Here is a 55,643-nt window from a genome sequence, read left to right on the forward strand (position 1 = left end):
CCGGAGGCGTCGGGCCGGAGGCGTCGGGCCGGAGGCGTCGGGCCGGAGGCGTCGGGCCGGAGGCGTCGGGCCGGAGGCGTCGGGCCGGAGGCGTCGGGCCGGAGGCGTCGGTCCAGACGCATCGCGCAACATCCCGGCGGGCCGCGCGTTGGGCAGGGCATGTCTCACTTCGTCGCGCGGGGCGCCCTCGGGGCCGTCGCCGCCGTCCTCGGGTCCGTTGCCGCCCTGCCCGCCTCCGCCGCCGTGACCGCCGACCACCTCACCGTCACCGTGCGGCACGCCGGGGACGGGCGGGACGGGACCTACGAGCTGTCCTGTCATCCCGGCGCCGGCAGTCACCCGGACGTGGACGGGGCCTGCCGGGCGCTCGACCGGAACACCCGCTGGGGCCGGGACACCTTCGCCCCGGTCGCCCCGGGCACCGCCTGCACCATGCTCTACGGCGGCCCGGCCACCGCCCATGTCACCGGTTTCTGGGCCGGCCGCCCGGTCGACGCCGCGTACGACCGGAGCAACGGCTGCGAGATCGGACGCTGGGACCGGATGGTGCCCCTGCTGCCCGACCTCGGTCCGTGAACCCGCCCGGTCGGTGAGCCCGCCCCGGCTCACAGAGGTCGCACAGCCATTGCACGGTGGCGGCCGCGCTTCCGTAAATGTCCCGCGAAGGTATGGCGGAGGTGAGGCGTGTCGGTCACATGTTCGCCGTCACTTCGTCGTGCGACCTCCCTCTCATCCGGCGTCGCGAGCGCAACCGGTGCCTTTAGACTCCCTCGCGTGACACGCCGCGGGCCGGTTGGCAAGATGGCCCGAGCGGTCGGCAAGGTGCGGTAACAGGGAGGAAGCGTCTCGTGAGCAGCAGGCCATCCCGAGGCGCTGCTCGCCTCGCAGCCATACTGGACGCGCTGCCGGATGCGTTGGTACTGGTCAACGCCAACGGCACCGTCGTCAACGCGAACACCATCGCCCTGGAGGCCTTCGAGGCGCCCGGGACGGCGCTGGTGGGGCGCGGGCTGCTCGACCTGCTTCCGCAGTTCGACTCCCGGCTGATCCCGGGCTCCATGCGGCGACCCGATCACATGGATCCCCGTGGGCGGACCAAGCCGACGCGGATGGTCGCACGGCGTACCGACGGGACCGAGTTCCCGGTCGAGGTCACCAGCGCCAACCTGGAGAACGGACAGCAGGCGTACGACGGTTACGGCTACAGCGGCGACGAGCTGCTGATGCTCGTCGTCCGCGACCTGACCGGCACCGTGGACACCGAGGCCGAGCTGGCCCGCTCGCAGCGGCAGACCGAGATGATCCTGCGGGCGGCGAGCGAGGGTGTCGTGGGGACGGACACCGACGGTCGGATCGTGCTCGTCAACCCGGCCGCCGCCCAGATACTGGGGTACCGGGCCGGTGAGCTCGGCGGCAAGGAACTGCACGACCTCGTGCTGCACTCGCGCACCGACGGCTCCCCCTTCCCGTACGCCGAGTCGCCGCTCGCCGACACCCTGCGCTCCGGGCGCAAGCACCGGGTGCGCGGCCAGGTGCTGTGGGCCAAGGGCGACAGGAAGGTGCCGGTCGACCTGACGACCGCGCCGGTGCGCGACGGCGACCAGCTGGTCGGCGCCGTGATGACGTTCACCGACCGGCGGCCGTACGACTCCGTCGTCGACGAGAAGACGGCCCAGGAGAAAGCGCACACCGACGAGCTGGAGCGGCTCTCCGAGGAGCACGCCTCCGACCTGACCGCGCTGCGTCAGAAGCACGTCACCGAGGTCGAGGAGCTGCTCGAACGGCACGCCGAGGAGCTGGCGGCCGGCGAGGACCGGTACGCGGCCCTCGGCGAGCGCGAGAAGGACCGGTACGAGGCCCTCTCCGGACGCCACGAGCAGCTGCTGACGCTGCTCGCGCAGTCGCTGCGCGGCCCCCTCGACGAGCTGCGCCGGGAACTGGCCGCGCTCGCCGCCGACGACGCCGGGCAGCTGTGGCCCGAGGCCAACCAGGTGCTTCATCACCTTTCGGCCGGCTATTCGCGGATCACCCAGCTCATCGACAACGTGCTCGGCTATCAGCGGCTGGACGCGGGGACCGAGGACATCAACCGTACGAAGGTCATGCTCGACGCCGTCGTCGCCGCCGGTGTGGACGGGGCGGTGGAGCTGATCGGGCCCGGACGGGTGCAGTTCGCCGTGCACGCGCCGCCCATCGAGGCCGAGGTGGACCCGCAGCGGCTCGCCGTCGCGCTCGCGCATCTCATCGCGGACGTGGCCGGCGTCGACGCGACCGGCAACGCGCCCGTCTCCGCGGGCGGCTACATGGACAACACCGTGGTGGTCGCGGCGGCGCAGCGCGGCGAGGTCGTCCGCATCGAGGTACGCGGGCCGTACCCCGGGGGAGACCCGGTGCACGAGCCGATCGTGCGCGGGATCGTCCGGGCCCACGGCGGGGTGCTGCAGACCCATGAAGTGCCGGGGATGAGCGGCAGCGCGTTCGTGCTGGAGGTGCCTATCGGCGGTGGCGCGGGGGCCGTGACGCCTCCGGCCGGTACCGCGGTGACGGGTGCCGAGGTGGCCACGGTCCCGGCCGCCGACGACGCCGGTGCGGGTGGCCGGCGGCGGGCCCGGCGGTCCTCCGTGGACGCCTTCCTGGAGAGTGACGTTCCCGGCGAGGCGGACGGCGAGGGCGAGGCCCCGGTCCCGCCGACCGGGCGCCGTCGCCGGCGCGCCGCCGAGGCGGAGGGCCCGGAGAGCGGGCCCGCCGCGATCGAGAGCGCGGAGTCGGCCTCCGGCGGTACCGGACGACGGCGTGGGCGCCCGGCCGACGGTGACCCGGGGGTCGCCGAGGGCGCCGTGGTGACGGCGGCCGAGCAGGGCGCGGGAGCGGCCGCCTCGGGTACGGGTCTGGGCGGCACCGTTCCGCCGCAGGGCGTGCCCGTGCCCGTGCCTGCCTCGGGGCGGCGCGCCCGGCGTGAGCCGGACGAGCTCCAGGCGCTTCCCCCTGCGCTGCCCTCGGCCCCGTCCGAGCCCGTTGCCGACGAGGGGCAGCCCGGCGGACGCCGGCGCCGCGCACTGGCCGCCGCGGCCGAGCGGGCCGAGCAGCAGCAGGCGGGCCCCCGCCCGGTCTTCGCGCTGCCGCCCGCCGAGGCCGACCGCGCCCCCGAGCCGATCGAGGCCGCGGGCGACGAGGGCCGGCACGATGCCGTGGCGCACGACCAGGCCGAGGACCACACCCCGCCGCAGCCGCACCCCACCAGCGCGCCGACCGGCCGCCGCCGACGGGCCGTGGGCCAGCCGGGAGCGGAGAACACTCCGGACGCCACGGCAGTACCGGCCGTGCAGGCAGCAGCACAGGCAGCACAGCCGGTCCCGGCAGCGCAGGCCCTCCCGGCGCTGCCCGCGCAGGCGGGCGCTCCCGGACAGCCGGTGCAGCCTCAGGGCATCCCCGTCCAGGCCGGGTCCGCGGACCAGGGCCGGCCCGCCCTCCCGGCTCCGCAGGCGCTGCCGGGCGCTGCGGTACCGGCCCAGGCGCCCCCGCAGCCACAACCGCAGCTCGCCCCGGCTACCGAAGCCGCCCCGGCGCCCGCCCAGCCGCTCCCGGCGGAGGCCGCGCCGATGGCCCCCGCGCCGCAGCAGTGGCCGGGCTCCGACGACGCCTCCGCCGCCGCCCAACCGGCGCGTGCCGCACAGCCGTTGCCCGCCGAGGCGACGGCACTGCCGGCGGCGACTCCGGCACAGGCAGCGGCACCGATCGACCCGGACTCCACGCAGGGCCGGGCGTTCAGCGTGCGGACGCTGGGGCAGGGGGTGCCGTTCTCACGGCAGGCCGCGCAGGTGCAGCAGCCGACGGCGACCCCGCCCCCGCACCAGCCGGGCAGCAACGGTCGGCGCCGCAAGCTGGGCACGCCCCCGGACCCGGGCACCCGTGCCGAGCAGCCGCAGTCACCGGCACAGGCACAGCCCGAGCAGTCGGCCCGGCCGCATCCGTCGGCCGAGCAGCCGGTCGCCGCCCAGCCGCTGCCGCAGCCGTCGCTGGCCGGGCAGTCCCGGCTGGTGGGTGCCACCGACGGGGCCGGACGGTCGTACGCGATAGGCGCACCGGACGTGAACGCCGCCGAGGGCCCGGAGCCGCTGGACGGTCCTGGCGGGGCGATCGAGGTCGCGGACCCGCCGCGCCCGCAGCCGATGGACGACGAGCTGCCCCCGGAGCCGCTGGACAACCCGCGCCGGCTGCTGGTGTGGCCCGCGCCGGACGTCACCACCCAGCAGGAGCTCAGCGACCGCGGCTACCGGCCGGTGATCGTGAACTCCCGCGAGGAGGTCGACGCGCAGATCGCCGCGTTCCCGGCGGCGCTGTTCGTTGACCCGCTGACCGGGCCGATCACCCGGACCGCGCTGCAGTCGCTGCGGCAGGCGGCGGTGGCGGCCGAGGTACCGGTGATGGTGACGGCCGGACTGGGACAGGCGACGCGCGAGGCGGCGTACGGCGCCGATCCCGCCGTGCTCCTGAAGGCGCTGGCGCCCCGGGACAGCGAGCAGCATCCGCCGCGGGTGCTGCTGATCGAGGAGCACGCGGAGATCGCGCTCGCGCTGACCTCGACGCTGGAGCGGCGCGGAATGCAGGTGGCGCGGGCGGCGAGCGACGCGGACGCGGTGACGCTGGCCGGGCAGCTGCGGCCGAACCTGGTGGTGATGGACCTGATGCAGGTGCACCGCCGCCAGGCCGGGATCATCGACTGGCTGCGCGCGAACGGGCAGCTGAACCGGACGCCGCTGGTCGTCTACACGGCGGCGGTCGACCAGGCGGACCTGCCCCGGCTGGCGTCTGGGGAGACGGTGCTGTTCCTGGCGGAGCGGTCGACGAGTGCGGAGGTGCAGAGCCGGATCGTGGATCTGCTGGCGCGGATCGGAACGAACTGAGAGAGCGCCGTTCGGGGAACTGCCGTCCGTTGGCCGCGGGTTGAGTGTGGCTGGTCGCGCAGTTCCCCGCGCCCCTTTCGGGGCGCTTCAGTGCGGGGCGCTCAAGGGCTGCCGGCCGTCAGAGGCTGGTGACGTCCAGCTCGCCCTCGGCGTACCTCCTGCGCAGCACCTTCTTGTCGAACTTGCCCACGCTCGTCTTCGGCACCGACTCGATGACCGTCCAGCGCTCGGGCAGCTGCCACTTGGCGATCTTGCCCTCCTCGGCGAGGAAGATGCGCAGGGCCTCGAAGGTGGCCGTGGCGCCCTCGCGGAGGACGACCGTCGCCAGCGGGCGCTCGCCCCACTTGTCGTCCGGTACGGCCACGACCGCGGCCTCGGCGACGTCCGGGTGGGACATCAGCGCGTTCTCCAGTTCGACCGAGGAGATCCACTCGCCGCCGGACTTGATGACGTCCTTCGCGCGGTCGGTGAGGGTGAGGAAGCCGTCGGCGGAGATGGTGCCGACGTCACCCGTCTTCAGCCAGCCGTCCTCGCTGAACTTGTCGGCGGGGCGCAGGGGTTCGGCATCGGGGCCGTTGTAGTAGGCGCCCGCGATCCAGGGGCCGCGCACCTCCAGCTCGCCCGCCGACTCGCCGTCCCAGGGGAGGCGTTCGCCGCCGGGGCCGCTCAGCCGCGCCTCGACGGACGCGGGGAAGCGGCCCTGCGTGAGGCGGTACGCGAACTCCTCGTCCGTACCCACCACATGGGCCGGCGGGCGGGCGATGGTGCCGAGCGGGGAGGTCTCGGTCATGCCCCAGGCGTGGCAGACCCGCATGCCCAGCTTGTCGAAGGCCGTCATGAGGGAGGGCGGGCAGGCGGCGCCGCCGATGGTGACCTGGGTGAGGGAGGAGACGTCCCGGGGGCGGGCGAGGAGCTCGCCGAGCAGGCCCTGCCAGATGGTGGGGACCGCGGCCGCGTGCGTGGGGCGCTCGCGCTCGATCATCTCGGCGAGCGGGCCGGGCTGGAGGAAACGGTCCGGCATCAGCAGGTTGACGCCGGTCATGAAGGTGGCGTGCGGCAGGCCCCAGGCGTTGACGTGGAACTGCGGTACGACGACCAGCGAGGTGTCCTGGTCGGTCAGGCCCATCGACTGCGCCATGTTGACCTGCAGGGAGTGCAGGTAGATCGAACGGTGGCTGTACACCACGCCCTTGGGGTCGCCGGTGGTGCCGGAGGTGTAGCACATCGCGGCGGCCTGACGCTCGTCGAGCTCCGGCCAGTCGAACGTCGTCGGCTTGTCCGCGATCAGTTCCTCGTACTCGTGCACCTGCGCGCCGGCGCCGGCGAGCGGCGAACGGTCGCCCGGCCCGGAGACGACGATGTGCTCGACGGTCGGCAGCCTGGACAGCAGCGGCGCGATCATCGGGATCAGCGAGCCGTTGACGATGACGACGCGGTCGGCGGCGTGGTTGACGATCCAGGCCAGCTGCTCGGCGGGCAGGCGCAGGTTGAGCGTGTGCAGGACCGCACCCATGGAGGGAATCGCGAAATACGCCTCGGTGTGTTCCGAGTTGTTCCACATCAAGGTGGCCACCCGGTCGTCGCCCCGGACCCCGAGGTCGTCCCGCAGGGCGTGCGCCAGCCGGGCGGCCCGGTCACCGATCTCGGCGAAACTGCGGCGGTGCGGCTCGCCCTCGCCGGTCCAGGTGATCACCTGTGATGCGCCGTGAACCCTCGACCCGTGGGTCAGGATCCTCGAGATCAGCAGCGGTACGTCCTGCATGGTGCTCAGCACGGCGTCCTCCCGGGGGCGACATTGCCCTACTCGGCGGTAAAGGGGCTGCGCTGATTCTGCGCACATACCGGTTGGTATGTCACTAGGAGAAAGCCAACAAAGCCCGTCCGGCCGCTCGGAAGCCTCCCGACGCCGCGCCGGTCATCGGGCGAGGTCCAGCTCGGGGTCCTCGCGCAGCTTGCCGAGCGCACGCGACACGGCCGACTTCACCGTGCCCACCGACACCCCGAGCACCTCGGCCGTCTGCACCTCGCTCAGGTCCTCGTAGTAACGCAGCACGACCATCGCCCGCTGCCGCGCCGGGAGTTTCATGATCGCCCGCCACATCGCGTCGTGCAGCGCCTGCCGTTCGGCCGGGTCGTCCTCGCCGGGCACCGGCTCGGGCTCGGGCATCTCGTCGCAGACGAACTCGTCGACCCGGCGCTTGCGCCACTGCGAGGTACGCGTGTTGAGCAGGGCCCGGCGCACATAGCCGTCGAGCGCCCGGTGGTCCTCGATCCGCTCCCAGGCCGCGTACGTCTTGGCCAGCGCGGTCTGGAGGAGGTCCTCGGCATCGCTCGGGTTCGCGGTCAGCGACCGGGCGGTGCGCAGCAGGACCGGCTGGCGGGCCCTCACGTACGACGCGAACGACGGGTACGGGCGGGCGTGCGGGCGGGTCTGCCTCGGCGAGACAGCGGCGTCCGAAACGCTGGTGCAGACGGGTGTGGTCATGGCTCCACGCTATGAGCGAGCGGTGTCGCGGCGGATCGGCCGCAGGTCCCGAAGGACAGTCCCCCTCAGGTTGTAGGGGTGGGGCTGCCTACACCTCCTGAAGGTGGAGTACGGGTGCGGAACTCCTGCGGGTTTACCCCTGAGGGGGAGGCCGGCGAGGGCCTCGGCACCACCCGGCCGAGGCGTCCGGCCCGTGGTGGCCGCTCAGTCGTCCGAGGTCAGGAGCGCTCACTCGCCGAGGTCAGGGGAGCTCACTCGTCCGAGGTCAGGACCAGCCCGGACGTCGGTACGCCCGTGCCCGCCGTCACCAGGACCCGGTCCGCCCCCGGTATCGGGTTCACGGCCGTGCCGCGCAGCTGGCGCACCCCCTCCGCCACCCCGTTCATCCCGTGCAGGTACGCCTCCCCGAGCTGGCCCCCGTGCGTGTTCAGCGGCAGCCGCTCCTCGGCCACGAAGTCCGCCGCCTCCCCCCGCCCGCAGAACCCGAACTCCTCCAGCTGCATCAGCACGAACGGGGTGAAGTGGTCGTACAGGATCCCCACGTCGATGTCGGCCGGGGCGAGTCCGCTGGTGCGCCACAGCTGCCGGGCCACCACGCCCATCTCCGGCAGCCCGGTCAGGTCGTCCCGGTAGAAACTGGTCATCTGCTCCTGGGCCCGGCCGGCCCCCTGCGCGGCCGCCGCGATCACGGCCGGCGGATGCGGCAGATCGCGCGCCCGCTCCACCGACGTGACGACGAGGGCCTGGCCACCGTCCGTCTCCTGGCAGCAGTCCAGGAGACGGAGCGGCTCGACGATCCAGCGGGAGGCCGCGTGGTCCGCGAGGGTGATGGGGCGGCCGTGGAAGTAGGCGGCCGGGTTGGTCGCGGCGTACTTGCGGTCCACCACCGCCACGTGCCCGAACGCCTCCGGGGTCAGTCCGTACGTGTGCAGGTAGCGCTGTGCCGCCATCGCCACCCAGGACGCCGGGGTGAGCAGCCCGAACGGCAGCGCCCAGCCCAGAGCCGCCCCCTCCGCCGACGGCTCCCGGTGCTGCACGCCCGAGCCGAAGCGGCGGCCCGACCTCTCGTTGAAGGCGCGGTAGCAGACCACCACCTCCGCGACCCCGGCGGCCACGGCGAGGGCCGCCTGCTGGACGGTCGCACAGGCCGCGCCGCCGCCGTAGTGGACGCGGGAGAAGAAGGACAGCTCGCCGATCCCGCACGCCTGGGCCACGGTGATCTCCGGGCTGGTGTCCATCGTGAACGTCACCATCCCGTCCACGTCGGCCGGGGTCAGCCCCGCGTCGTCCAGCGCGGCCCGTACCGACTCCGCCGCCAGCCGCAGTTCGCTGCGCCCCGAGTCCTTGGAGAACTCGGTCGCACCGATGCCGACGACCGCCGCCCGCCCGCCGAGCGAGTCCCGGCCCCGCACGCTCATGTGTCCTCCTCGTCGGGAACGGTGACGGTCACCCTGTCCACGGTGCGTCCGGTGAGGGCGACGGTCACCGTGCCGGTCACGTGGTTGCCGATGCTGTTGGCGCCGACCACCCGCACCGTCGCCGTCCCCGCCTCGTCGTCCAGTTCCTCGATCCGGCCGGTCAGCACCATCGTGTCGCCCGGGTAGTTGGGCGCGCCGAGCCGGATGACGACCTTGCGGAGCACGGCCGGCGGGCCGAAGTGGTCGGTGATGTACCGGCCGACCAGGCCGTTCGTCGTCAGGATGTTCATGAAGATGTCCGGGGAGCCCTTCTGGCGGGCCAGTTCGGCGTCGTGGTGCACGTCCTGGTAGTCCCGGGACGCGATCGCCCCGGCCACGATCAGCGTCCGCGTGATCGGGATCTCCAGCGGCGGCAGGGCGGTGCCCACGGCCGGCCGTGTCGTCCCAGTCCCCGTCTCAGTCCCCATGCGCTATCAACTCCCCCAGTTCCTGAAGCACTTCGCCCCCGCTGCCCAGATACGCGTCCAGTTGCCGACCCCACAGGAAGTGCCGGTGCACGGGGTGGTCGACGTCGGCGCCCGCGCCGCCGTGCAGATGCTGGCCCGTGTGCACCACCCGCTGCCCGGCCTCGGACGCCCACCAGGCCGCGGTCAGCGCGTGCGTGGCGTACGGCAGCCCTGCGTCCCGCCGCCAGGCCGCCTCGTACGCCGTCACCCGTATCGCCTCGGTGTCCATGTGGGCGTCGGCGGCGCGGAGCTGGACGCCCTGCCGGGTGGCGAGGGGGCGCCCGAACTGCTCACGGCTGTTGGTGTGGGCCACGGCCCGGGCCAGGGAGCCCGCGCAGACGCCCGCCTGGAGGCCGGCGAAGGCGGTGCGGGCGGTGGCCAGGACGTCGGCGTAAGCGCCGCCGGGGCTGTCGGGGGCAGGGCCGTCGGGGGCAGGGCCGTCGGGGGCAAGGCTGTCGCCGCCGGGGCCGTCGGGGGCAAGGCTGTCGCCGAGGGGCTCGGCGGGGGTCTCGTCGAGCGTGAGCCGCCCCGCCGACCAGGGTGCGGTCAGCTCGATCTCCTCGACGCCGGTGCCCGCCGCCAGATCCACCAGCCACAGCCGCCGGCCGGCGTCGGCGACCAGGACATGAGTGGCGTCACGCAGCCACGGGACGACGGGGACGGTGCCGCTCAGCACCGGACGCGGGGAGGACCGTGACCCCGGCCGAGCAGAGAGCCGTACCCCTGGCCGAGCAGCGAGCCCTACCCCCGGCTGCGCCGGAAACGCCCCGGTCACCACCGTCGAGCCGGCCGCGATGCCCGGCAGCAGGCGCCGGCGCTGCTCGTCGGTGCCGTGGGCGGTGACCGCCAGCAGCCCGTAGACACAGCTCGCCGCGTAGGGCACCTGGGCCGTGGTGCGGCCCTGTTCCTCCAGGAGGAGCACCAGCCCCAGCAGGCCCACCTCCTCCACCGCGGCCACCAGTCCCGCCCCGCACAGCGCCTTCCACAGCTCCGGGTCGCTGCCGGTGCCGGCGGCCCGCAGCCGCTCGTGGGCGGCCAGGTCGGCGAAGATCCTGGCGGCCAGGTCACGGGCCTCGGCCTGCGCCTCGGTGGGCGTGAAGTCCATGTCAGACCTCCCCGTCGAGGACCCGGAAGACGGGCAGGGTCAATGCCCCGTCCTCGTCGTCGTACCGGCGGAACTCCACCCGCACCGGCAGCCCGATCCGCACCTTGTCGTACGGCACCCCCACCACGTTGCTCACCATCCGCACGCCCTCGGCGAGTTCGACCAGACCGACCGCGTAGGGCGGGGCGAAGGCCGGGAAGGGCGGGTGGTGCATCACGACGTAGGAGTAGACCGTGCCCTCGCCGGAGGACTCGACCGTGTCCCAGTCGGGGGAGCCGCAGGCGTTGCACCCGGGCAGCCAGGGGTGGCGCAGGGTGCCGCAGTCGGCGCACCGCTGGACGAGGAGGCGCTCCTCGGCCACCCCCTCCCAGAAGCCGGCGTTGTCCCGGTTGACGACCGGGCGGGGGCGCGGCGGCGGCTTGCGTTTCCGGCCGCTCGGGGCGTACTTGAGGACGCGGAAGCGGTGCGTGCCGACGAGCTCGCGGCCCACGCGGACGTCCGTGCGGGTGGTGACGAAGTACCCCGTGCCCAGCTTGGTGGTCTTCCGGTCGGACACCGACTCGATCACCGTGTCGAAGGCGACCTCGTCGCCCGGCCGCAGAGGCCTCAGGTACTCCTGCTCGCAGTCGGTGGCCACGATCGAGGTGCAGCCCGCGTCGTCGAGGAGGGTGAGCATCTCGTCGTACGCGCCCGTGCGGGCCGTGTGGCCGGAGAGGCCGCCCATCGTCCAGGCCTGGAGCATGGTGGGCGGGGCGACGGCGTCCGGCCCCTCGTACGCCGGGGAGGTGTCGCCCAGCGCCTCGCACCAGTGCCGGATCATGGGCAGGTTGACCGGGTCCTTGCCGGTGCCGGCGCGGGCCGCGGGCTGTCCCTCGTACACCTTGAGCCGTGCGCCGAGATCGTCCGCCGGAGGCCGCACCCCCCGCTCGTCACTCCCCCCTGCCACTGCCACGGTCGCCACCCCTCCCCGTCCTCCGCATCCCGAGCCGCATCGTCGCGACGATCTCCCGCTGCACCTCGCTCACCCCGCCCCCGAACGTGTTGATCTGCGCCGCCCTGTTGAGCCGCTCCAGCTCGCCGTTCCCGAACGCCCCCGGCGAACCGGACCGGACCAATGCCGCCTCGCCGACGATCTCCTGACACATGCGATACGTCGCGACTGCCGATTCCGTTCCCGCGAACTTCACGCCGCTGGCCTCCGCGGGGGCCACCCGGCCCGCCCCCGCATCCCCCACCAGACGCCAGCTGAGCAGGCGGTTCGCCGCCAGCCGGGCATGCGCCTCGGCCAGCCGGAAACGAATCCACGGCTCGTCAACACGGCGCCGCCCGGTCACCGGATCGGGGGTGCGGGCGGCGGTGAGCGCGGCCGCATAGAAGTCCTCGGCCTGCATGCCGGTCGCGGCGAGGGCGACCCGCTCGTGGTTGAGCTGGTTGGTGATGAGCGACCAGCCGTCGTGCTCGGTGCCGACCAGGTTCCCGGCGGGGACCTGGACGCCGTCGTAGTACGTCGCCGTCGTGATCTGGCCGCCCACCGTCTCGATCGGGGTCCAGGAGAACCCGGGGTCGCCGGTGGGGACCAGGAGGATCGAGATGCCGCGGTGTCTGGGCGCCTCGGGATCGGTGCGGCAGGCCAGCCAGATCCAGTCGGCGTGCTGGGCGCCCGAGGTGAAGATCTTCTGCCCGTCGATCCGCCAGCCGTCGCCGTCCCGTACCGCCCGGGTGCGCAGCGCGGCCAGGTCGGTGCCGGCGGAGGGTTCGCTGTAGCCGATGGCGAAGACGAGGTCGCCGCGGAGGATGCCGGGCAGGAAGCGGGCCTTCTGCTCCTCGCTGCCGTACTTCATCAGCGTCGGCCCGACCGTGTTCAGGGTGACCATCGAGACGGGGGCGCCAGCCCGGTACGCCTCGTCGAAGAACACGAACTGCTCGTCCGCGCCCCGGCCCTGGCCGCCGTACTCGACGGGCCAGCCGAGGCCGAGCAGGCCGTCCGCGCCGATGCGGCGCAGCAGGGCACGGCGCTCGGCGGGATCCTCGGGGGCGACGGACGGGATCAAGGCCCGGAAGTAGGCGCGGAGTTCGGCACGCAGCCGCTGCTGGCGTTCGGTGGGAGCCAGATGCATGGTTTCTGACTGTCCGTCAGATACCGTCCACTGTCAAGGTCGAACGGGGCGGCAGCAAGCGGTGGGGCGTCGGGCGGACCGGGCCGGAAAACGCCTGCGCGGCGGTGCCGAAGCACCGCCGCGCGGACGCACTGCCCATCCCCACGGACCACACCCCCACCAGGGCTCAGCCGGGGCTCACCACAGCTGGGTGAAGTGGACGGCAACGTTGTCGTTGCCCTGCTGGATCGCGGTCCACGCGGAGCCCTTGACCTGAGCGGTGTTGCTCTGGTTCGAGGCACCGTTGCCCACCGCGTTCTGCTGGGTGGTCGAGGAGTTGCCGTTGTTGTCGTGGCCGACCCCGCTGCCGACGATGCCCGCCACGCCAGCGTTGGCGCTCGATCCGTTGTCCGCGATCGCACCGTTGTCCGCCGTCGCGACACCGGCGAAGAGGGCGGCGGCGAGCGGAAGGGCGGAGACGGCGGCGAGAACGCGGGCGGTACGGATGCTTGCCATGTTTTTTCCTCTCAGAGCCCGGCTGTGCCGGAAGTACGTCAAGTAATGCTTTTTCCGGGGCAGTTGGCCGACCGCCTCGGTGGTTGTCATCGACGTCGCGAGACCAGAGTTGCCCACCGAATCCCCGGCGAACCACCCCGGAAGCCGTTATTCGCCCTCAAGCGTGATGACAAGTCGATAAACCATTTTCGCCATCTTTGGTCGACTCCCACCCCGATCATGACCACTCATGACATCCACCCCCATCGGTCCCCCCAAGGGAAAAACCGTTCCGGCCCCGGCCCGCGACAAAGTCACCACCCTCGGCGTGTCACACCGGAACCCTCTTCCCTTTTTCGAACGCACGTACGAACATGGAGTCATGGCCACCACCGATCGGCAGGCCACGACGCTGGCCCTCGCACACGCCCTGTCAGCCGCCGAGCGCGGCCTGGCCGTCATCCCCCTGTCCCGCACGAAGCTCCCCGCCCTGCGCTCCCCGCACCGCCACGACCCCGACCCCGCCCTGCCGCCCTGCCACGGCGAGTGCGGCCGCCCCGGCCACGGGGTGTACGACGCCACCACCGACCCGGCCCGCATCCGCGAACTGTTCGCCGCGGCACCCTGGGCGACCGGCTACGGCATCGCCTGCGGGCTGCCCCCGCACCGCCTGATCGGCATCGACCTCGACGTGAAGTCGGGTACCGACGCCACCTCCGCCCTGCGCGAACTGGCCCTGCGGCACCTGTTCACCCTCCCTCCGACGGTCGTCGTCCTCACCCCGAGCGGCGGCCGCCACCTCTGGCTGACCGGCCCGCCGGACGTCGTGATCCCCAACTCGGCGAGCCGCCTGGCCCCCGGCATCGACATCCGGGGCGCCGGCGGCTACCTGGTCGGCCCCGGCTCCCGTACCGACCACGGCGTCTACGCCACCGCCCCCGGCACCGAGCACCTGGTCCCCGCGCCCTGCCCGCCGTCCCTCCTGCGCCTCCTGCTCCCGCCGCCACGCCCACCGCACCCCTCGACCCACCCCTCGGTCGGCGACCGCGGCCAGGGCCTGGTCCAGTTCGTCCTCTCCGCCCACGAGGGCCAGCGCAACACCCGCCTCTTCTGGGCGGCCTGCCGCGCCTACGAGAACGGCATCGGCCGAGCCCTGCGGGCCCCGCTGATCGACGCGGCGGTCCACACGGGCCTGACGGAACAGGAGGCCCGCGCGACGATCGCGTCGGCGGCCCGCATGACCGGCCGCCGCCCCTGAAATTCGAACGCCCGCAGCCGTCCGACCCCCTAACCTGCCGCTCATGCCCCTCACCCACGTCGTCCTCACCTCCGGCCGCTCGATCGAACTCACGCACCTTCGGCTCTTCTCGACGTACGGGGGGCTGCTGGAGGGCTATCCGCACCAGGCCCTCAACGACCGCCTCCTGAAGGGCTTGTTGTCCACGGCCGCGGCCGCGGACCCCCGCACCCCGGCCCACCTGGTCCCGCCGCCGCGCGAACACCCGGACGACGGCCGCGACGGCCGCGTCGGCCACTTCGGCCCGGTGGAGATCCTCCCGCCGGTCGCCTGCACAGGCCTGTTCGAATCCACACCGGTCAACCCGGACAACGACCCGGTCCTGCACTGCTCGGCCCTCACGATCGTCTGGTTCCAGGCCACACCCCAGCCGCCGTCGGTCCACGACGCGGACCGGGGGCTGCGGGAGGTGGCCTGGGAGGTGCTGGCGCAGGACCACGAGCTCTGAGGGCGCACTGCCGGGGCCCGCTCCCGGTGCGACTTCGGGCGGCTTTCGGGAAGCCTTCGGGAGGCCGAGGCAGCGACGAAAGATGCGCGAAGGCAGACTTTCGGGAGCTGATCCGGGCGGGGTGCGCTCGCCATGCTGGCGGTATGGATCAGGCGAAGATTTCCCGGCGGGCGCTGGTGGGCGCCGCCGCCGCTGCCGCCGCCGCGGTGACAGCCGGGGCGAGCGCGGGCGCGACTACGACCGCGGGTGCGCGGCCGTCGTCGGACCGACCGGCGGGTGGCTCGGCCTCCCGACGCGTCGAAGCCCTGCTGGCCCGCATGACCTTGGCCGACAAGATCGCCCAGCTGAACATCCCGGTCTGCCTCCCGCAGGAACTGCTCGGCGACTCCACGGATCCGACCGGCACGGCGGCGAACCGGGAGGCGTACGTGCGCGGCCGGACCGTGGTCGGCACGGGCGCCGGGCAACTCCGGCTGGGCCCGGGCGGCGGTTTCTTCGGTCTGGTCAACCAGACCCTGTCCGGTTCCGTCGAGGTACCGCACGTGCTCACGCCACGCGAGCAGGCCGAGCAGCACAACCGGCTGCAGCGGCTCGCCCGTGACACCCGGCTCGGCATTCCGCTGCTGGAGATCAGCGAGGGCACGCACGGTTCCGTGGGCCCCGGTTCGACGATCTTCCCCGAGGGGCCGGCGCTCGGCGCGACCTTCGCCCCGGAACTGATCGGCCAGGTCTACGCGGCGGTGGCCCGGGAGGCCCGCGCGGTGGGGATCCACGCGCTGAGCACCATCACCGCGGAGCTGAACCGCGACCCGCGCTACGGCCGGGGGATCTGGGCGTTCAGCGAGGACCCGTACCTGACGGCCGTCTTCGTCGGTGCGCTGGTGCCGGCCATGCAGGGCGCCGGCGGCGGCCTCACGTCCGACGAGTCCGTGGTCACGTCCCTGGTCACCTTCCCCATGGAGTCCCCCGACGTCGGCGGCCTGGAGACCAGTTCCATCGAGATCGGTGAGCGCGCCTTCCGCCAGACCTACCTGGAGCCGTGGCGGGTGGGCCTCACCGAGGCCGGCGCCCTGATGACCGAGGCGAGCGAGCAGACCATCGACGGACTGGTCGTCCACGGCTCGCGCAAGTACCTCACCGACCTCCTGCGGGACGAACTGCGCTTCGACGGCGTGGTGATCGGCAACGACCTGCGCGGCCTGATCGACGAACACGTGGCGGCCACGGCGCAGGAGGCGGCGGGGCTGGGACTGCGTGCCGGGGTCGACGTGAGCCTGGCCTGGGACGAGATCTACCTCGACCAGCTGGCCGCGGCCGTAAGGAAGGGAGGGATCGACGAGGCCCTGGTCGACCGGGCGGTGCGACGCGTCCTGGCCCTGAAGGAACGCCTCGGCCTGTTCGAGAACCCGTACGTCGACGCCGCCCGGGCGGAACGGGTCGTCAACTGCGCACCGCACCGGGCCCTGGCGCTGCGCGCGGCACGTGAGTCGATGGTGCTGCTGAAGAACGAGGACGAGCTGCTGCCGCTGGCCGCCGACCGGATCCGTACGGTGGCGCTGATCGGCCCCAATGCCGACGACGAGCTCAATCTCCTCGGCGAGTACAACGCCTACCCTTCGCTGCACGAGACCCCCTCGATCCGCGAGGCGCTGACCCGCCTGCTCGGCGACCGGGTCCGGGTGCGGTACGAACGCGGCTGCGCCGTCACCGGAACGGACACCTCCGGCTTCGCCGCGGCACGCGAGGCCGCCCGGAACGCGGACGTCGCCGTGGTCGTCGTGGGCGAGCAGACCGGCGGTGGCTACTTCTCACCGGACCGCACCGACGGCGAGCTCAAGGACACCGCGTCCCTCGCCCTGACCGGCGTACAGCAGCAGTTGCTCGAAGAGGTGCACGCCACCGGCACGCCGACCGTCGCCGTGGTGGTCACCGGCCGCGCGCTGGCCCTGCCGTGGGCCACGGAGCACCTGCCCGCGCTGCTGGTCGCCTGGCTGCCCGGCGAGGCGGTCGGCCGGGCGGTGGCGGAGACGCTGTTCGGCCGTTCCGAGCCGACCGGCCGCCTCCCCGTCACCTTCCCCCGCGACGTCGGCCAGTTGCCCCTGACCTACGACCAGAAGCACGCCCGCGCCGACGCGGACGCCTACATCGACATGCCCTCCACACCCCTGCACGCGTTCGGATCGGGCCGCGGCTACACGACCTTCCGGTACAGCGGCATCCGGCTGGACGACACGCACATCACCCGGGACGGCCGGACCCACCTGCACGTCGACATCACGAACACGGGCGAGCGGGCCGGTACCGAGGTCGTGCAGCTGTACGTCACCGACGACCGGGCGAGCGTCTCCCTGCCGCGCATCCGGCTGCGGGGCGTGGCCAAGAGGCATGTGGAGGCAGGAGAACGAGTCACCGTGTCATTCCCCGTGGTGGCCGCCCGGGACCTCACCCTCGTCGACGAGCGGCTGCGCACCGTCGTCGAACCGGGGACGTTCACCCTCGGCATCGGCAGCGCCTCGGACCGCCTGCACCAGCACATCTCCCTGACCGTGTCCTGACCCCACCATCGGAGAAACCCATGACCACCATGAACACGAACACCGAAGGCAGCACCCCTCTCTGCGAGGCCGACTACATCGCGGCCACCGCCCACGAACTCGGCCGCAAGCAGAGCGCCGACAGGGCCGCGGCCCTGGTCAGCCAGAAGGCCCTCTTCCAGCGCCGCGGGCGGATCGTGCTGCACCCCGACGAACTCGTCCTCACGGACTGGTCGGACACCGGCCCTCTCGTCCTCACCCGCACGGACATCACCGCGGCCGAGACCCGCTTCACCGACCTCTACGGCCGCTTCCTCGGCGGCCTCCTCAACGCCGGAAAACCCCTCGTCCTCAGCACCGCCTCCCCGTCCCTGGGCGAGATCTACCTGCTCATCAACCGCCGCGAGATCATGGAGACGACAGACGACAGGCAGTGGGAGAAGCGGATCAACGACTGGCGCAACGGCTGACCCGGAGCGTTCTCAAGAGGTTGCCGGCGCGACCGCCGAGAAGTCGTACACACCCCAGTCGGCGAGCCGCTCGTACCCGAGGCGCTGGTAGAGGGCGTTGCCGGTGGGGTTGGCCAGGTCCGCGAAGAGGACGACGTCCTTCGCCCCCGCAGCCAGTGCGGCCCGGCTGACCTCGGCCGTCACGGCACCCGCGTAGCCGCGGCCGCGCAGGTGGCCGGGGGTGTAGACGACGTCCACCTGGATCTGGCCGCCGATCAACGGGTTCAGGCCCGCCACGGAGACGGGCGTGCCGCCCGGGGTCTCCCAGAGCGTGTAGCCCTTGTCGGCGTAGCGCGTGCCGGCCCAGGTGCCGGCGTCGATGACGACGTCCTCTCCGACGGCCTTGGCGAACTCGCCGCACCAGTACATGGCCTGATCGAGGTCCCGCGCGCCCAGGACCCGGCCCCGGCCGGCCGGCAGCGGGTCAGGTGGAATGAGCGTGCCGAGGCGGTAGAGGCACAGCCGCGTGTCGCGGAGTCTCGGCGTGGCGCCGGTGCGCCGCTGCCAGGCCTCGGCGAACGCGGTCGCCGTGCCGTGGTCCGCGCTGACAGTGGGAACCGAGTCGCCGCGGGCGGCCAGGCAGGCGGCGAGGGAGTCGGCCTGCTCGGACGTGAGCGGGGAGAGGCCGAAACCGCGGGGCGGGAGACGGTAGAAGGTGCCGCGGACCTCGCCCGCCTCCTCCAGCACGCCGAAGACAGGGGCTCCGGTACCGAAGGCCTCCACACCACGCAACCGCACCCTCTCGGCCCACGTCAGCTGCATGACATGCATCCCGGGACGGGAGCGCAGGAAGTCCCCGGCCTGGGCGAGGAACCCGTCGACGTCGTGGGTCAGGTGCCAGTCGGATGATCGCATGCCCGATGCTTTCCCACTCCGACCGCACGGGCAGTCGGAGCCCGGCAGGGATCGGCCATGCACACGCCCGCTCCAGTCGGGGGACAGCGGTGTCCGGCAGGCAGCGCGCACGACAACGGCCCCCGACCGTCTCACCTGGTCAGGGGCCGTTCACAGCACGCGGTGGGTGTGGGATTTGAACCCACGGTGACTCGCGCCACGACGGTTTTCAAGACCTTTCGCCGATCATGGGCGGTGAGGTCTCCGCCGCAGGTCAGACGGGTACAAGCGCCCCCGCCAAGCCGTCGTCATCGTCGTCGTGCCCGCTACGTGCCCCTCGGTCGAGATCGTGCCCGTTGACCCACGCGTCCGAGGCTTCGGCCACCTGGTCATCGCGGCCGGCGACCGGACGGGCGTAGTGCCGAGTGGTCACGCTCGCGTTCGAGTGTCCGAGGCGATGAGCGGCCGTCATGACACCGTACTTGTCGGCTACCCAAGTCCCGTGCGAGGCCCGGAGATCGTGCGGGGTCACGTCCGTGAGGCCGGCCGCCACCACAGCAGGGTCAAAGTAGGCCTTGCGCCACTGGTTGTAGTGCAGCGGCTTGCCCGCAGCCGTAGTGAACAACAGCGCGCGACCGTCGTCCGGCAGGGTCTCCAGGTGCTTCCCGAGCCGTTTCGCGAGGGTGGGCGCCACGCGAAGTAGCCGCTTCTGATGGGACTTCGGGGTGTCGAAGACCAGGGCGCCGTTCGCCTCAGCAAGGTTCTCGTCGACCAGGACCGTGCCGCCCGCCATGTCGACATCATCGCGGCGCAGTGCGAACCCCTCCCCAACCCGGAGGCCGGCGAAGGCGAGAAGCGCGATCAGCAGGTCATGCGGCTTGTCGGCCTTCCGCACGACGCGTGAGGCTTCGAGCGGGGTGAGGATGTGCGGCTCGGTCTGCGGCATGCGGGGGAGTCGCACGCCCCGGCAAGGTGTCTGCGCGATCAGGTCGTTGTCGACAGCCGAGGCCATGACCTGCGACAGCACTCGGTACGCCTGCCGGATGCGGGACGGGCTGAGCTCCCTCGTTCGCATCTGCGCGACCCACTCCGTCACGGTGATCGGACGCAGGCTCGACAGCTCACGGTCTCCAAGCGCCGGATTGATCAGCGAGTTGATCAGCGACCGGTACGAAGCCTGTGTCTTGTGCTTGAGCTGCGGTGACACAGCCGCCAGCCAACGAGCCGACCAGTCCCGGACCGTCGTCTGTCCTTCGACGGGATCGATCCAGCGGCCGTCTTCGATCTCGATGCGCTTCTTCGCCAGCCACCGATCAGCGTCCGTGGTCGTGGCGAACGTCCGGTCGGCAGGCCTCAACACGCCGTCAGGCCCCGGGTAGCGAGCCTGATACCGCCCTGAGGGCAGCTTCCGAATCCTGCCGAAGCCACGGCGAGACTTGCGCTTCCCCGCCATCAGGCAGCCCTCCTAAGGCCTGTCGGTCGGAGGACGACCGGTTCCACGGTGTTCGCGACGACGTAGGCCTCTAGGGCCCTCTCAGGGATGCGGACATGCCGCCCGACCTTGACGAAGGTGATCCGACGCTCTTCGATCAGCCGGCGCGAGAACCGCACGGTCGTGCCGAGGAGTTCGGCGACCTCTTGGACGTTGAGGAGTCGTTCCATGGTCACCACTCCCCCTCTGTGCCGGGGTCGGGCAGGTCTGCGAGGGCCTCGCGGGCGGTTTCGCGGTTGCGTTGGATGTCCCGGTGGATGTTGGCGGCGAGCCAGGATTCGCCGGGGGTGTGGCCGTGGCCTGCGTAGGTCCAGTGGGCGAGGGTGAGCGTGGTGGTCTCCGTGTCGTCGGGGTCGGGCAGGCCGAGGGCTTCGCGTTGCTGGGCGGCGCGGTAGTCGGCGCGGGTCTGGCGGAGGGCGCCGAGGGTGGTGGAGTAGCGGCGGGACTTGGTGGAGAAGTGGCCCCGGAAGCCGAGCATGTGAGCCCAGTCGCGAAGCTTGCGGTCCGGGTAGAGGGCGTGCAGGTCGAGGCACGCGGCGATGAGCCGGGCGGGGTGGTCGGGTACGCCGAGCAGGGCGAGGGCCTCTTTGTTGCCGATGCGGCGGTCGACGGTGCCGGTGGTCTCGGCGGCTTTGGTGGCGTACTTGGCGACGTAGGAGGCGACGGCCTGTTCGGTGATCTCTTCGCCGTGGCCGAAGGCGCCGATCGGCTGGACGTCGAGCTGGGTGCCCCAGCGCAGCAGGCGGGCGGGCTGGTCTCCCGCGGGCGGTACGTCGACAGCGACTCGGGCGGCGGCGGCACGGATGGCGTCGGCGAGGACGTCGAGGGTGGCCCAGGCGGGCGGCGGGCTGTCGGGCCCGTCGGGTCCGTCGAAGCGGATCACGGCGTGGAAGTGGACGGCTCCGCGCTTCTGGTACTCGGCGACCTTGCCGAAGGAGACGCGGGACTGTTCGTGGGCGGCTTTCTGGGTGAGGCCGGCGCGGCGGGCGATCTCCCGGCGCAGGTAGATCGTGAAGTACCGCCACAGCTCCGAGGCGTGGTTGTTCCACAGCACCGCGCCCGCGTAGTCGTACGTATCGGGGTCGAGCGGGGTGCCGAGTTTGGGCGCGTCCTCGCCGTGGCGGGTGCCGCAGCGGCAAGGCCGGTTACCGGGCTGGTTGTGGACCGGGCCGAAGGAGGGCGCGGTGAGGGTGGCGAAAACCCGGGGGTGATCCCGGATGGTGTCGGGGGTGCCTTTGGCGGGGTCTCCGACGAGCCCGGCACGGATGAGGTGGTATGTGTCTCCGGCGTAGGTCCAGGCGCAGGCGGGGCAGCGGGACGCGCGACGGTTTCCGCACGCGATCCGCAGCCGGCCGCCGGGTTCGTTGTCGGTGTCGTAGCGGTGGATGATCTGCCCGGTGGTGCGGTCGCGGGTGACGGTGGAGCCTTGCAGGTGGATGGGGTCGGAGCAGCCGCCGGTGCGCCGGATCTGGTCCTGGATGCGGTCGAAGCCGGCGGACCCGGCCAGCCTCAGCAGATCGGTGAGGGTGGCCGGGTCCAGGCCCGCCATGGTGGCGGTGTCGGTCACGCGAAGACCTCCTGGCGTGCGGTCAGGAAGGCGCGGCCGATCCAGCGGGCGAAGGCCGGCGGGATCGCCTCGGTGAGTTCCTCGTGGACGTCGGTCCACGTGATGCCCATGGCGGTCTGCATCTCGGTCACGGTGGCCTTGCCGCCGCCCTCTCCGTAAGCGGCCACATACGGGCCGTCGCGGTAGACGCCGTGCCGCCAGCCGCGCACGTAGCCCCGGTGCTTGGGGTGAGCTGGCCGGACGACGCCCCAGCCGCCCAGCTCGAAGTTGCGGTGGCGCAGCACGCCGAGCCCGAACATCTCCCCGCACAGGGTCAGGTCCTTGCGGATCTCCGCCTTGCCGTTGGGCTGCTCGATCACGTACGGCAGGCCGGAGGCGTTCAGGAGTTCGCGGGTGGGTGCCACGAGGTCTTCGTGGGTACCGCCCCAGCCCTGGGACCGATTCGTGCCCACGGTCAGCGCGGCCTTGGCCTGGCAGGGCGGGGAGGCGTGCACGAGCCTGTACCGCTCGATCTCACCTGTCGTGATCAAGCGGGCGAGGTATTCGAGGGCGTCCCCGCGGTGGTAGGGGAAGGGGTAGTTCGGGCGGTCGGCGATGTCGCAGCCGTCGACCGCGAATCCGGCGTCCGCGTAGCCCTTGGCGGCCCCGCCGGCGCAGGAGAACAGGTCAAGGACCCGGCGCGTGGTCATCGGCGACCGCCTCGGTGGGCGGGGCCGTGGTTGTCGGTCCAGTCCTGGACCAGGTCGCGGACGCGGGAGGCGCCGCGGGCGGTGTCGGAGTCGCCGCAGGTTCCGCAGGTGTAGGAGCCGGTGGGGGTGGATGCGGTGGTGTTCCACCAGCGGGCGGGGTCGTCGTGCTTGCGGTAGATCGGTTCGGCGGCGACGTGCAGGCCGGGGCGGTCCGGGGTCGGGGTGAGGTCAGCCACGGCCGGTCACCTCCGGCACGTCGGCGGTCATGGCGTCCAGGGCGCCGGCGGCTTCGATCGCGGCGGCGGCCAGGTTCTGCAGTGCCTCGGAGGTGCCGGGGGCGGCGAGAAGCGCGATCTCGACGAGGTCACCGCCGATGCGGAGGCTGACGAAGGGGTAGGCGCGGTCCGCGAACGGCGTGACGCGGAAACGGGTGTCCGGCTCGATGTGGGCCGAGATGGTGACGTTGTCCATGGCCGTCACCGCCCGATCCGGGCAAGCGCCGGGGCGGGGGCGGTGTGGCCGGTGCCGTGGCAGGCCTGGCAGTCGATACGGAGGGTGGTGCGGGTGCCGTCCGGGTTGCGGGTGCCGGTGGTGATGGCGACGACGGGGAAGCCGTCGCAGTCGCGGCAGGGGCGCGGGCTCGGGGTGTTCCGGGGCATGATGGTGGTTCCCTTTCGGGTCCGTTGGATCAGGAATGGGTGCAGGCGCCCGGAGCGGCGGATACTTGGCGGTAGAGGCCGCTCCGGGGGCCGTTAGCGTGTGTTGCGCCTGCCGTGGCCTTTGGCCGCGTACATCGCGGAGTCGGCGGCGGAGAGTGCGTCGGTCAGCGTCGGCAGAGGCAGTCGCGAGCGGTGACAGATGCCGACCGAGGCGGAGACCGGCAAGCCGTGCCCGTTGTGGTCGACGGCGCGGTCGAGGGCTACGCGGAGTGCGCGGATACCGGGGGTGCGGCCGGGGTCGGTGACGATGGCGGCGAACTCGTCTCCCCCGAGGCGGGCGGCGATGCCGTGACGTCCGCACCAGTCGTTGAGCCGGCGGGCGGTCACGCTGAGCACGGTGTCTCCGGCCGCGTGGCCGTGGGTGTCGTTGATGGCCTTGAAGTCGTCCAGGTCGATCAGCAGGACCAGCGCGGACGGGTTGTGGTTGAGCAGGTGTTCGGCGCGGGTGGTCCATCCGGCGCGGGTATGCAGACCGGTCAGAGGGTCACGGCGGGCGGTGGCCAGGCGACGGACGAGGAAACCTCCGTGGACTGCCCAGCCGATGGCCGGTAACGCGGCGGCGATCACGGTTTCCACGGCTCACCTGCCCTTGTGCAGGTCGTTGATGAGCAGGCGCAGGACGATGGCGACCAGGGCGACGGAGACGGCGGTGATGGCGACGGCGAGGAGCATGGAGACCAGGACCGCGCCGACGACCAGGACCACGGCGCCGCCGCCGGCCGCGAGGGCGAGCGTGGAGCCGGGGGTGAGCTGGATGGTCGGCCGGGCCGGGACCGGGGCCGACGCCACGGGGGCGACCGGAGCCGGAGCGACCGGGACGACGGGCGCCTGAACGGTGATCTGCGGCGTGGCGGGGGCCGGGGCGGTGTCCGGGGTGGGGTACTTCGGGGTGAACATCAGCGGATCTCCCTTGCGGGTCAGTGGCACTTGTGGGTGCGGGCGGTGAGTTCGGCGGCGGACCGGTCGAAGTGCTCGGTCGAGAAACCGCAGTTGGGGGCGGTGCAGGCGGCGATGTGCTTGGTCTGGCCACGGCCGTTGTTGAACGTGGCGACCTTGACCGGCCCGATGCGGATCACGTCGTAGAAGCGGTTCGGGCGCACGGTGGAACCTCCTTGTCTGTCAGGCGAGTTGGGCGACGATGGCGCCGGCGAGGTCTGCCGGGACGCCGAGGCGGGCACGCAGGGTGGCCGCGTCGATCTCGGCTCCGGTGCGGGCGCGGTGTTCGGTGGCGACCTTGCGGGCGTGGTCGATCAGGGCCGGGGGCACGCTCACCGGAGCCTTGGGCAGCGCCGGGACGGGCTCCGGCTCGGAGATCTCGGCAGCGGACTCGGGTGTCTGGGGGCGGTCGACTTCGACCACCGCACGCGGCTCCGGTGCCGGGTCGGGGTCGGGTGCCGGGTCGGGGGTGTGGTCGGTGTGCTGGTGGGCGAGCAGGGTGCCGCCGAGGAAGGCCAGAGCCGGCCAGCCCGCGACGCCGAGGCGCAGCAGGGCGGGCGGGTGTTCCATGTCGAGGAAGCCGGCCGTGGCGATGTTCGCGCCGAGCGAGGCGACCAGGGCGACCAGGAACCAGCACCAGGCCAGCCGGGACCGCTGCACCCGCAGCCGTCGCCACGCGGCGACCAGTAGCAGGTCAACACTGATCGGGTAGGCCCAGGCCTTCCATCCGGTCTGCCCGGCGGCTTGGGCAAGGTCGTGCAGGTGGGCGAAGGACAACGCACCCGCGATCACAGCCTGAACCAGTACCGCGTCCGGACGGATAGAGCGCTTCATGTCTTCACCTCCTTCGGGGCGTTGGAGCAGGTCAGAGGACTATTCGGCGGGGGCTTCGCCGGAACCGAGGCAGTTCAGGCAGAACCCCGTCTGCTGGCCGACCGCGCGGCGTTTACGGCCGACCTCGACCGTGCGGGAGACCTCACCCGTGCCCTTGCAGACCGAGCACTCGGCGGACTTCGACTCCGGGGTCTTCTTCCTGGCCATGAACGATCTCCTTTCGGTTTCGGGCATGGAGCGGGTAGGGACCCGGCGCCAAGCGGTCGCGCTGACCGGAGAAAACCTGGGATTACTCGGTGACCGGCTCCGGGATCACCAGCGCGGGAGCCTTGACCGGCGCGCTGCGGACCACGGGCCGGAACGGGTCCAGGAACGGCAGGTCCGGGGTCAGGTCGGCGAAGTCACGGCAGATGGCCGCCGCCTGGTCGGGGGTGATCTCGGGGGTGCGGATGCGGGACCAGCCGCCGGAGGTGTCGCCGGCCACCGCGACGCCGGGACGGTCCGCACGGATCCCGGTCACCGCCGTCACCGCGTCCGGGGCGATGTCCCCCAGGCCCATCTCAGCGGTCTGCTTGTCGTTGACCCGGTGCACCACACGGCCGGTGAGCTGGGCTCGCAGGGCGGTCGCGCCCCTGCCGAGGTCGGAGCCGAAGCGCTGCCCGCAGACCTCCAGGAAGATGCCGACCGCGCGGGCCATCTGGCCCAGCCGCACCAGTTGCATGACGGTGTGGTCGCGGGCCGCCTCTTCCTTCTTCGAGGTCACCAGGAACAGCTCTGCGATCTCGTCTATGAGGACGACCAGCGGCACCGGGCGGATGTCCTGCGGGAGCTTCCACAGCTCCGAGGCCCCGTGGAGGGCGAGCAGGTCGAAGCGCTCTTCCATCTCACGCACGAGCGCATCGATCAGGAGGCCGGCGGACTGCGGATCCGTCGCCAGCGCCGACAGGCGCGGGGCGAAATGGGACTGTTCCACACCGCGCTTGCAGTCGATCCCGACCAAGCCGACCGGCAGTCGAGCCAGCCCCGTCACCAGGTTGCGCTGATACATGGACTTGCCCGACAGGGTGGCGCCCAGGGTTAGCGCCATGGGGACCTGGCGGTAGTCCCGTACGTACACCGAGCCGTCCTCGCGCAGCGCGACCGGGACGACCAGGTCACGGGGCTTGGCGGTACGGGGCATGCGGACCCGGTTGAGGACGTCGTAGCCGGTCATCCGCAGTTCCACAAAGCCGGGCTTGGTCTCGGACACGGTCACCGACCGCACCCCGAAGGCGTGCCGAAGCCGCTCCGAGGACGCGGCGATGTCCGCCGGTTCCAGACCCGCCGGGAGCCGCAGAGTCACCCGCAGTCCGGTCGAGGTGCCCCGCACCCGGCGGACCTTCGGCGGGACCGGCCGCACCTCGGTGTGGGCGATGTTGCGGGTCATGAAGGCCCGCAGGCGGGACGGCTGTACCGTCAGCCCGCACACCTCCATCGTGTCCCGGTAGGTCCAGGTGAAGCGGCCCCAGGTGACCGGCAGGCCGACCAGCGACCAGTACACGCGAGGGGCGCGGACCTTCGCGTAGCCGATCCCGCCGGCACCCGCAGCGACCGTGCCCAGCTCCAGCCAGGACGTGACGTCGGTCATGGTCAGACCGCCGAGGCGATCGCGACGGCGCGGAAGGAGATCCCGTGGCGCTTCTCGCCGTTGAACGTGTTCTCCCAGTCACGGGCCTTCAGGCCGACGACCCGCACCGGCATGCCCGGCGCCAGACCCTCCGGGAGGCCGGTCTCCGGCACGGTCACCTGGTAGAGGTTGCCCTCACCCTCGTCCGAGACCAGCAGACCCACGGTCGACAGGCTCGCGTTGGTCTCCCGGTCCACGGCCCGCTCACCGGTCTTCTTGTTGACCATCTTGGGTTCCGGCGCGGTCGCCACGAACACCACAGCGGTCGAAAGGTCGATCTTGAAGGACGGCATTATGGAGTCTCCCCTAGTGGGACGAGCCCCGGGCTGCGTTGTGATCTTGGCGGATGGCACGTAGCCCGGGGCGCCTTTGTGTCCTGACACCAACGAAGCTACTCGCAGAAAAACTGCGAGTCAACAGAAAACCTGCGACTAGCAGTAGAAGTCTGCCTCTGCGAGACTGAGTGCGACGAGAAGGAGGAGAAATGGCAAACTTTGGGCTCTTTGTTCGCTTCACTCTTCGCGAGGACGCAGGCGAGGCGTTCGACGCGCTGATCCGGGAAACCGCAGCAGGGATCAAGGCTCACGAGCCGGGCACGCTTGTCTACGCCTGCCACCAGGTCGAGGGCGCCCCAAACGAGCGGATCTTCTTTGAGCTGTACGCAGACCACGCCGCATTCGAGGAGCACGAGCGCCAGCCGCACACGCGCCACTTCCTCACCGAGCGCACCAAGTACGTCGAGAAGACTGAGGTAGACCGGCTTGAGCCGTACGCTGGCAAGTACCCCACCGGAGCCGAGGCGTGACAGGCTCCGACACCAAGGCACTAGGTCAGCGGGTCAAGGAACTTCGCCGCGCCGCAGGCATGTCACAAAGCGACCTTGCCGCCGCCATGGCGCGCTCCGAGAGCTGGGTCTCACAGGTCGAAAGAGGCGTGCAGCCCGTTGAACGGCTGTCGATCCTTCAGGCTCTTGCCGATGCGCTGCACGTGTCCGTACGCGAGCTACGCCCGGATGCAGCGCCGGTCGAGGAAACCGAGCCGGAGGGGGGTCCCCAGAGCAACGACCTTGACGGACTCCGCGTAGCCCTCACGGGGCACCCGGCTTTGGGCAGCCTCTTCGAACAGACGCCAGCCGAACCGATCCCCACTCTTGCCGACTTCCGCCGGCTGGTGGACGAGGCATGGACACTTACGCACGCATCGAGCTACGGAGCGCTGAGCGATCACCTTGCCCGGTTGCTTCCGAGCATCGAAGCTGCGGTACGCCACGCGCCGGCGGGCGACCGTGCCGAACTTCACTCGCTCCGCGCGAAGGTGTACCAAGCGGCAGCGGCCAGCTTCACCCGGCAGGACCAGGCCGACGCGGCATGGGTCGCGGCAGACCGAGCGCTACAGGCAGCCGAGCTTGCGGGACAACCCCTTGAAGTCGTCGCGAGCCTGTTTCGCATGGCGCATGCCTTCATGCGGCAGCAGCACATGGAGCAGGCTGAGCAAGCGGCCAAGTCCGCCGTGGCCGTCATGGAGCCCAGGGCGGAGGCCCCCGCGTGCCCGCCAGAGGAACTGTCGCTGTTGGGTGCCATGAACCTGGTTCTCGCCGTGATCAGTGCGCGGGAGGGGAACCGGGGAGGGACCCACGACCACATTGACCGAGCGCGAGCGATCGCAGCGCGGTTGGGTGAGGACCGCAACGACTTCGACACTGAGTTCGGCCCGACGAACGTCGAGATTCACGCGGTGAGCACAGCGGTCGAGTTGGGGGACGCGGGGCTTGCCCTGGACGTGGCCCAACAGGTTGACGCAACAGGTCTCTCCCCCGAGCGGCAGTCACGTTTCCTTCTTGACGTGGCGCGAGCGCACGCGCAGCGGCGACACGTCGGTGAGGCCACAGCCGCGCTCTTGGAATCCGAGGCCTTGGCTCCCGAGCAGATCCACGATCATCACCTGGCACGCGAGGTGATCCGCGATCTGGTGCAGCTCTCCGAACCCCGGGTTCCTGAGTCCCTGCGCGGCCTGGCCGAGCGAAGCGCGGTTGGCTAGCCGATCTTGTTACAGGTTTCTCTACCTCATCAAGCCCCGCCCGTTGGGCGGGGACGGGGTGTTCCGGTCACCACGGTCCGCCGGCATCGACGGAGCCTCCAGCCGTCGCGCACTTGGGATAACAGGACTCGACAGCAACCGTAAGGTTCCTCAGCTCTCCCACGCTTCACAGCCCCCTCAGGGCTTCCGCCTCAACCCCTCGATCGCAGGCCCGCAGCGGCACGGGACAGGGGTGGGGGCTCTTGGCCCTTCGGCCATCCGGTCGCGCTGTCCCTATCGGCTTCCGGCCGCCGCCGCGTTGATCACACACCCCCGGCCCGCACTGCGGGCCGGCGCGCGGCTCGGGACTCGGGCCTTCGCTCCTGCCTTCGGCCCGCGCCGGCCCGGCCCCGGCCCCGCGCCACCTACGATGCCCCGGGGTGATCACGCTTCACGCTCCGCCCCCGCCAAGGGCCGATGCACCGGACCGAGCCTGACTCCCCACCCATGACCCAACCACCAGGCCCGACCTTGGGGAAGACGGCACTGCCCACAGGCCACATCGCGTGATCAGGCACAGACCAACAGACGCTTTGACTCCACAAGCAGGTGCGCGACGGCTGAAGGCTCCGTCGATGCCGGCGGACCGTGGTGAGCGGACGGGATAGGCGAGGTCAGAGCATGCCTCCGGCGGGGGATCGGCCGACACCGGGATGGAGGGGGCGCCGTACGCCGCTGCGGGCTCGTAGTGGTACAGGTGGGGTGCTTCCATCCCGACCACCATCGACCCAGGCAGAGCCGAGCAGACGAGGCCCCTGGCGTCCAGGTCGTTCGTACAGTGGCGCGCTCCACCTGGACGCCAGGAACCACGCCCGCTCCACGGTGTGTGGGTCGACGGCGGACGGGATGGAAGCTGGGGCGAGTACTGGGTCTCGGTGGGTGTTATGTGCCGATATTACCATCCATTAGCCGATTGCGCGGTATGCGCCTAACCCGTGCCGGACACGCGAAACGGTTGGTTTCACGTGAAACATCGACTTGCCCCAACTCCCTTATGGACAGGTGGAGTTGATGCGTCAGTGGTCCATCCGGAGCCCGTGCCCCTCGCGTGCCCGATCGACCGGGGAACCACGGGGAACCGCGGTCGCTCCCGGGGAGCGGAAACGGCGAGAGCCCCCGACCGTTTTGGCTGGTCAGAGGCTCTCATCCTGCGGTGGGTGTGGGATTTGAACCCACGGTGACTCGCGCCACGACGGTTTTCAAGACCGTTCCCTTAGGCCGCTCGGGCAACCCACCCCGCGTCGACGGAGATCGGCGACGCGGGGAACAGAGTAACCGGTCCGTGCGGGCGGGTGCGGGTCAGTTGTCGCCGACGCGGGAGCCGAGGGTGACGGTGACCGTGTGTTCGGTGCCGCTCCGCTTGTAGGTGATCTCGACCTTGTCGCCGGGCTTGTGGGTCCAGATCTCGCCGATCAGGGTCGGGCCGCTGTCGATCACCGAGTCGTCCAGCTTGGTGATGACGTCGCCGGGCTTGAGGCCGGCCTTGTCCGCCGGGCCGCCCGACTCGACCGCGGCGGAGCCGCCCGAGCCGGAGTCGGTGATCTGGGCACCGTTCGTCGAGTCGTCCAGCGACACCGACGCGCCGATCTTCGCGTAGACCGGCTTGCCGGTCTTGATCAGCTGCTGGGCCACGTACTTGGCCTGGTTGATCGGGATGGCGAAGCCGAGGCCGATCGAGCCCGACTGCCCGGTGCTGCCCAGACCGCCGCTGGAGGCGGACTGGATCGCGGAGTTGATGCCGATCACCGCGCCGGAGGCGTCGAGCAGCGGGCCGCCGGAGTTGCCCGGGTTGATGGAGGCGTCGGTCTGCAGGGCGCTCATGTAGGACGCCTTGCTGGTGGAGCTGCCGTCGCTGGAGGCCACCGGGCGGTTCTTGGCGCTGATGATGCCCGTGGTGACCGTGTTGGACAGGCCGAAGGGGGCGCCGATCGCGATCGTCTCGTCGCCGACGGCGACCTTGTCGGAGTCGCCGAGGGCGAGCGGCTTCAGGTCCGACGGCGGGTTCTTGAGCTTGATCACGGCGACGTCGTAGCCCTGTGCGTGGCCGACGACCTCGGCGTCGTACTTCTTGCCGTCCGGGAACGTCGCGGTCAGCTTGCCACCGTCGAGGGAGTCCGCGACCACGTGGTTGTTGGTGATGATGTGGCCCTGCTTGTCGAAGACGAAGCCGGTGCCGGTGCCGCCCTCGCCGCTGGTCGACTCGGACTCGATGGTGACCGTGCTGGGCAGCGCGTCGTGGGCGATCGCCGCGATGGTGCCGGCGGCGCGCTTGACCTGGGTGGCGCCGCCGCTGGAGGTCGAAGAGATGGTCGTGGAGCCGCTGTCGTCGTTGTTCTTCGCCAGCGTGTAGCCGAGGCCGCCGCCCAGGCCGCCCGCGACCAGCGCGGCCACCAGGACGGCGGCGATCAGACCGCCGCGCCCGCTGCCCTTCTTCGGCGCGGGCTGCGGCTGCTGGAACGGCTGGGGCTGCTGGTACTGCTGCTGGTACTGCTGGTCGTACGGCGAGCCCCAGGCTGCGCCGGCATCCGCGCCCGCGCCGGCGTCCGCGTAGGAGGGGGTCGCGGGGGGCGGGGGCGGCCAGGAGCTGTCAGGGGCCTGCGGTGCGGTCCCGTAGGGGTCGCCCGCGGGCGCGCCGGGCGCACCCTGGGGCGCCGGCGGGATCGGGGCGGTCGGCGCTTCCCCGCCGTCGGACGCGGCAGCCTGCGGCGAGGCGGCGGGAGACGTCGGCGGCACGGGAGGTGCGGACGGGGCCGGAGGTACCGGGTTGCCCTCGTTCTCGGTGCTCACAGCTTCTCTCCTCGGTCCACGGCTTTTCTTCTCGGTCGCACTCGGTCACGCTCTTTCACGCTTGCTGTCGTCCGGCGCGATTCAGCTGTGCATGTGCTTTTGTATGCCGTCAGCTTTTCCCACAGGCCGTCAGAGCACCATAAGCGGTGGCTGTGGGTACACGGACAACCTTTATATAGGGCCTGTCCGACAAAAGTTCTCTTTACCGGCATGCAGGGTGCCCCCAGGTACCCCTGCTCGGTGGCACCATGACGCGGTGACCCACGCACCACAGCATCGCATCCAGGTCGTCGCCCACCGCGGGGCCTCCGAAGACGCCCCCGAGCACACGCTGGCCGCGTACAGGAAGGCCATCGAGGACGGCGCCGACGCCCTGGAGTGCGACGTACGCCTGACCGCCGACGGCCATCTGGTGTGCGTCCACGACCGGCGGGTCAACCGTACGTCCAACGGGCGGGGCGCGGTCTCGGCCCTGGAGCTCGCGGAGCTGGCCGCCCTGGACTTCGGTGCGTGGAAGAAGGGCCCGGCCTGGCACGGGCGGGACGAGGAGCCCGACTGGGAGTTCCGGCCCGAGGACCGTGCGGACACCTCCGTGCTGACGCTGGAGCGGCTGCTTGAGCTGGTCGCGGACGCCGGGCGGCGGGTGGAGCTGGCGATCGAGACCAAGCACCCCACGCGGTGGGCGGGGCAGGTGGAGGAGCGGCTGCTGGTGCTGCTCAAGCGGTTCGGGCTGGACGCTCCGGCCACCCCCGCCGAGTCGCCGGTGCGGGTCATGAGCTTCTCCGCGCGGTCGCTGGCCCGGGTCCGGGCGGCCTCGCCGACGCTGCCGACGGTCTACCTGCTGCAGTTCCTCTCGCCCCGGCTGCGCGACGGGCGGCTGCCGGCCGGGGTACGGATCGCGGGACCCTCGATCCGGATCGTGCGCAATCACCCGGCCTATATCGAGCGGCTGAAGCGCAACGGCCACCGGGTGCACGTGTGGACGGTGAACGAGCCGGAGGACGTGGACCTGTGCGTGGAGCTCGGCATCGACGCGATCATCACCAACCGGCCGGCGGCGGTGCTGGACCGACTGGGACGCTGAGCGGTGGTGAGGGTCGGCAGGGGACAACGGGGGGCGGTAAATCCGGAGCTGTCCTGATCAGGGGTCAGATAAAGAGTCAAGTAAGGACACCTCGCACCCCTTGACCCGACAGCCCGTCCACAGCATCCTCACTTCTCGGCCACACCATCGAAATCCAGCCACACGGAGCCATATCCGGGGGATATGACTCCGACCCGTCACAGGGAGTGCTCCGGCGCGTTCGGCGCGTATTCGTTCGTTGCGAATGCGTCACCGGACATTCATTGGCCGGTTTCCGGTTCAGGCCAATGGGGCATCCACACCGTGGCGTGGGGCAAAGGAGGTCTCGGGGGTGGCGTTGGTGGTGGCACAGGAGGTGCCCACGTCGTCGAGCATGGCCGTACCCCATGGCCCTGCGGGCGTGGGGAAGGCGAGACACCGCATGCGCGATCAGTTGCGCACCGGTGGTCTATCGGAATCGGTCATCGACGATGCCGTACTGATCCTTTCCGAACTTTTGAGCAATGCCTGCAAGCACGGGCGCCCCCTGGGCGACGCGCTGGCCGGGGACGGCGACGTCCGGGCCGCCTGGCAGGTCGACACGCGCGGCCGGCTGGTCGTCGAGGTGACGGACGGCGGTGGTCCGACCCGCCCGGCTCCCATGACCCCGTCGGTCACGGCACACGGCGGCCGCGGGCTGAACATCATCACGGCCCTGGCCGACGACTGGGGGGTCCGCAACGATGCCCGGGGCGAGGTGACGGTCTGGGTGGTGGTCCACAAGGACGTGCGTGACGGCGTACGTGATGACGTGCGTGATCCGGACACCGGGAACACCCGGGACCGCCGGGACGCCTTTGCCACGCGCGTCATGGCACCCTCGGGGCCCTCGGTCCCGGAGATGCCCGACCTGGACTTCGCGGACGCGTTCGACGACCTCGACTGACCGGGCCGGTCCACAGGTTCCCGTGGCCCAGGGCATGAACGGCTAGGCTCCCGCCCGTACGAGACGAGCCGTAACCGGGAGACACCCAGATGGCCAAGAAGCGACCCCAGACGACGGCCACGCGGCCGCAGCTCAGCGACGCAGAGATCCCGGTCGTCGGTGCCCGCGAACCCTGCCCCTGCGGCAGCGGCCGCCGCTACAAGGCGTGCCACGGCCGGGCGGCGGCGCACGCGGCGACCGAGCTGGTGCACCGCCCGTTCGAGGGGCTGGCGGGCGAGGGCGACTGGGTGGCGCTGCGTGAGCTGGTCCCCGCCGCCACCGTCGAGCTGACCCTGAAGGACGGTCTGCCCGAGGGCGTCCCCTCGGTCACGCTCGCCACGGTGCTGCCGATGGCCTGGCCGGCGCTGCGCCGCGACGACGGCACGGTCCTGCTCGGCCTGCAGAACGACACGGCGTCCGGCGACATCAGCCGCGACCTCGCCGACACCCTCCAGCGCGCCCTCGCGGCCGAGCCGGGCACCCCGGTGCAGAGCCGCCGCGCCCCCGCCGACAGCCCCCGGCTGCAGGACCTGCTCGACCCGAAGGGCCCGTTCGAGCCAGTTGTGCACGAAGGCTTCGAGTTCTGGGTGCAGGACGCGGAGAACGCCACCCCCGACGTGACCGCCTCCCTGGAGCGGGCCAACGCAGCGGCCATCCCGACGGTGAAGCTGACCGGCGTCGACTCCGCCTACTGGTGCGAAACGCCCGAGAAGAACCATCTGCGGTGGGTCATGCCGTATCCCGAGGAGCAGCTTCTGGACGCTCTCGCGCGGCTGCATGCCGGGGGCAGGTCCAGCCTCGGCGAGGGCACCCGGCTGGTCGGCTCCTTCCGCGCCCACGGTCTCACCGTGCCGGTCTGGGACCTGCCGAGCGGGGTCGGCGCGGAGGACGTGGAGAAGCCGGCCGCCGAGTTCGCCGAGCGTCTCGCGACCGCTCTGGCCTCGGAGGCACCGCTCACCGCGGAGGAGCGGCGGGCCCGCGGCGGACTGACCAACCGACAGGTCACGCTCAGCTGACGATCAGCGCGGACACAGGGGTGCGGCTGACCGGTCGGTCAGCCGCACCGGGCCCGTTGAATCAGGTGACTCCTGTCACAACTTCCCTACACGGCAAGCAAATACGTGTCCGAATAGCCGAGATCGAATTTGCGAACCGCCGATCTCTTGTTACCGTCTCAGTAGCCCGGTTGCTGGTGCATCCCCCGTCGCCAGCAACCGGGCCTTTTCATGCCCGCATCCGGTGTACGGACCGTAGTGCTTCGTCAACTCCCGTTTGACCGGTGGGAGTTGCCCGCGGCCGAGCCGCCGGAGCCGTCGGCCGAGCCCCCTGAACCGTCCCCCGTGTCCCCCGAGCCGTCGGCCGGGCGCCCGGAGCCGTCCGCCGAGTTGCTCGCGGAACGCAGCAGCAGGGGACCGTCGCCGTCGCGTGCCGCGAACTCCGCGACCGCCGTGTAGGCGTCCAGCGTGCCCCGGGTGTGCTCCCGGGGCGTCTCACAGGTGGCGGGCTCGTCGTCGGCGTCCGCGGCGCAGTGCGTCTGCACGGTGCGGCCGTGCGGGCCCAGCAGGCTCAGTACGGCCTGCAGGGCCGCCCCGGTGGCGTTGCGGTAGTAGGTGCGCGCCCAGGTGTCCGCGCCCTGGGTCATCACACAGGTCTGCGCCTCGACGCCGTCGGGCGAGGTGAGTTCGGGACCGCAGCGGGCGGCCGTGGCCAGGCCCAGGCCGAGCACCAGCGGGGACCGGACCGGCGCCGGCAGCTTCTCGTCGTCGTTCCGGGCGCGGTGTACGGCGGCGTCGCCCACCTGTCCCGCGGACGCCACGGTCAGCGGCAGCACGACCGCGCACACCATGACGCCCACGAGGGCGAGCAGACGTAGTCGGGGGTCTGAGGGGCGGTCCCCAGAATTACGCAGCATGTGCGGAGAGTAACCAGGCAGATGCGGCAAGCCGGGTTCTCGCGCCCGACACCCTTACAACTCGGGTGCGCTCACACCCGTACGAGTGAGGGCGTCGACCACGGCGTCCACCACGGCCTCCACGTCGGGCACCCAGGGCTTGGCCGAGCCGGGCAGCGGGGCCCGCTCCCAGCGGATGGCGCCCTGGCCGGTCTCGGAGGGCGGCAGGGCGAGGTAGCCGCCCTCGCCGTGGAAGCGGAGCGAGCCGGGGACGAAGTCCTTGGCGTAGAGCAGCTCGCCCAGCTGCTCCATGGAGTACGGCTTGACGAGCAGCGCCCAGCGGGTGGGCGCGGCGACCACCGGACCGAGCCGCATGCCGCGTCGGTCGAGGAGGGCGAGGGCGCGGGAGGCGGCGAGGGCGGGCAGGCTGACCGCGCAGGGCGCCGCTCCGCCGGCTGCGCCGGTGGCGAGGACGATCGGGGCCGTCGGCCGGTTGCCCCACCACCAGCGGACCATGCGCTCGTCGGTGGTGGCGGCGAGCAGGCCGGGGTCGAAGGGGTGTGCACCGGGCACCGTGCACTCGGGGTCGGGACACGCGCACCGGGCCCGCCCCTGAGGGTCGGGAGCCACGCCCGGGAGTACGGGCCACTGCCATTCCGTCGCGAAGGTCAGGGCCGCGCCGAGAAGCTCAGGCCCCTTGTCGTTCCGCCTGGACAGGAGCCTGCGTCGCCTTCCGAGGATCTCGCGCATGAGCGCTCGTTCCTTTCCGTTGCACCGCTGGCAACACCGTGGACCACATCACATCATGTGTCGATCACTGCACTGTGCGTACCTGTTGGCGCATCACACCCCTGCCCTGGGCAAGGGGAACCCCTGGGGGTCGAGCGGGGACCGCGCCCGCGTTCACAAGAACTGCGTCGTACTGCTCGTACTGCGTCTATCAAAAGCACGGCCACGGCGCGGGGGTGGCGAAGTCTGGCGTTTTGCCGTTCCGAGTGTTTCTCTCCGCCTCCGCCACGGGAGGATGGGGCACGGTCGTCGGTGGTTAAGACGCCCGGGTCCGTCGCCAGGTTCCGGGTGGTTCCCAACCACCCCTGGCCTTCTCCGAGTACGTACCCATCACGACCGCTGTGACGCTCCGTGGAGCAAGGCCAGTCGACCGCAATGAACCGTTACCCGAGTCAGTTTTAAGCCAACTTTGCTTTTGTGCAAGCCGTCCGCGAGAAGTCCTCGGCAAGACCCCAAGAGGCCCACGGACACCAGGAATCCCGGCAGGACAATGCTGGACATCTCCTCACGAGTGCGTGTACATGTGGAGACACTGCTAGCGGCGCAGAAAGACATGGGGGTTTGCGATGCTTTTGAGCAATACGCACAGGTCTGAAAGCCGGACGCGATGAACGCCCCGCACCCTCCGAAAGTGGCTGGAATCGATTCAACGGTTCCCACGCCCGCACACACTGTCGCGCCGGTCCCCCCTGTTCCGGCCACCCCGGCCGCACCTCCGGTCCCGAAAACCCCCGCCGCTCCGGCGCCCGGCACCGTCCTCCAGGACCGGCTGGCCGGCTGGGTCTCGGACCTCACCACCCTCCATGAACTGACCGAACGGCTCGCCCGCACCGGCTCGCTCGAGTCGGCCCTGCAGGAACTGCTGCGCGCCGGTGCCGCCCTCGTGGGCGCCCGGCGCGGTCTCGTCGCGCTGGAGCCCGCCGACGGACTCGGCCCGCACACCACGCTCGGCCTCGGCCTCGGCCGCGCGGACCTCGGCCATCTGGAGACCGTCCCGCGCGGCGCGCTGCCGTACGACGGCGGTGGCACCGCCGAGGTCGTGCGCCCCGACCTCTTCGCCGAGGACGGCCTCGACCCGCGCCACCGCGAGGTCGCCGCCCGCCTCGGCTACGCCGCCAGCTACGCACTCCCCCTGGTCACCGACGCGGCCGACCGCCTCGGCGCGGTCGCCTGGCTGTACGACGAACCGGCCGAGCCGCACGAGCGCCAGCGCCACCTCGTCGGCCTCTACGTCCGGTACGCGGCCGAGCACCTGGCCCGGCTGCTGGAGGTCGAGCGCACGCGCGCGTGCATGGCGACCATCGCCGAGGAGCTGCTCCCCTCCCGGCTGCCCCGGGTGGCCGGCGTCCAGCTCGCCGCCCGGCACCGCACCGGCCCGCGCGGCGGCGGCGACTGGTACGACGCGCTGCCGCTGCCCGACGCCGCCCTGGGCCTCGCCGTCGGCTCGGTCACCGGCTCCGGGCCGAGCGCGGTCGCCGCGATGGGCAGGCTGCGCGCCTCCCTGCGGGCGTACGCCGTGATGGAGGGCGAGGACCCGGTGGCGGTCCTCTCCGACCTGGAACTCCTGCTGCGGCTGACCGAACCGGCCCGCTCCGCCACCGCCCTGTTCGCCTACTGCGAGCCCGCGCTGCGCAAGGTCACCCTCGCCGGGGCCGGCCACAGCCCGCCGCTGCTGATCGGGGAGCACCGCACCGAGTTCGCGGAGACCTCCGTGTCCGCGCCGCTGGGCATGCTCGCCTGCTGGGAGGCGCCCAGCGTGGAGATCGAGGCGGAAGCCGGGGAAACCGTTCTCCTCTACACCGACGGGCTGCTGCACCGCACCGGCGACCCCATGGACCGCGCCTTCGCCCGGCTGCACACGGCCGCCGCGAGCATCCCGCGCGCGCTGCGTCACGACCCCGGGGCGATCGCCGACCACGTGCTGCGCACGGTGCTGCCGGACGGCCTGTCCGAGGCCGACAGCGAGGAGGACGTGGTCCTGCTGGCGGCCCGGTTCGACTGATCGGTCAGTCAACAAGGCGAACACGAGGGAACGAGACGGAAACGGACACACCTCACACCGCTGTGGGCCCGAACTCCCTGGGACGCCGTTCGGTACGACCGTACGATGGACGGGATTCACTGCAGTGTCGAGGAGGATGACCGTGTCCGACGAGCTCACCCCGGCGGTATCAGATGATGCTGCTACCGCAGCGGGTCCGGAGACCCCGGAGACCGAGCCGGAAGAGCCGATCAAGCAGCGCAAGAACGGCCTGTACCCGGGCGTGTCCGACGAGCTCGCCGAGAGCATGAAGTCCGGCTGGGCCGACACCGAGCTGCGCGATCTCAAGCCCGTCGAGCAGGCCGGGCACACCGCCCGCCGCCGCGCCGAGCTGTCCGCCCGCTTCCCGGGCGAGCGCCTGGTGATCCCGGCCGGCAACCTGAAGACCCGCTCGAACGACACGGACTACCCGTTCCGGGCGTCGGTCGAGTACGTCTATCTCACCGGCAACCAGACGGAGGACGGCGTACTCGTCCTGGAGCCGAAGGACGACGGCCATGTCGCCACCGTCTACCTGCTGCCCCGCTCCGACCGCGAGAACGGCGAGTTCTGGCTCTCCGGACAGGGCGAGCTGTGGGTCGGCCGCAGGCACTCCCTCACCGAGTCCGAGGCGCTCTACGGCATCCCCGCCGCCGACGTGCGCGAGCTCGCCGGCAAGCTGCGCGAGGCCACCGGCCCGGTCCGGGTCGTCCGCGGGTACGACGCCGGCGTCCAGGAGGCGCTGACCGACAAGGTCACCGCCGAGCGCGACGAGGAGCTGCGGGTCTTCCTCTCCGAGGCGCGGCTGGTCAAGGACGAGTGGGAGGTCGGCGAGCTGCAGAAGGCCGTCGACTCCACGGTCCGCGGCTTCGAGGACGTCGTGAAGGTCCTCGACAAGGCCGAGGCCACCAGCGAGCGCTACATCGAGGGCACGTTCTTCCTCCGCGCGCGCGTGGAGGGCAACGACATCGGCTACGGCTCGATCTGCGCGGCCGGCCCGCACGCCTGCACGCTGCACTGGGTCCGCAACGACGGCCCGGTGCGCTCCGGCGACCTGCTCCTGCTGGACGCCGGCGTCGAGACGCACAGCCTGTACACCGCCGACGTCACGCGCACGCTGCCGGTCAGCGGCACGTACAGCGAGATCCAGAAGAAGATCTACGACGCCGTGTACGACGCCCAGGAGGCCGGGATCGCGGCGGTGCAGCCGGGCGCGAAGTACCGCGACTTCCACGATGCCGCGCAGCGGGTGCTGACCGAGCGGCTCGTCGAGTGGGGGCTCGTGGAGGGGCCGGTGGAGCGGGTGCTGGAGCTCGGGCTGCAGCGCCGGTGGACGCTGCACGGGACCGGGCACATGCTCGGGCTCGACGTCCACGACTGTGCTGCCGCGCGGACCGAGACGTATGTGGAGGGGGTCCTGGAGGCGGGGATGGTGCTGACCGTCGAGCCGGGGCTGTACTTCCAGGCCGACGACCTGACCGTGCCGGAGGAGTACCGGGGGATCGGCGTCCGGATCGAGGACGACATCCTGGTGACGGCCGACGGCAACCGGAACCTCAGCGCGGGGCTGCCTCGGCGGTCGGACGAGGTCGAGGCGTGGATGGCTTCGCTTAAGAGCTGACGCATGTAAGAGCTGACGGATGTGAAATGGCCGGGTACCAAGTGGGTGCCCGGCCATTCGTCGGTCTGCGGGTTGTGGGTGGTTGCTCGCGCAGTTCCCCGCGCCCCTAAAGGGGCGCTCCAGCGAGCCCATCCAGAAAGAGTGCGCCGGCCAGGAGCCCCGCGCTGCCTCTTGGGCTCCAGCCCTGTTCGTGCAGGTCGGTGTCGAGGGTGCGGAGTGCCTGTGCTCCTGCCTCCGTCGCCGTGCCGCCCGCCTCCAGTACGGCCCGTGCTCCCGCCTGGACCTGGCGCAGGCCCAACGGGCCCGCCGTGTACAGGAGTTCCGTGTCCTGGAGAGTGCACATCACGGTCATCAACGCGTCCAGGCGGGCCTGGTTCTCGGTGGCGCCCGCCTTGCGGGCCGTTGCCAGGGCGTCCAACGCCCTGCGTACGTGCGGGAATCCGGCCCTGGCCTCGCCCCGGGCGCCGGCCGCGCCGTACTTGACGGAGATCGAGGAGCCCCGGGAGGGGCGCTTGGGGGCGCCCTTGTCGTTGAACGCGGCGATCTTCCGGGCGTTCGCGGCGATCTCGCGGGCCTTGGCACGGGGGTCCAGGGCGACCGCGGCGACCAGGAAGCCGAGGGCCCACAGGGCGCCCTTGTGGCCGCCGCCGGCCAGGCCCACCGAGTGCTCGGTGCACCGGCCGATCGCGCCCAGTTCCGCCCGCAGCACCGGCGTGGCCTCGCCGGTCCGGCGGGCGGAGGCGGCCATCGCCGCGAGGCCGGGCGCCAGCGCCCTGGCCGACCAGCGCAGACTGTCGTGCTCCCGGCGCGTACTGCGGGCGTCCAGGTCACGGGGGTCGGGCAGGCCCGGCTTGGGAGCCAGGGCCAGCTGACCGGTGAGCGCGGCCACGGCGGCCTGCGCCAGCGCGTCGTCCTCGCGGCTTGTCATGTCCCTTACCTTATGAGGAGGCGGAGGCCGAAGGGGAGGCGCTGTCGCTGGGAGCGTCGCTCGGCGGAGTGCCCGTCGGGGCGTCGCTCGGCGGAGTGCCTCCGCCGCCGCTGCCGGCGCCCGTGTTCTCGGCGTCCGGGTCGACGCCCAGGGTCAGGGAGCCCTTGTAGCCCTTCGAGGGGTCCTTCTTGTGCACGGCCTTCAGGGTCAGCAGACCGCTGGAGGCGCCACCGCCGTCGTACACCATGTCGTTGGCGAGCGTGGTGTAGCTGCCGGTGTGCTTGGAGTAGGGGTCGAGCGTGAAGATCTCCTCGGCGATGTCGTCGGCGAAGAACAGCTGCCCGGTGTAGTTGACGATGCCGCCCTCGTAGGTGCCGTCCTCCTTCTCGCCGCCCGTGTGCACCTTCACGTGGATGTGGCAGGTGCGCGGGGTGTACCAGCCCGGGAAGATCGTCTCGAACTTGACGACCCCGTTGGCGTTGGCGATCTGGTAGCCGCGCAGGTAGGTGTTGTCGTTGGCGGAGTCGCCCTCCTCGCTCTCCGCGGGGGCGGAGCCGCCCGGGTTGGCGGTGGTGTAGCCGGAGTAGTAGCCCCAGGCGTCGCAGTGCCAGATCTCGACCGCGGCGCCCTTGACCGGGGTGCAGCCGTCGGTGGCGTCCACGACGGTCAGGCGAAGGGTCAGCGGAACGCCGGCCTTGCCCTCGGTGATGTCCTTGCGCACCAAGGCACCATCGAGGTAGTACGGCCCTTCCGTGACGCTGCTCATCAGCGTCATGCACTCACTGCTGGTGGAACTCGCGGAGGCCGTGGCGTCCGCGTCGGCGCTGGTGTCGGTCGTGTCGGCGAAGGCCGACTGGAAGCCGGCGACCGCGAGGCCGCCGGCCGCCACCGTACCGCCGGAGACCGCGAGGGCACGGCGGCGGGTGATCGACGTGTTTTTGTGGTTTCCCGTCATGGCCGATGAAGCTAGGAACGCCGTTTGTCAGGGGCATGGGCGGGAGCTGGCAACGGCCTGTGAACGCCCAGGAAGCTGAACCCGTCGGGAAGCCGCTGGTCACAGAGCCGGGGCTCGGTCGTGCAGGACCCGCTGGAACAGTCGGCTGTCGCGCCATTCTCCATTGATGTGCAGATACTGCGGCGCGTCCCCGATCGTCTCGAACCCGCATTTCTTCAGCACGCGCTGGGACGTCGTGTTCTCGATCAGGGTGGACGCCTCGATCCGGTGAAGTCCCACGACATCCCGGGCTATCTCACAGACCTGCTCCAGGGCGGCGGTGGCCAGACCACGGCCCTGCTGATCACCGGCCACCCAATAGCCGACGTAGGAACTGCAGAAAGGGCCCAGGGAAATTCCGGAAAGGGTGATCGCGCCGACGATCCGGCCGTCCTCCGCCGACTCCATGATCCAGGGGGCCAGGAGGCCGTCGGCGGCCTGTCCCAGCAGGCCATCGATGCGCTCGGCCTGCCCCTCGACGGTGAAGAAGGACTCGGGTCTGACCGGTTCCCAGGGTTCGAGATGCCTTCGGCTGCCGACGTATGCGGCGCACAGCGCTTTCGCGTCGCCGACGGCAATCGGACGCAATATCACCCCGGGCAGGAGCAGGCTTTCTTTAATGTTTCTGAGAATCATGCGCGCACCCTAGCGCGGGTGTTATGCGGGGGCGAGGGTCATGCCGAAAGCAGAGAAGGATCTTTCTTCCACTTGAGGATCTTGTCGAAGCTGACCACGGTGCCGCCGCGGCCCGGCTTGTTGCCGATGTGGACGTGATCCGCGAGTTCTCTGATGAGACAGAGGCCTCTCCCGCTCTCGGCGTCGGGACGGGCGGGTCTGAGGTCCTGGGTGCGGGCGAACCCCGGACCGAGCCCCGGCCCCGAATCCGCCACTTCGATACGGCACTTCTCGCCGTCCAGGTAGGCGGTGACCCGGTAGGCCTCCGAGGGACGGCCGGCCCCGCCGTGCTCGACGGCGTTCGCGCAGGCCTCGCTGAGGGCGACGGAGAGGTCGTAGGAGACGTCGGGGTCGACGCCCGCCGTCTCCATCGTGCCGATCAGCAGCCGGCGGGCGAGCGGCACGCTCGCGGCCTCACGCCGCAGATGGAGGGACCACCAGATGCTCATGCTCCAGCCTCCTGGCCGCGGCTCGACATACCGATACCTATTGCCACCCGTGCGCGGGTGTAAGCACTCCGTTCATGTGAGAACGCCCATCCGGGGGATGCGCGGGGGGAGGTTTCGGTGTATGAGCGGGTGGTTCGACACAAAGATGATCTTTCGGTTCTTCCTCTCGATCACCGCCCTCGGGCATAACGGAATCTTCCGGACCTGGCGTCAAGCGGGCACGGGCCCAGTGCGATGATGAGCGCGCCATGACTGCCCCCCACCCGCGCGCGGCGCGCACCGGAAGCGGACTGCGGCTCCTGCGGGCCGCGGTGTTCGCCGCGCTCTGCGTCGTGCTGGCGGCGGCGGGGCACACCCTGGCCTCCTGCGCGACCGTTCCGCTGTGGACGCTCGGCGCGGGCTTCCTGGGCACCCTGGCGCTCGTTGCCCCGCTGACCGGCCGGGCCCGCTCGCTGCCGGGGATCGTGGCCCTGCTCGCCGTACTGCAGACCGTGCTGCACACGCTGTTCGGGCTCGGTCAGCACGGCGGCTCCGCGATGTCCGGCGGGTCGATGTCCGTGTCGTCCATGGCTTCCATGTCATCGATGACGTCCATGCCGTCGATGTCCCTGAGCGACGCCTCGCTGGTGGAGCGGGCCGCGCGGCTGGTGTGCGGGGCCGGGGCCGCTCAGATCAGCCCCGCCCACGCGTACAGGATCCTCGTGGACGCGCATCTCAGCACCGGCGTCCCGGCCACCGGCACGAGCGGGGCGGCCCACGCCGCGGACGCCACCGGGGCCTCCGGCTCGCTGCTGCCCTCCGTGCCCATGCTGCTCGGACATGTCCTCGCGGCCGTCGTGGCGGGGTGGCTGCTGCGCCGGGGCGACCTGGCGCTGCTGCGGCTGATCCAGCTGTCGGCCGATTCGGCGCACGGGGTCGCCGAGGGGGCGCTCGTCCGCTCCCTGCGCGGGGCGCTCGCGCTGGCGTGTGCGCTGTGCGCCGGGCTCGTGGCCGTACCCGAGGCGCCCGCGCGTGGCCGCCGTGGCGACTGGGACGTGCCCGCCGCTCCGCACACCGTCGCGCTCCAGCACTCCGTGATCCGGCGCGGGCCGCCCGTGGCCGCCGCCGTTCTCGTTCTCGCCGCCTGACACGACGCGACCAGAGCACTCCCCGGGGGCTGCCCGGATGCGGAGGGGCCTGCCGCCGTCGTGCGGCACGCGCGCGTGCGCTTTCCGAGGGCCGCTTGCGGCTTACGGCCGCTTCCGGCTCACGGCCGCTTCCGGCTTTCGGCCTGCCACGCGCCCCCCCTCAACGACAGAACTCACTCGGAGTGGAGTGCTCCCTGCCATGAAGGCTTCCGCCACGAAGGCCTCTCGTATCGCCGCCGTCGCCGCCGTCACGGGTACCGCCGTACTGGCCGTCACCTCGCCCGCGTTCGCGCACGTCAGCGTCCAGCCCGAGGGCACCGCCGCCAAGGGCGGTTACGCGGTCATCGACTTCAAGGTCCCCAACGAGCGCGACGACGCCTCGACCACCAAGGTCGAGGTCAACTTCCCCGCCGACCACCCGGTGGCCTCCGTGATGCCGCAGCCGATGGCCGGCTGGAAGATCGAGGTCACCAAGTCCAAGCTGGCCAAGCCGCTGGAGATGCACGGCGAGAAGATCGACCAGGCGGTCACCAAGGTCACCTGGACCGCATCCGACGGCAAGGGCATCGAGCCGGGCTACTTCCAGAAGTTCCCGCTCTCCGTCGGCGCGCTGCCCGAGGACACCGACGAGCTGGTCTTCAAGGCGGTCCAGACGTACTCGAACAAGGAGGTCGTCCGCTGGATCGAGGTCCAGCAGGAGGGCCAGGAGGAGCCGGAGAACCCGGCCCCCGTCCTCGCGCTGTCCGCCGCCACCGGCGACCACCACGGGTCCGCCGCAGCCGACGGCACGGCCACGGACACGGCCGAGGAGACCTCGGCGAAGACCGGGACCACCGCGTCGTCCGACGACTCCGGCTCCGTGGGCGGCAGTGACACCACCGCCCGCGTCCTCGGCGTCGTGGGCATCGTCGTCGGCGCGGCCGGGGTCGCCTACGGCGTCCTCGCCGGCCGCCGCCGGTCCACCACCGGCACCGAGGCCTGAGCTCCGCGTCCGTGACGCGCACAGGGGGCCGTGTGCGACGCTGTCGCAGCTGTCGTACGGCTGTCGTCCGGCCCCCCGGTGCTCGCCGGATCTCTCACATCTGGGACATTTTCGTATGCGCAAGAAGACGTTCGCCGCGGCCGCGCTGCTCGCCGCCGCTACCCTGACCCTCTCCGCCTGCGGCAGCGGCGACGACGACGCGAAGTCACCCGTCACCGTGGTCTCCGGGGACACCTCGAACAAGGCCGCGACCATCCTGGACACGCCGTTCGAGAAGCCTGACCTGGTGCTCACCGACACCCACGGCAAGAAGTACGACCTGCGCGCCGAGACCAAGGGCGCTCCGACGCTGATCTACTTCGGCTACACGCACTGCCCCGACGTCTGCCCGCTGACCATGAACAACCTCGCGGTCGCCAAGAAGGCGCTGTCCAAGGCGGACCAGGCGAAGCTGCGGGTCGTGTTCGTCACCACCGACCCGGCCCGGGACACCCCGACCGAGCTCGGCAAGTGGCTCAAGGGCATCGACCCGAGCTTCGTCGGGCTGACCGGCGACTTCGCCACCATCCAGGCCGGCGCCCGCACCCTCGGCATCTCCATCGAGCCGACCCACAAGGACAAGAAGACCGGCAAGGTCGTCTCGGTGCACGGCACCCAGGTCATCGCGTTCTCGCCGAAGACCGACGGCGGATACGTCCTCTACGGCGAGGACGCCACCGTGGACGACTACACCAAGGACCTCCCCAAGCTGATCAAGGGAGAGAACCCGTGAAACGCCCGACTCCGACCGGCAGGCACCTCGCCCTGACCGGAATAGCGATCACGGGGGCACTGGCCCTCGCGGGCTGCGGCGGCTCGGGTTCCTCGGGTTCCTCGGGGGCCGAGCTGTCCGTCGGCGCCTCCTACATGCCCCAGCCGGTCTCCGCCGACATGGCCGCCGGATTCCTGACGATCAGCAACAAGGGCGGCACGAAGGACGAGCTGACGTCCGTCACCAGCGACTCCGCCGGTGAGATCACCATGCACGAGACCAACGGCGGCGCGATGGAGGAGGTCACCTCCTTCGAGGTGCCCGCACACGGTCAACTCGTGTTCAAAAGCGGTGGCAACCATCTGATGTTCGAGAAGCTGAAGCGCCGCCCGGAACAGGGCGACACGATCACCTTGAAACTCAAGTTCGCCGAATCCGGTCCGCTCACCGTCGAGATGCCGGTGAAGTCCGCCACGTACAACCCGTCGACCGGACACTGAGGGAGGGACCGACCTTGACGCGGACCATCACGCCCCGCCTGCGCACCCTGGTGCTGCTGTTCCTCGCCGTCACCGGCGCGCTGCTGGCCGGCGCCGGGCCGGCCTCCGCGCACGCCGCGCTGACCGGCAGCGACCCCTCCCAGGGGGTGGTGGTCCCGAAGGCGCCCGACCAGGTCTCGCTCACGTTCTCCGAGAACGTGTCGCTGAACGACAACTCGTTCCGGGTCCTCGACCCCAAGGGCAAGCGCGTCGACCTGGGCAAGCCGACGAACCTGAGCGGCACGACCTACGGCGTGCAGCTCAAGAGCGGGCTCGGCAAGGGCACGTACACCGTCGCCTACCAGGTCGTCTCGGCGGACAGCCATCCCGTCGGCGGCGCCTTCACCTTCTCCGTGGGCACGCCCTCCAAGACCGTCGCCTCCGTCCCGGACCAGGACGTGGGCGGCGGGATCGTCGGCTGGCTCTACGGCTTCGGGCGGTACATGTCGTACGCCGGGTACATCGTGCTCGTCGGCGGTGCCGCCTTCGTCCTCGCCTGCTGGCAGCGCGGCTCCGGGGTGCGGGCCATGCAGCGCCTCGTCGTCGGCGGCTGGCTGACGCTCACCGCCGCCACCCTCTGGCTGCTGCTCCTGCGCGGCTCCTACACGACCTCCGGCAGCGTCGGCGACATCTTCGACCTGAACCTCCTCGGCCAGGTCCTGCAGACCAAGCCCGGCGCGGCCCTGGTCTCCCGGCTGCTGCTGCTCGCGGCGGCCGCACTGTTCATCGCCGTCCTCTTCGGCGCCTACGACAAGCGCGAGGAGGAGGACGAGAAGCGCGACCTGACCTTCGGGCTCGCGATCGGCGGGACCGTCGTGGCCGCCGGGCTCGCGGCGAGCTGGGCCATGGCCGAGCACGCCTCCACCGGGCTCCAGCCGGGCATCGCGATGCCGGTCGACATCATCCATCTGCTCGCCGTGGCCACCTGGCTGGGCGGCCTCACCGCCCTGCTGGTCGCCCTCTACCGGGCACCCGCCGACACCCCGGTCGATCCCACCGCCGTACGCCGCTTCTCCCGCGTCGCCTTCGGGTCGGTGCTCGCCCTGGTCGGCACCGGCATCTACCAGTCCTGGCGCCAGCTCGGCTCCTGGTCGGCGTTCACCGACACGACGTACGGCGAGCTGCTGCTGGTCAAGATCGGGCTCGTGGCGCTGCTCATCGGTATCGCGTCCATCTCGCGACGGTGGACGGGACGGCTCGCGGACGCGGCGGTGACGGAGACGCACACGGACACGGACACGGCGGAAGAGGCCGAGGCGGAGGAAGAGGCGGCGGAGGAGAAGGAGACGGTCAAGGTGTCCGCCGCCACGAAGGAGGCGTCCGTGAAGGCCACCAAGGCCGACACCAGCGCCTCCGCTGTTGCCGGTGCTTCAGCCGTTTCCGGGGTTTCCAGTGCTTCCGCGGTCTCCGGCAAGGTCGCGTCCGCCGACGACGCCCCCGAGCGCGCCGCCCAGCTCGCCCGTCAGCAGTCCGCCATGGACACCGCCCGGCAGAAGCGCCTGCGCGACGCCGACCCGCACCGCTTCGGCCTGCGCCGCTCGGTGCTCGCCGAAGCCGGGGTCGCCGTCGTCCTGCTCGCCGTCACGACCGTGCTGACGCAGACCGAGCCGAGCCGGACCGAGCAGGAGGCCAAGGCCGCCACCGCGGCGGCGTCCTCCTCCTCGTCCTCGTCGTCGAACTCGTCCTCCGGCGCGCTGACCCTCGACATGTCCTTCGACACCGGCGGCAAGGACGGCAAGGGCGTCGTCCGCGTGGATCTCGACCCCGCGACCGTGGGCAGCAACGAGATGCACGTCTACGTCCAGCGCCCCAACGGCCGCGCCTTCGACATCCCCGAGGTGAAGGTCGCCTTCACCCTCGACGCCAAGAAGATCGGGCCGCTTCCCGTGGCACCCGACCACGTCACCACCGGACACTGGGCCGCGAACGGCGTGCAGATCCCCATGGCCGGCGACTGGAAGGTCTCCGTCACCGTGCGGACCTCCGACATCGACCAGGTGACCGTCTCCAAGAACGCGCAGATCGGCTGAACCGCACCATGCCCGAACAGTCCCAGTCCGTCCCCGAGGCCCGTACCGCAGCCGCCGAGGCTCCCCCGGCCGGGGGCGTCAGCCGGCGTGCGCTGCTCGGCAGCGCCGGGGCCACCGGTCTCGTGCTCGGCGCGGCGGGCGCGGGCGTCGGCTACGCGGCCGCCCCCGCCCAGGCCACCCCGCTCAGCTCGGTGGGCTCCGACCGGGCGATGTTTCACGGGAAACATCAGCCCGGCATCACCGAGGGGCTCCAGGCGCGCGGCCATCTCGTCGCCTTCGACCTGGCGGCGGGCGCGGGCCGCACCCAGGCCGTCGCGCTGCTGCGCCGCTGGTCGACGACGGCCGAGCGGCTGATGGCGGGCGAGCCGATGACACAGGACGACACGGACGTGGCCCGGGACGCGGGTCCCGCCTCGCTGACGATCACCTTCGGCTTCGGCAACAGCTTCTTCGGCCGTACCGGCCTGGAGAAGCAGCGGCCGTCCGCCCTGGACCCGCTGCCCGACTTCTCCTCCGACCACCTCGACAAGACCCGCAGCAACGGCGACCTGTGGGTACAGATCGGCGCCGACGACGCCCTGGTCGCCTTCCACGCCCTGCGCGCGATCCAGAAGGACGCGGGCAGCGCGGCGAAGGTCCGCTGGCAGATGAACGGCTTCAACCGCACACCGGGCGCCACCGCCCACCCCATGACGGCCCGCAACCTCATGGGCCAGCTGGACGGCACCCGCAACCCGAAGCCGACGGAGTCCGACTTCGACCAGCGGATCTTCGTGCCGGCGAGCGGTTCGAGCGGCCCGGCGTGGATGGCGAACGGCTCCTACGCCGTCGTTCGCCGGATCCGCATGCTGCTCGACGACTGGGAGAAGCTGTCGCTCACTACCCAGGAGAACGTGATCGGGCGGAAGAAGTCGAACGGGGCGCCGCTGTCCGGAGGCACCGAGACGACGGCGATGGACCTGGAGAAGGCCAAGGCGGACGGGGAGTACGTCGTCCCGGTCAACGCCCATGCCCGGATCACCCGGCCCGACCAGAACGGGGGCGCGGCGATCCTGCGGCGCCCGTTCTCGTACCACGACGGCATCGACGTGGACGGGACGCCTGACGCGGGGCTGCTCTTCGTCTGCTGGCAGGCCGATCCACTGCGCGGGTTCGTGCCGCTGCAGCGGAAGCTGGACCGTGGGGACGCGCTGTCCCAGTACATCCGGCACGAGGCGAGCGGCCTGTTCGCGGTGCCGGGCGGTGCGGCCGCCGGGGAGTACGTGGGGCAGCGGCTGCTGGAGGGGTGACAGCCGGGCGATGGCAGCCGGGCGATGGCAGCCGGGCGATGGCGGGTTACCTCAGTGGTTTCTGAGGTTTCTGATCACTATTGGCGCGTTTCCAGGATTCAAACCACCCGGTCGAGTGGATCCGGTGAGACAAGTGAGCCGCGTCTCGCTGCGCCCATTAGGGTGAGGGACATGCCAGCGAGCTATGCGTATCTCGGTCCTGAAGGCACCTTCACCGAAGTCGCCCTGCGCACCCTTCCGGAGGCCGCGACCCGGGAGCTGATCCCGTACGTCTCCGTGCAGTCCGCGCTGGACGCCGTGCGCAACGGCGAGGCCGAGGCCGCGTTCGTGCCGATCGAGAACTCCGTCGAGGGCGGGGTCACCACGACCCTCGACGAGCTGGTCGCGGGCGAGCCGCTGATGATCTACCGCGAGGTGCTGCTGTCGATCACCTTCGCCCTGCTGGTCCGCCCCGGCACCAAGCTCTCCGAGATCAAGACGGTGACCGCCCATCCGGTGGCCCAGCCGCAGGTCCGCAACTGGCTGCGGGCCAACCTCCCGGACGCCCTCTGGGAGTCCGCCGCCTCGAACGCGGACGGCGCCCGCCTGGTCCAGGAGGGCCGCTACGACGCGGCGTTCGCCGGTGAGTTCGCGGCCGAGCGGTACGGCCTGGAGGCCCTGGAGACCGGGATCCACGACGCGGAGAACGCGCAGACCCGGTTCGTCCTGGTCGGCCGCCCGGCCCGGCCCGCCGCCCGCACGGGCGCCGACAAGACCTCGGTCGTCCTCTGGCAGAACGACGACCACCCCGGCGGGCTGCGCGACCTGCTCGGCGAGTTCGCCACCCGGGGCATCAACCTCATGCTGCTGCAGTCCCGGCCGACCGGAACCGGCATCGGCAACTACTGCTTCTGCATCGACGCCGAGGGCCACATCTCCGACCGGCGGGTGGCGGAGGCGCTGATGGGGCTGAAGCGGATCTGCCGCCAGGTGCGGTTCCTGGGCTCCTACCCGCGGGCGGACGTCAAGCCGGGCGAGGTCGCGGGGCCCACCCGGCCGGGTACGTCGGACGAGGAGTTCGTGGCGGCCTCCGACTGGGTGGCGCACTGCCAGGACGGCCGCTTCTAACCAGTCGTACGCTCATATCTTCGTTATCCACAGAAGTTATCCACAGGTGCCCTTCTCGACCTGGGGACAAGTCGACAGCGAAGCATGAGTCTGTCGACAAATCGCCCTACAGGCCATCGGCTCGGCCCCGCTCACCCACGTCACTCTTCGTCCACTCGTTTCCCTTGGTTCATCTTTTGGAGCGACGCCTTTCCACTCGAAAGAGGGTGTTGTCACGGTTTGAGCGGGGAATTCCTCTCTTTACAGGTTGCTCGCTGGGTGATCAATTCCGAAGTCCACACCTCTTCCACACACCCTGTGGATAACTCTTGGGAGGACGCGGATCCCTGTGGACAACCTCGCCCCCAAGTCCCGTTCCCCACAAGGAAATCCAGTCAACCGCAGACCTCACGCATGCCCCGTCCCAGGGAGTGAGACACTTTTTATTGACACGCTCGGCAATTCCCCCATAACGGAACGTAAGCCGCGATTCGGAACACGTGCCAATAGTGATGCGTGAGGGGCAACCCCGCACCGGTAGCCTTGGCTGCGTGATTGACCTTCGCCTGCTCCGTGAGGACCCCGACCGTGTGCGCGCGTCCCAGCGCGCCCGTGGAGAGGACGTCGCGCTCGTCGACGCCCTCCTCTCTGCCGACGAGCGGCGCAGGTCCTCCGGCGTCCGCTTCGACGAGCTGCGCAACGAACAGAAGCAGCTCGGCAAGCTCATCCCCAAGGCCTCCGCCGACGAGAAGGCCGAGCTGCTCAAGAAGGCCGAGCAGCTGAAGGCCGACGTCAAGAGCGCCGACGCCGAGCGCGACGCCGCCGACGCCGAGGCCCACGAGCTGCTGCTCCGGCTCGGCAACCTGGTCCACCCCGACGTGCCCGTAGGCGGCGAGGAGGACTTCGTCACCCTCGAGGAGCACGGCACCATCCGTGACTTCGGTGCCGAGGGCTTCGAGCCCAGGGACCACCTGGAGCTGGGCCAGCTGCTCGGCGCGATCGACGTCGAGCGCGGCGCCAAGGTCTCCGGCTCCCGCTTCTACTTCCTGACCGGTGTCGGCGCCCTGCTGGAGCTGGCGCTCGTCAACGCGGCGATCGCCCAGGCCACCGAGGCCGGCTTCACGCCGATGCTGACCCCGGCGCTGGTCCGCCCCCAGTCCATGGCGGGCACCGGCTTCCTCGGCCAGGCGGCCCAGGACGTCTACCACCTCGACAAGGACGACCTCTACCTGGTCGGCACGTCCGAGGTGCCCCTCGCCGCGTACCACATGGACGAGATCATCGAGGCGGAGCGCCTTCCGCTCCGGTACGCCGGCTTCTCGCCCTGCTTCCGCCGCGAGGCCGGTTCGCACGGCAAGGACACCAAGGGCATCTTCCGCGTCCACCAGTTCGACAAGGTCGAGATGTTCTCCTACGTCGCCCCCGAGGACTCGGAGGCGGAGCACCAGCGCCTGCTGGCCTGGGAGAAGCAGTGGCTGACCTCGCTGGAGCTGCCGTTCCGCGTCATCGACGTCGCCACCGGTGACCTCGGCGCCTCGGCCGCCCGCAAGTTCGACTGCGAGGCGTGGATCCCGACGCAGGGCAAGTACCGCGAGCTGACGTCGACGTCGGACTGCACCGAGTTCCAGTCCCGCCGGCTGTCGATCCGGGTCCGCGACGGCAAGCAGGTCAAGCCGCTGGCCACGCTCAACGGCACGCTGTGCGCCGTACCGCGCACCATCGTGGCGATCCTGGAGAACCACCAGCAGGCCGACGGTTCGGTGTACGTGCCCGAGGTGCTGCGCCCGTATCTGGGCGGCCGGGAGGTCCTGGAGCCGGTGTCCCGGTGAGCTTCCCCTACGGGCTCATCGCCACCGACCTCGACGGGACGCTGCTGCGCTCCGACGAGTCGATCTCGCAGCGCACCCGTGACGCGCTCGCCGCGGCCACCGCGGCGGGCGCCACGCACCTGGTCGTCACCGGCCGCGGGGCCCCCTGGACCCGGCACATCCTCGACGACCTCGGCTACGACGGCCTCGCCGTGTGCGCCCAGGGCGCGCAGGTGTACGACGCCGGAGCGCACCGCCTCCTCACATCCGTGACGCTGGACCGGCAGCTGGCCGCTGTCGCCCTCGCGAAGATCGAGGCGGAGGTCGGCCCGCTGCACCTGGCGGCGAGCCGCGACGGCCTCGACGGCGAGGTGCTGGTGGGGCCGGGGTACGCGGTGTCGGGCCACCTCCCGTCGACCCCGTTCACGGACGTGGCCGACCTCTGGGCGGCCCCGCTGAACAAGATCTACATACAGCATCCGGAGCTGTCCGACGACGAGCTCGCGGAGGCCTCGCGGCAGGCCGCCGGGGGTTTCGTCACCGTCGCCATGGCGGGCGAGGGCATCGTGGAGCTACTGCCCCTCGGTCTCTCGAAGGCGACGGGCCTCTCCCTGGCCGCGCGCCGACTGGGCCTGAAGTCCGCCGACACGATCGCCTTCGGCGACATGCCGAACGACATCCCGATGTTCGCCTGGGCGGCGCGGGGCGTGGCCATGGCCAACGCTCACGAGGAGCTTCGCGAGGTGGCCGACGAGGTGACGTCTTCCAACGAGGAGGACGGGATCGCTGTGGTCGTGGAGCGTCTGCTGGGCTGAGGTGGTGGGGTGGCTGCGGGCCCGGTGGGGGCTGGTCGCGCCCGCGCGGCGGCAGCCGCACATCAAACACAGCCCCGCGCCCCTTACGGGGCGCTCCAGCTCATGTCTGTTCAATGCTCGCGGAGGATGCACGAATCGAACGTGCGCGGGCTTTTCAGACCCGACCTTGGCTTAGCAAGCCAGTGCCTTACCACTCGGCCAATCCTCCGGGTGGGCGGCCCACGCGAGAGCGACCATCGCGTGCTCGAAGCGGCCGCCCCGGGCAGCTACACGGCGACCCGCCGAAGGCTGCCCTGACGGGAGCGGGACGTACTGTCGTGCATGGACATCGTCCGGCTCCTCTCCCAGTTCGTGGCAATGCAACGAGTGTGTCCTGGCCTGGAGTTGGGCGCCACCGAATTAACTGACGTCAACTGCAGCGCCCCGTAAGGGGCGCGGGGAACTGCGCGACCGGCCCCCACCGGCCCGCAGCCGAAGAACCGCCTACCGGCGCCACCACTTACGCCGCCCCTTGCTGAAGAACCACCCGGCCGGAGGCTCGTCCGACCGCCACGGCTGAGGCTCGGGTTTCTCGGCCTTCCAGCGAGCTGCCAGCATCCGCGCTCGCGCCGACGGCTCCGCCGCCCCCGCGGACCGTATGAACTCCTCGTCCAGCACCACGCCGTCCCAGTCTGCGTCGGCGTCCCGGAAGCCCTCAGCCATCCCCGTTCCTCTCCACGGAACATCCCCTTTGCCCAGTGTGCCCGGGCCCGGATGAAGCCCCCGTCAATAAAGCGGGCGTCTACTCCTCGCCCGCCAGCGTCAGCGCGCGCAGCTTCTGGCCGGCGTACCAGGTGGCCAGGACGGTCACCGCGACCAGCAGCACCGTGCCCGTCGTCAGGGAGACGTCGGACGTGACCAGTTCCCCGCCCGTCACCTTGTGGGCGACCGCCAGGGACCACTGCTGGACGCTCAGCGTCCGCGCCCCCGGCACCAGGGAGCCGAACAGGGCCTCCCAGACCAGGGCGTAGACGAGCCCGAAGACCACCGCGTGCCGGGACACCGTCCCGAGCAGCAGGAAGAGCGCGGCGTAGGCGATGGAGGCGACCAGCGCGGCGACCGTGTAGGCGACGGCGATCTGCTGGCCGTTGCCGTTGAGGATGAAGCCCGCGACCAGGGTCGGCAGGGCGGAGAAGACCATCGTCACGGCGATGGCCACGATCAGCTTGGTGAGGATGATCGTCGGCCGTTTGATCGGCTTGGACAGCAGGTACACCACCGAGCCGTCGTCGATCTCCGGGCCGATCGCGCCGGTGCCGGCGATGACGCCGATGATCGGCACCATGGTGGCGAGGGCAAGGCCGCCGAGCAGGTCCGAGGCCGTCTGGTCGTCGGCGCCGGCGAGGCCGCGGACGACGACGGAGATCGCGATCAGCAGCAGGGGCAGGGCGCCCAGGATGAGGGCCCGGCGGCGGCCGAGCAGGGCTCGGTAGGTGAGCCGGGCGACTGTGGGGTCGTACATCTTCGGCCTCCTACGCCGCGACCAGATACGAGAACACGGATTCGAGGGACTCGTCGGACGGCGAGACCGTGAGCAGCCGGATGCCGTGATCGCGGGCGACCTTGGGCAGCAGGGCGGTGAAGCGGCCGAAGTCGACGGCCTGGATGCGCAGTGCGCCCTCGGCGAGGTCCACTTCGATGCCCGAGGTGGAGGGGTCGGCGATGAGGGCGGCCGCGAGGGCGCGGTCGTCGCTGGAGCGGACCAGGTAGCGGTGCGGGCGGTCGGTCATCAGGCGGCGGATCTTGCGGAAGTCGCCGCTGGCCGCGTGCCGTCCGGCGACCACGACCTCGATGTGCCAGGCGAGTTGCTCGACCTCTTCGAGGATGTGGGACGAGAAGAGGACGGTGCGGCCCTCGTCGCCCATGCGGCGCAGCAGGTCCATGAGCTGCATGCGCTGGCGCGGGTCCATGCCGTTGAAGGGCTCGTCGAGAAGGAGCAGGGACGGCTCGTGGACCAGGGCGGACGCCATCTTCACGCGCTGGCGCATGCCCTTGGAGTACGTCGAGATCCTGCGGTCCTGCGCGTACTCCATCTCGACCGTGGCGAGGGCCTTCTGGGCCGCCTTGGCGCCCAGGCCCTGCAGCTCGGCGTTGGCGACGACGAATTCCCGGCCGGTGAGGAAGTCGTACATCGCCTCGCGCTCGGGGACGATGCCGATGTGCTTGTAGATGGCCTCGTTGCGCCAGGTCGGCTCGCCGTCGAGGGTGACCGTGCCGGTGGAGGGGGCGAGGAAGCCGCCCATCATGTTGATGAGGGTGGACTTTCCGGCGCCGTTGGGGCCGAGGAGGCCGGTGACGCCGGGGCCGATGGTCATGGTGATGTCGTTGACGGCGACCACGTTGCCGAACCAGCGGGAGACGTGGT

At 71.2% G+C, this 55,643-nt stretch carries 55 protein-coding genes and 2 tRNA genes (1 of these 57 cut by a window edge); 22 read left to right on the plus strand and 35 right to left on the minus strand.

Annotated elements, in window-relative coordinates; all coding sequences use genetic code 11:
- Window positions 1-159: 159 nt before the first annotated feature.
- Both ABZ887_RS09085 and ABZ887_RS09090 read left to right on the plus strand, forming a co-directional pair.
- A complete protein-coding gene (locus tag ABZ887_RS09085) occupies window positions 160-576 on the plus strand; it encodes an SSI family serine proteinase inhibitor (protein ID WP_361284951.1) in 417 nt (138 codons plus the stop codon).
- Between the two features lie 272 nt (window positions 577-848).
- Window positions 849-4,904 carry a PAS domain-containing protein gene (locus ABZ887_RS09090; RefSeq protein ID WP_361284954.1) on the plus strand — a complete coding sequence of 1,352 codons (4,056 nt, stop codon included), beginning with the start codon at window positions 849-851 and terminating at the stop codon, window positions 4,902-4,904.
- A 118-nt stretch (window positions 4,905-5,022) separates the two neighbouring features.
- Here ABZ887_RS09090 and ABZ887_RS09095 read toward each other — a convergent pair whose 3' ends face one another.
- The 8 genes from ABZ887_RS09095 to ABZ887_RS09130 all read right to left on the minus strand — a co-directional run bounded on the left by ABZ887_RS09095 (window position 5,023) and on the right by ABZ887_RS09130 (window position 13,030).
- Window positions 5,023-6,678 carry a long-chain fatty acid--CoA ligase gene (locus tag ABZ887_RS09095; protein ID WP_361284957.1) on the minus strand — a complete coding sequence of 552 codons (1,656 nt, stop codon included), beginning with the start codon at window positions 6,676-6,678 and terminating at the stop codon, window positions 5,023-5,025.
- Window positions 6,679-6,819: 141 nt separating this feature from the next.
- A complete protein-coding gene (locus ABZ887_RS09100; protein WP_361284960.1) occupies window positions 6,820-7,389 on the minus strand; it encodes a SigE family RNA polymerase sigma factor in 570 nt (189 codons plus the stop codon).
- A 251-nt stretch (window positions 7,390-7,640) separates the two neighbouring features.
- On the minus strand, window positions 7,641-8,807 hold the full coding sequence (locus ABZ887_RS09105; protein WP_361284964.1) for a lipid-transfer protein: 1,167 nt from the start codon (window positions 8,805-8,807) through the stop codon (window positions 7,641-7,643).
- The gene (locus tag ABZ887_RS09110; RefSeq protein WP_361284967.1) at window positions 8,804-9,274 is read right to left on the minus strand and encodes a MaoC family dehydratase; all 471 of its coding nucleotides are present in this window, start codon (window positions 9,272-9,274) and stop codon (window positions 8,804-8,806) included. The genes ABZ887_RS09105 and ABZ887_RS09110 overlap by 4 nt, the downstream gene beginning before the upstream one ends.
- On the minus strand, window positions 9,264-10,418 hold the full coding sequence (locus ABZ887_RS09115) for an acyl-CoA dehydrogenase family protein (protein ID WP_361284970.1): 1,155 nt from the start codon (window positions 10,416-10,418) through the stop codon (window positions 9,264-9,266). Before ABZ887_RS09115 ends, ABZ887_RS09110 begins: the two co-directional genes overlap by 11 nt.
- A 1-nt stretch (window position 10,419) precedes the next feature.
- Window positions 10,420-11,364, minus strand: a complete 945-nt coding sequence (locus ABZ887_RS09120) for a bifunctional MaoC family dehydratase N-terminal/OB-fold nucleic acid binding domain-containing protein (RefSeq protein ID WP_361285770.1) — start codon at window positions 11,362-11,364, stop codon at window positions 10,420-10,422.
- Window positions 11,348-12,535 carry an acyl-CoA dehydrogenase family protein gene (locus tag ABZ887_RS09125; RefSeq protein ID WP_361284973.1) on the minus strand — a complete coding sequence of 396 codons (1,188 nt, stop codon included), beginning with the start codon at window positions 12,533-12,535 and terminating at the stop codon, window positions 11,348-11,350. The genes ABZ887_RS09120 and ABZ887_RS09125 overlap by 17 nt, the downstream gene beginning before the upstream one ends.
- Window positions 12,536-12,712: 177 nt before the next feature.
- Window positions 12,713-13,030 carry a hypothetical protein gene (locus ABZ887_RS09130; protein ID WP_361284976.1) on the minus strand — a complete coding sequence of 106 codons (318 nt, stop codon included), beginning with the start codon at window positions 13,028-13,030 and terminating at the stop codon, window positions 12,713-12,715.
- Between the two features lie 361 nt (window positions 13,031-13,391).
- Between ABZ887_RS09130 and ABZ887_RS09135 the strand changes: the two genes are divergently transcribed.
- From ABZ887_RS09135 to ABZ887_RS09150, 4 genes are all read left to right on the plus strand, one after another.
- Complete coding sequence (locus ABZ887_RS09135; protein WP_361284979.1) at window positions 13,392-14,267, plus strand: bifunctional DNA primase/polymerase; 876 nt, start codon at window positions 13,392-13,394, stop codon at window positions 14,265-14,267.
- A 43-nt stretch (window positions 14,268-14,310) separates the two neighbouring features.
- The gene (locus ABZ887_RS09140; protein WP_361284982.1) at window positions 14,311-14,754 is read left to right on the plus strand and encodes a hypothetical protein; all 444 of its coding nucleotides are present in this window, start codon (window positions 14,311-14,313) and stop codon (window positions 14,752-14,754) included.
- A gap of 143 nt (window positions 14,755-14,897) precedes the next feature.
- A complete protein-coding gene (locus ABZ887_RS09145) occupies window positions 14,898-17,309 on the plus strand; it encodes a glycoside hydrolase family 3 C-terminal domain-containing protein (protein WP_361284985.1) in 2,412 nt (803 codons plus the stop codon).
- 20 nt (window positions 17,310-17,329) lie between these two features.
- Window positions 17,330-17,758, plus strand: a complete 429-nt coding sequence (locus ABZ887_RS09150; RefSeq protein ID WP_361284988.1) for a hypothetical protein — start codon at window positions 17,330-17,332, stop codon at window positions 17,756-17,758.
- 12 nt (window positions 17,759-17,770) lie between these two features.
- On the opposite strand, the gene ABZ887_RS09155 is transcribed toward ABZ887_RS09150, so the two are convergent.
- The 15 genes from ABZ887_RS09155 to ABZ887_RS09225 form a co-directional block, all read right to left on the minus strand.
- On the minus strand, window positions 17,771-18,652 hold the full coding sequence (locus ABZ887_RS09155) for a GNAT family N-acetyltransferase (RefSeq protein WP_361284991.1): 882 nt from the start codon (window positions 18,650-18,652) through the stop codon (window positions 17,771-17,773).
- A gap of 253 nt (window positions 18,653-18,905) precedes the next feature.
- Window positions 18,906-20,084: a tyrosine-type recombinase/integrase gene (locus ABZ887_RS09160; protein WP_361284994.1), complete on the minus strand. Its 1,179-nt coding sequence runs from the start codon at window positions 20,082-20,084 to the stop codon at window positions 18,906-18,908.
- Window positions 20,084-20,293, minus strand: coding sequence for an excisionase family DNA-binding protein (locus ABZ887_RS09165; protein ID WP_361284997.1), 210 nt, complete (start codon window positions 20,291-20,293; stop codon window positions 20,084-20,086). The genes ABZ887_RS09160 and ABZ887_RS09165 overlap by 1 nt, the downstream gene beginning before the upstream one ends.
- Window positions 20,294-20,295: 2 nt before the next feature.
- Window positions 20,296-21,690 (minus strand): replication initiator protein RepSA, encoded by a 1,395-nt coding sequence (gene repSA / locus ABZ887_RS09170; RefSeq protein ID WP_361285000.1) that lies wholly within the window; start codon window positions 21,688-21,690, stop codon window positions 20,296-20,298.
- Window positions 21,687-22,379, minus strand: a complete 693-nt coding sequence (locus ABZ887_RS09175; RefSeq protein WP_361285003.1) for a DNA methylase — start codon at window positions 22,377-22,379, stop codon at window positions 21,687-21,689. The genes repSA and ABZ887_RS09175 overlap by 4 nt, the downstream gene beginning before the upstream one ends.
- Window positions 22,376-22,615 carry a hypothetical protein gene (locus ABZ887_RS09180; RefSeq protein ID WP_361285006.1) on the minus strand — a complete coding sequence of 80 codons (240 nt, stop codon included), beginning with the start codon at window positions 22,613-22,615 and terminating at the stop codon, window positions 22,376-22,378. Before ABZ887_RS09180 ends, ABZ887_RS09175 begins: the two co-directional genes overlap by 4 nt.
- Window positions 22,608-22,850 carry a hypothetical protein gene (locus ABZ887_RS09185; RefSeq protein WP_361285009.1) on the minus strand — a complete coding sequence of 81 codons (243 nt, stop codon included), beginning with the start codon at window positions 22,848-22,850 and terminating at the stop codon, window positions 22,608-22,610. Before ABZ887_RS09185 ends, ABZ887_RS09180 begins: the two co-directional genes overlap by 8 nt.
- Before the next feature lie 5 nt (window positions 22,851-22,855).
- On the minus strand, window positions 22,856-23,038 hold the full coding sequence (locus ABZ887_RS09190; RefSeq protein WP_361285012.1) for a hypothetical protein: 183 nt from the start codon (window positions 23,036-23,038) through the stop codon (window positions 22,856-22,858).
- 93 nt (window positions 23,039-23,131) lie between these two features.
- A complete protein-coding gene (locus tag ABZ887_RS09195; protein ID WP_361285015.1) occupies window positions 23,132-23,674 on the minus strand; it encodes a GGDEF domain-containing protein in 543 nt (180 codons plus the stop codon).
- Between the two features lie 3 nt (window positions 23,675-23,677).
- The gene (locus ABZ887_RS09200; RefSeq protein ID WP_361285016.1) at window positions 23,678-23,995 is read right to left on the minus strand and encodes a SpdD protein; all 318 of its coding nucleotides are present in this window, start codon (window positions 23,993-23,995) and stop codon (window positions 23,678-23,680) included.
- Window positions 23,996-24,015: 20 nt separating this feature from the next.
- Entirely contained in the window at window positions 24,016-24,198 is a 183-nt protein-coding gene (locus tag ABZ887_RS09205; RefSeq protein ID WP_361285018.1) for a mobile element transfer protein, read from the minus strand.
- Between the two features lie 19 nt (window positions 24,199-24,217).
- Window positions 24,218-24,868 (minus strand): DUF2637 domain-containing protein, encoded by a 651-nt coding sequence (locus ABZ887_RS09210; protein WP_361285020.1) that lies wholly within the window; start codon window positions 24,866-24,868, stop codon window positions 24,218-24,220.
- Window positions 24,869-24,907: 39 nt separating this feature from the next.
- Window positions 24,908-25,075, minus strand: coding sequence for a hypothetical protein (locus tag ABZ887_RS09215; RefSeq protein WP_361285023.1), 168 nt, complete (start codon window positions 25,073-25,075; stop codon window positions 24,908-24,910).
- 82 nt (window positions 25,076-25,157) lie between these two features.
- A complete protein-coding gene (locus ABZ887_RS09220) occupies window positions 25,158-26,495 on the minus strand; it encodes an FtsK/SpoIIIE domain-containing protein (RefSeq protein ID WP_361285026.1) in 1,338 nt (445 codons plus the stop codon).
- A gap of 2 nt (window positions 26,496-26,497) precedes the next feature.
- Window positions 26,498-26,827, minus strand: a complete 330-nt coding sequence (locus ABZ887_RS09225) for a hypothetical protein (RefSeq protein ID WP_361285029.1) — start codon at window positions 26,825-26,827, stop codon at window positions 26,498-26,500.
- A 191-nt stretch (window positions 26,828-27,018) separates the two neighbouring features.
- Between ABZ887_RS09225 and ABZ887_RS09230 the strand changes: the two genes are divergently transcribed.
- Window positions 27,019-27,339: an antibiotic biosynthesis monooxygenase gene (locus tag ABZ887_RS09230; protein WP_361285031.1), complete on the plus strand. Its 321-nt coding sequence runs from the start codon at window positions 27,019-27,021 to the stop codon at window positions 27,337-27,339.
- On the plus strand, window positions 27,336-28,571 hold the full coding sequence (locus tag ABZ887_RS09235) for a helix-turn-helix transcriptional regulator (protein ID WP_361285034.1): 1,236 nt from the start codon (window positions 27,336-27,338) through the stop codon (window positions 28,569-28,571). The genes ABZ887_RS09230 and ABZ887_RS09235 overlap by 4 nt, the downstream gene beginning before the upstream one ends.
- A 1,190-nt stretch (window positions 28,572-29,761) precedes the next feature.
- On the opposite strand, the gene ABZ887_RS09240 is transcribed toward ABZ887_RS09235, so the two are convergent.
- Window positions 29,762-29,846 (minus strand) — tRNA-Ser (locus ABZ887_RS09240).
- A 63-nt stretch (window positions 29,847-29,909) separates the two neighbouring features.
- Window positions 29,910-31,397 (minus strand): trypsin-like peptidase domain-containing protein, encoded by a 1,488-nt coding sequence (locus ABZ887_RS09245; RefSeq protein WP_361285037.1) that lies wholly within the window; start codon window positions 31,395-31,397, stop codon window positions 29,910-29,912.
- Window positions 31,398-31,653: 256 nt separating this feature from the next.
- Between ABZ887_RS09245 and ABZ887_RS09250 the strand changes: the two genes are divergently transcribed.
- From ABZ887_RS09250 to ABZ887_RS09260, 3 genes are all read left to right on the plus strand, one after another.
- The gene (locus ABZ887_RS09250) at window positions 31,654-32,481 is read left to right on the plus strand and encodes a glycerophosphodiester phosphodiesterase (RefSeq protein WP_361285040.1); all 828 of its coding nucleotides are present in this window, start codon (window positions 31,654-31,656) and stop codon (window positions 32,479-32,481) included.
- Window positions 32,482-32,725: 244 nt separating this feature from the next.
- Window positions 32,726-33,406: an ATP-binding protein gene (locus ABZ887_RS09255; RefSeq protein WP_361285043.1), complete on the plus strand. Its 681-nt coding sequence runs from the start codon at window positions 32,726-32,728 to the stop codon at window positions 33,404-33,406.
- An 89-nt stretch (window positions 33,407-33,495) separates the two neighbouring features.
- Window positions 33,496-34,461, plus strand: coding sequence for a DUF5926 family protein (locus ABZ887_RS09260; protein WP_361285046.1), 966 nt, complete (start codon window positions 33,496-33,498; stop codon window positions 34,459-34,461).
- 245 nt (window positions 34,462-34,706) lie between these two features.
- Here ABZ887_RS09260 and ABZ887_RS09265 read toward each other — a convergent pair whose 3' ends face one another.
- Entirely contained in the window at window positions 34,707-35,357 is a 651-nt protein-coding gene (locus tag ABZ887_RS09265; RefSeq protein WP_361285048.1) for a hypothetical protein, read from the minus strand.
- A 54-nt stretch (window positions 35,358-35,411) separates the two neighbouring features.
- Window positions 35,412-36,086: a bifunctional DNA primase/polymerase gene (locus tag ABZ887_RS09270; RefSeq protein WP_361285051.1), complete on the minus strand. Its 675-nt coding sequence runs from the start codon at window positions 36,084-36,086 to the stop codon at window positions 35,412-35,414.
- Window positions 36,087-36,732: 646 nt separating this feature from the next.
- On the opposite strand from ABZ887_RS09270, the gene ABZ887_RS09275 reads away from it, so the two are divergent.
- On the plus strand, window positions 36,733-38,127 hold the full coding sequence (locus ABZ887_RS09275; RefSeq protein WP_361285054.1) for a PP2C family protein-serine/threonine phosphatase: 1,395 nt from the start codon (window positions 36,733-36,735) through the stop codon (window positions 38,125-38,127).
- 136 nt (window positions 38,128-38,263) lie between these two features.
- On the plus strand, window positions 38,264-39,766 hold the full coding sequence (locus ABZ887_RS09280; protein WP_361285057.1) for an aminopeptidase P family protein: 1,503 nt from the start codon (window positions 38,264-38,266) through the stop codon (window positions 39,764-39,766).
- Window positions 39,767-39,872: 106 nt separating this feature from the next.
- On the opposite strand, the gene ABZ887_RS09285 is transcribed toward ABZ887_RS09280, so the two are convergent.
- The 4 genes from ABZ887_RS09285 to ABZ887_RS09300 form a co-directional block, all read right to left on the minus strand.
- Window positions 39,873-40,694, minus strand: coding sequence for a triphosphoribosyl-dephospho-CoA synthase (locus tag ABZ887_RS09285; RefSeq protein ID WP_361285060.1), 822 nt, complete (start codon window positions 40,692-40,694; stop codon window positions 39,873-39,875).
- Window positions 40,695-40,704: 10 nt separating this feature from the next.
- On the minus strand, window positions 40,705-41,649 hold the full coding sequence (locus tag ABZ887_RS09290; RefSeq protein WP_361285063.1) for an intradiol ring-cleavage dioxygenase: 945 nt from the start codon (window positions 41,647-41,649) through the stop codon (window positions 40,705-40,707).
- Window positions 41,650-41,748: 99 nt separating this feature from the next.
- The gene (locus ABZ887_RS09295; RefSeq protein WP_361285066.1) at window positions 41,749-42,324 is read right to left on the minus strand and encodes a GNAT family protein; all 576 of its coding nucleotides are present in this window, start codon (window positions 42,322-42,324) and stop codon (window positions 41,749-41,751) included.
- A 38-nt stretch (window positions 42,325-42,362) separates the two neighbouring features.
- The gene (locus ABZ887_RS09300) at window positions 42,363-42,812 is read right to left on the minus strand and encodes an ATP-binding protein (RefSeq protein ID WP_361285069.1); all 450 of its coding nucleotides are present in this window, start codon (window positions 42,810-42,812) and stop codon (window positions 42,363-42,365) included.
- 248 nt (window positions 42,813-43,060) lie between these two features.
- On the opposite strand from ABZ887_RS09300, the gene ABZ887_RS09305 reads away from it, so the two are divergent.
- The 9 genes from ABZ887_RS09305 (at window position 43,061) to ABZ887_RS09345 (ending at window position 53,239) form a co-directional block, all read left to right on the plus strand.
- Entirely contained in the window at window positions 43,061-43,939 is an 879-nt protein-coding gene (locus ABZ887_RS09305) for a hypothetical protein (RefSeq protein ID WP_361285072.1), read from the plus strand.
- A 199-nt stretch (window positions 43,940-44,138) separates the two neighbouring features.
- On the plus strand, window positions 44,139-44,921 hold the full coding sequence (locus tag ABZ887_RS09310) for a YcnI family protein (RefSeq protein WP_361285075.1): 783 nt from the start codon (window positions 44,139-44,141) through the stop codon (window positions 44,919-44,921).
- 115 nt (window positions 44,922-45,036) lie between these two features.
- Window positions 45,037-45,693: an SCO family protein gene (locus ABZ887_RS09315; protein ID WP_361285078.1), complete on the plus strand. Its 657-nt coding sequence runs from the start codon at window positions 45,037-45,039 to the stop codon at window positions 45,691-45,693.
- A complete protein-coding gene (locus tag ABZ887_RS09320) occupies window positions 45,690-46,172 on the plus strand; it encodes a copper chaperone PCu(A)C (RefSeq protein WP_361285082.1) in 483 nt (160 codons plus the stop codon). Before ABZ887_RS09315 ends, ABZ887_RS09320 begins: the two co-directional genes overlap by 4 nt.
- A 14-nt stretch (window positions 46,173-46,186) precedes the next feature.
- Window positions 46,187-48,241: a copper resistance protein CopC gene (locus ABZ887_RS09325; protein WP_361285085.1), complete on the plus strand. Its 2,055-nt coding sequence runs from the start codon at window positions 46,187-46,189 to the stop codon at window positions 48,239-48,241.
- Window positions 48,242-48,249: 8 nt separating this feature from the next.
- The gene (efeB, locus tag ABZ887_RS09330) at window positions 48,250-49,530 is read left to right on the plus strand and encodes an iron uptake transporter deferrochelatase/peroxidase subunit (protein WP_361285087.1); all 1,281 of its coding nucleotides are present in this window, start codon (window positions 48,250-48,252) and stop codon (window positions 49,528-49,530) included.
- 171 nt (window positions 49,531-49,701) lie between these two features.
- A complete protein-coding gene (gene pheA, locus ABZ887_RS09335; RefSeq protein ID WP_361285090.1) occupies window positions 49,702-50,637 on the plus strand; it encodes a prephenate dehydratase in 936 nt (311 codons plus the stop codon).
- A 530-nt stretch (window positions 50,638-51,167) separates the two neighbouring features.
- Complete coding sequence (gene serS, locus ABZ887_RS09340; protein ID WP_361285093.1) at window positions 51,168-52,445, plus strand: serine--tRNA ligase; 1,278 nt, start codon at window positions 51,168-51,170, stop codon at window positions 52,443-52,445.
- A complete protein-coding gene (locus ABZ887_RS09345) occupies window positions 52,442-53,239 on the plus strand; it encodes an HAD family hydrolase (protein WP_361285096.1) in 798 nt (265 codons plus the stop codon). The genes serS and ABZ887_RS09345 overlap by 4 nt, the downstream gene beginning before the upstream one ends.
- Window positions 53,240-53,359: 120 nt before the next feature.
- Here ABZ887_RS09345 and ABZ887_RS09350 read toward each other — a convergent pair.
- The 4 genes from ABZ887_RS09350 to ABZ887_RS09365 all read right to left on the minus strand — a co-directional run.
- Window positions 53,360-53,447, minus strand: a tRNA-Ser gene (locus ABZ887_RS09350).
- 275 nt (window positions 53,448-53,722) lie between these two features.
- Window positions 53,723-53,941, minus strand: a complete 219-nt coding sequence (locus ABZ887_RS09355) for a hypothetical protein (protein WP_217546002.1) — start codon at window positions 53,939-53,941, stop codon at window positions 53,723-53,725.
- Window positions 53,942-54,020: 79 nt separating this feature from the next.
- Window positions 54,021-54,740 (minus strand): ABC transporter permease, encoded by a 720-nt coding sequence (locus ABZ887_RS09360; protein ID WP_361285100.1) that lies wholly within the window; start codon window positions 54,738-54,740, stop codon window positions 54,021-54,023.
- Window positions 54,741-54,750: 10 nt separating this feature from the next.
- Window positions 54,751-55,643: the 3' portion of an ABC transporter ATP-binding protein gene (locus ABZ887_RS09365; protein ID WP_361285103.1), read on the minus strand. It continues 19 nt past the right edge of the window; only the last 893 of its 912 coding nucleotides appear in the window; its start codon lies off the right edge, out of view — the gene reads right to left on this strand; it ends in the stop codon at window positions 54,751-54,753.

The sequence above is a fragment of the Streptomyces sp. NPDC047061 genome (assembly GCF_040643955.1).
In the GTDB taxonomy this organism is placed as follows: domain Bacteria; phylum Actinomycetota; class Actinomycetes; order Streptomycetales; family Streptomycetaceae; genus Streptomyces.

Bases quoted from the DNA above. Each gene is read 5' to 3' on its own strand.
- ABZ887_RS09085 (WP_361284951.1), top strand. From the start codon at position 160: ATGTCTCACTTCGTCGCGCGGGGCGCCCTCGGGGCCGTCGCCGCCGTC.
- ABZ887_RS09100 (WP_361284960.1), bottom strand. From the start codon at position 7,389: ATGACCACACCCGTCTGCACCAGCGTTTCGGACGCCGCTGTCTCGCCG.
- ABZ887_RS09105 (WP_361284964.1), bottom strand. From the start codon at position 8,807: ATGAGCGTGCGGGGCCGGGACTCGCTCGGCGGGCGGGCGGCGGTCGTC.
- ABZ887_RS09110 (WP_361284967.1), bottom strand. From the start codon at position 9,274: ATGGGGACTGAGACGGGGACTGGGACGACACGGCCGGCCGTGGGCACC.
- ABZ887_RS09115 (WP_361284970.1), bottom strand. From the start codon at position 10,418: ATGGACTTCACGCCCACCGAGGCGCAGGCCGAGGCCCGTGACCTGGCC.
- ABZ887_RS09125 (WP_361284973.1), bottom strand. From the start codon at position 12,535: ATGCATCTGGCTCCCACCGAACGCCAGCAGCGGCTGCGTGCCGAACTC.
- ABZ887_RS09130 (WP_361284976.1), bottom strand. From the start codon at position 13,030: ATGGCAAGCATCCGTACCGCCCGCGTTCTCGCCGCCGTCTCCGCCCTT.
- ABZ887_RS09135 (WP_361284979.1), top strand. From the start codon at position 13,392: ATGGCCACCACCGATCGGCAGGCCACGACGCTGGCCCTCGCACACGCC.
- ABZ887_RS09140 (WP_361284982.1), top strand. From the start codon at position 14,311: ATGCCCCTCACCCACGTCGTCCTCACCTCCGGCCGCTCGATCGAACTC.
- ABZ887_RS09145 (WP_361284985.1), top strand. From the start codon at position 14,898: ATGGATCAGGCGAAGATTTCCCGGCGGGCGCTGGTGGGCGCCGCCGCC.
- ABZ887_RS09150 (WP_361284988.1), top strand. From the start codon at position 17,330: ATGACCACCATGAACACGAACACCGAAGGCAGCACCCCTCTCTGCGAG.
- ABZ887_RS09155 (WP_361284991.1), bottom strand. From the start codon at position 18,652: ATGCGATCATCCGACTGGCACCTGACCCACGACGTCGACGGGTTCCTC.
- ABZ887_RS09160 (WP_361284994.1), bottom strand. From the start codon at position 20,084: ATGGCGGGGAAGCGCAAGTCTCGCCGTGGCTTCGGCAGGATTCGGAAG.
- ABZ887_RS09165 (WP_361284997.1), bottom strand. From the start codon at position 20,293: ATGGAACGACTCCTCAACGTCCAAGAGGTCGCCGAACTCCTCGGCACG.
- ABZ887_RS09175 (WP_361285003.1), bottom strand. From the start codon at position 22,379: ATGACCACGCGCCGGGTCCTTGACCTGTTCTCCTGCGCCGGCGGGGCC.
- ABZ887_RS09185 (WP_361285009.1), bottom strand. From the start codon at position 22,850: ATGGACAACGTCACCATCTCGGCCCACATCGAGCCGGACACCCGTTTC.
- ABZ887_RS09190 (WP_361285012.1), bottom strand. From the start codon at position 23,038: ATGCCCCGGAACACCCCGAGCCCGCGCCCCTGCCGCGACTGCGACGGC.
- ABZ887_RS09200 (WP_361285016.1), bottom strand. From the start codon at position 23,995: ATGTTCACCCCGAAGTACCCCACCCCGGACACCGCCCCGGCCCCCGCC.
- ABZ887_RS09210 (WP_361285020.1), bottom strand. From the start codon at position 24,868: ATGAAGCGCTCTATCCGTCCGGACGCGGTACTGGTTCAGGCTGTGATC.
- ABZ887_RS09215 (WP_361285023.1), bottom strand. From the start codon at position 25,075: ATGGCCAGGAAGAAGACCCCGGAGTCGAAGTCCGCCGAGTGCTCGGTC.
- ABZ887_RS09220 (WP_361285026.1), bottom strand. From the start codon at position 26,495: ATGACCGACGTCACGTCCTGGCTGGAGCTGGGCACGGTCGCTGCGGGT.
- ABZ887_RS09225 (WP_361285029.1), bottom strand. From the start codon at position 26,827: ATGCCGTCCTTCAAGATCGACCTTTCGACCGCTGTGGTGTTCGTGGCG.
- ABZ887_RS09230 (WP_361285031.1), top strand. From the start codon at position 27,019: ATGGCAAACTTTGGGCTCTTTGTTCGCTTCACTCTTCGCGAGGACGCA.
- ABZ887_RS09255 (WP_361285043.1), top strand. From the start codon at position 32,726: ATGCGTCACCGGACATTCATTGGCCGGTTTCCGGTTCAGGCCAATGGG.
- ABZ887_RS09260 (WP_361285046.1), top strand. From the start codon at position 33,496: ATGGCCAAGAAGCGACCCCAGACGACGGCCACGCGGCCGCAGCTCAGC.
- ABZ887_RS09265 (WP_361285048.1), bottom strand. From the start codon at position 35,357: ATGCTGCGTAATTCTGGGGACCGCCCCTCAGACCCCCGACTACGTCTG.
- ABZ887_RS09270 (WP_361285051.1), bottom strand. From the start codon at position 36,086: ATGCGCGAGATCCTCGGAAGGCGACGCAGGCTCCTGTCCAGGCGGAAC.
- ABZ887_RS09275 (WP_361285054.1), top strand. From the start codon at position 36,733: ATGAACGCCCCGCACCCTCCGAAAGTGGCTGGAATCGATTCAACGGTT.
- ABZ887_RS09280 (WP_361285057.1), top strand. From the start codon at position 38,264: ATGACCGTGTCCGACGAGCTCACCCCGGCGGTATCAGATGATGCTGCT.
- ABZ887_RS09285 (WP_361285060.1), bottom strand. From the start codon at position 40,694: ATGACAAGCCGCGAGGACGACGCGCTGGCGCAGGCCGCCGTGGCCGCG.
- ABZ887_RS09290 (WP_361285063.1), bottom strand. From the start codon at position 41,649: ATGACGGGAAACCACAAAAACACGTCGATCACCCGCCGCCGTGCCCTC.
- ABZ887_RS09295 (WP_361285066.1), bottom strand. From the start codon at position 42,324: ATGATTCTCAGAAACATTAAAGAAAGCCTGCTCCTGCCCGGGGTGATA.
- ABZ887_RS09300 (WP_361285069.1), bottom strand. From the start codon at position 42,812: ATGAGCATCTGGTGGTCCCTCCATCTGCGGCGTGAGGCCGCGAGCGTG.
- ABZ887_RS09305 (WP_361285072.1), top strand. From the start codon at position 43,061: ATGACTGCCCCCCACCCGCGCGCGGCGCGCACCGGAAGCGGACTGCGG.
- ABZ887_RS09310 (WP_361285075.1), top strand. From the start codon at position 44,139: ATGAAGGCTTCCGCCACGAAGGCCTCTCGTATCGCCGCCGTCGCCGCC.
- ABZ887_RS09315 (WP_361285078.1), top strand. From the start codon at position 45,037: ATGCGCAAGAAGACGTTCGCCGCGGCCGCGCTGCTCGCCGCCGCTACC.
- efeB (WP_361285087.1), top strand. From the start codon at position 48,250: ATGCCCGAACAGTCCCAGTCCGTCCCCGAGGCCCGTACCGCAGCCGCC.
- pheA (WP_361285090.1), top strand. From the start codon at position 49,702: ATGCCAGCGAGCTATGCGTATCTCGGTCCTGAAGGCACCTTCACCGAA.
- ABZ887_RS09355 (WP_217546002.1), bottom strand. From the start codon at position 53,941: ATGGCTGAGGGCTTCCGGGACGCCGACGCAGACTGGGACGGCGTGGTG.
- ABZ887_RS09360 (WP_361285100.1), bottom strand. From the start codon at position 54,740: ATGTACGACCCCACAGTCGCCCGGCTCACCTACCGAGCCCTGCTCGGC.